Here is a 56989-nt window from a genome sequence, read left to right as displayed (position 1 = left end):
CTGACCACCGTCGGCGGCCGCCTCGTCAGGTGCCTCGGCCACGACGCGGATTCCGTCGCCCTGCTGTTCCCACTCCGAGGCCGCGTAGCCGAAGTGAAACTCGATCCCAAGGTCGTTTGCGCGCTGTTTGACGGGGCGTTTGAGATCGTCGTCGTAGCCCGGCAGGATGCTGTCGAGCATTTCGATGACCGTCACGTCGGTGCCGAGCTTCGCGTAGACGCCGGCGAGCTCCATCCCGATGTAGCCGGCGCCGACGATCACCATCGAGTCCGGTACCGACTCGAGGGCGAGGGCCTGGGTCGAGTCGATCACCGGCTCGTCGTCGTACTCGAAGCCGGGGATCTCGATCGGGCGCGAGCCCGTGGCGACGATGGCGTGTTCGAACTCGAGGGTCTCGGAGCCCTGTCCCTCACCGCTGTGAGAGACCCGGACGGTGTTCTCGTCCGAGAGGGTGGCGGTCCCCTCAAGTAGGTTGACGCCGTTTGCCTTGCAGAGCTTCTCGACGCCGCCGGTAAGCTGATCGACGACGTCATCCTTCCAGCCCATCATGCCGGCGAGGTCGACTGCGGGGTCGGCGTGGATCCCCATCTCCTCGGCGTTGCCCGCCTCGTGGGCGACGTCGGTGGCGGTGATCAGCGCCTTCGAGGGGATGCAGCCGTCGTTCAAACAGGTCCCCCCGTAGGCGTCCTTTTCGACGAGCGTTACGTCCAGATCGAGCTGTCCGGCCCGGATCGCGGCCACGTAGCCCGCGGGGCCCGCGCCGATTACCAGTACGTCCGTTCCGGTGGTGACGTCTCCGACGACCATTACGTGGACCTCTCTCGTGGTAGCGTAGTAAGGTTCATCATTCGAGCAGTAGCAGTTCCGGATTCTCGAGGTACTCCATCAGTTCGTTCGTAAACTGTGCGCCGACGGCGCCGTCGATCAGTCGGTGGTCGAACGACAGCGACAGCGTCATCACCGAGCGCGGTTCGATCGACTCCTCGCCGTTTTCGTCGGTGACGACGCGGGGTTTGCGCTTGATCTCGCCGACGGCGAGGATCCCTGACTCGGGGTAGTTCAGGATCGGCGTCGCGTACTCCCCGCCGATACCGCCGACGTTCGTGATCGTAAACGTCGACCCCCGGAGCTCGCCGGGGCTGATCGAGCGCTCCCGGGCCTTCGTGACGAGTTCGTTCATCTCCGAGGATAGCTGCAGGAGTCCCTTTCGGTCGGCGTCCTCGAGGACGGGGACCATTAGACCGACGTCGGTCGCCGTGGCGATGCCGACGTTGTAGTAGTCCCGATAGACGATCTCCTCGTTGTCCTCGTCGATCACCGCGTTCATTTCGGGGTACTCCTTCAGCGCCGCGGTGACGGCCTTCATGATGAACGGCATGTACGTGAGGCCGATCCCCTGTTCCTCGGCCCGGGGTTTGAGACGTTCTCGAGCCTCGACGAGTTCGGTGACGTCGACCTCGTCGTGGTGAGTGACGTGGGGCGCCGAGTACTTCGACTCGACCATCGCGTCGGCGATCGTCTTCCGGACGCCCTTGAACGGCTCCCGACGTTCGCGTTCGCCCTCGGCGAACTCGGTTCCCTTCGCGCCGACCGGCTCACCCGCAGAAACGGCCTCGGCGTCTGCCTCCTGTGCCCGCTGCTGGGCTTCGGCATACTCCCGGACGGCCTCGGGGGTGACGTACGGTTCGCCGTCGCGTTCCTCGTCGGTCGGAACGGCGTCGATGTCGACACCCTCCTCCTCGGCGAGCTTTCGAGTCGCGGGCGCGGCCAGAGTCCGATCGCGGTCGGCGGACTCGACCTGTGTCGGTGTGGTCGTCTGTGTCGTCTGCGCTCCGGCCGTTTCGGTGTCGGACGCGGCGGTGTCGGCCGTGCCGGAACTCGAGTCCGCCCCCGCGTCGGACGCGGATTCCTCGGGCGTCGTCTCGGTTTCCGCCGACTCCGAGGACGTGTCCGATCCGCCCGCGGCGGCTTCCACGTCGGCTGCGGTGATCCGACCGCCGGGACCGCTGCCCTCGAGCGTCGAGAGGTCGATCCCCTCCTCGCGGGCCAGCCGTCGGACGCGCGGCGGCGCGAAGACCCGGTCCTCGGGCGGTTCGACCTCGCCGGTTTCGGCACCCGTCGCACCGGCGTCGCCGGCGGGTTCGTCGTCCGCGCTCGCCTGGGCCTCCTCGGGCGAGTCGACGCCCGGCGGTTCGCCCGCCCGTTCGTCTTCCGACGCGGTCGGCTCTTCCGTGCTCGGCCCCTCGCTTTCCTCGCCCTCGACGTCGTACGTGACGAACAGATCGCCGACGGGGACCATCTCGCCTTCCTCCCAGTGAAGTTCTCTGACGGTACCGTTGACCGGGGAGGGGACTTCGACGAGCGCCTTGTCGGTCTCGACCTCCGCGACCGGCTGGTCCTCGCTGACAGTGTCACCCTCCGCGACCAGCCAGCTGACCAGTTCGCCCTCGGCGACTCCCTCGCCGACGTCGGGTAGTTTGAACTCGCGTACCATGTTAGAACCCCATTGTGTCTCGAATGCCGTCCTCGATGCGTTCCGGCTCGGGCAGGTAGTAGTCCTCGAGCGCGTACAGTGGGAACGGCGTGTCGAACCCGGTGATACGACTGACGGGTGCCTCCTGGTAGAGCAGGGCTTCCTCCTGGATCGTCGCGGCGATCTCCGCGCCCAGCCCGCCCGTCTTGGGCGCCTCGTGGACGACCGCCGCGCGGCCGGTCTTCTTGAACGACTCGACGATCGTCTCCTCGTCCAGCGGCGACAGCGTCCGCAGGTCGACGACTTCGACGTCGATCTCGCCGGCGAGGTTCTCGGCGGCCTCGAGGGTCGGTCGGCTCATCGCGCCCCACGTGAACACGGAGATATCGGACCCCTCGCGGCGGACGGCTGCCTCGCCGATCGGCACCTCGTAGGATTCGTTCGGAACCTCCTCGCGGAACGCCCGGTAGATGAGTTTCGGCTCGAGGAAGAGCACCGGATCGGGTGAGCGGATCGCACTCGCCAGCAATCCCTTCGTGTCGTAGGGCGTCGAGGGGATGACGACCTTCAGACCGGGCTGGTGGACGAACATCGCCTCCGAGGACTCGGAGTGGTGTTCGGGTGCCCGGATCCCGCCGCCGTAGGGGGCGCGGATGACCATCGGGCAGGTGTACCGCCCGCGGGAGCGCGTCCGCAGGCGCGCGGCGTGAGAGACAATCTGGTCGAACGCCGGGTAGATGAAGCCGAGGAACTGCATCTCGGGGACGGGACGCATCCCGTAGGCGGCCATGCCGACCGCCGTGCCGACGATACCCGACTCCGCAAGCGGCGTGTCGATGACGCGGTTCTCGCCGAACTCGTCGTACAGCCCCTCCGTGGCGCGGAAGACGCCGCCGTTCTTGCCGACGTCCTCGCCCATGACGACGACGTCGTCGTCGCGTTCCATCTCGCTTTGCAACCCGTCGCGTACCGCCTGTACCAGCGTGAGATTTTCCGATTCTGCAGCCATATTAGCCCTCCAGAAGCGCGTCGTCGCCGTGTCGCTCTCGGATCGATTCGAACCACTCGAGCTGTTCCTGTAGTCGCTTTGGCATTCCCTCGTAGACGTGGGCGAAGATCTCCTCGGGGTCAGGCCGTTCGACCGCCTCGGCAGCATCGATCGCCTCGGCGACGTCCTCGGTGACCCGGGACTCGATAGCGTCGACGCGCTCGTCGTCGAGCATGCCGTTGTTCCGCAGGAACGTCTCCATGCGCGGGATGGGATCCTTCTGTTTCCAGCGCTCGACTTCGTCGTCGTCGCGGTAGACCGACGGATCGTCGGCCGTCGTGTGGGCACCGAAGCGGTACTGGACTGCCTCGATGAGCGTCGGTCTGGTCGCGCTACCGGGCGAGTCGTCCTCGACTGCATCCGGGTTCTTCGCCTTCTCGACGGCGTCACGAGTTACCTTGTACACCGCCAGCGGGTCCATCCCGTCGACCTGAACGCCCTCGAAGCCGTAGGCGGTGGCTTTCTGGGCGAGCGTCTCGCTCGCGGTCTGGCGCTCTCGGGGGACGGAGATCGCCCACTGGTTGTTGTTACAGAAGAAGACGTTCGGCGTGTCGAAGACGCCGGCGAAGTTCAGCCCCTCATGGAAGTCACCCTCGCTCGTCGCGCCGTCGCCGAAGTAACAGAGGAACGCCTTCTCCTCGTCCTTGAGCTTCGAGGCCCACGCTGCACCCGTCGCGTGCGGGATCTGGGTTGCGATCGGGACGGCCACGGTGAAGATGTTGGCGTCGTCCGGGATCTGATTGCCCAGTTCGTGGCCCATCCAGTACAGCAGGGTTCGCTTGAGCGACATGCCTCGAACGAGCGCCGAGCCGTGCTCGCGGTAGCTCGGGAACAGCCAGTCCTCGTCGGCCAACGCGTGGGCGCTGCCGATCTGGGAGCCCTCCTGGCCGGACAGGGGTGGATACGTTCCCATCCGACCCTGGCGCTGCAGGCTCACGGCCCGCTCGTCGAAGTGGCGGACGAGGCGCATCTGCTCGTAGATCTGGACGAACTCCTCCTCGGGGAGGTCAGGCACCTCGGCGCCCTCGAGAACGCGTCCGGCGTCGTCGAGCACCTGTACGCGGTCCTGCGGGTCTCGCTGTATCGTACTCACGGGTGTACCCACCTGTGCATACCCTAACGAATTATCGCTCGCGTTAAAGGATTTTCGTAAATAGTTTACTATCGGTGAGATTCTTGCTCGACACGGCGAGAGTGGTCGGGGAAGCCGTCTCGAATCGACCGATCGTCCGTGTCAGGACGCCGAAAGGAGGGGGATGTAGAGTGTATATCGAAAAATAATCCGGATAGTGGACGATCGGTCGGTCTCCGGGGACGAGGACGAGTCGTGAACGAACTACTCGGCAGCCGTCGCCGATCCCGACTCCTCGCGGGCGTCCTGGCGAGCCTGGGCAACGGTCTTCCCCTCGCGGAGGACTGCGTCGACGAACAGCTCGCCGGCCTTGTACGACGAGCGGACCATCGGGCCGCTGGCGCAGTAGAGGAAGTCGAGTTCCTCCTCGGCGACTCGCCGCCAGGTCTCGTACTTGTCGGGGTGGTCGTACCGACGGACCTCGAGATGGTCCCGGGAGGGCCGGAGGTACTGGCCGAGGGTGACGATGTCGACGCCCCGTTCGCGGAGGTCCGCCAGGGTCCGGTACACCTCGTGGTCGTACTCGCCGTGGCCGAGCATGATCGACGTCTTCGTGTAGACGTCGGACTCACGCTCGACCTGCTCGAGCACGCCCAGACTCTGTTCGTACCCCGCTCGACGGTCCCGGACGGGAAACTGGAGTCGCTCGACGGTCTCGACGTTGTGGGCGATGACGTCGGGTTCCGCGTCGATGATCTTCCGGACGAGGTGGTCCTCGCCCTGGAAGTCCGGAATCAGCACCTCGACGAGAATGCCGGGGTGGCGGGCCTTGATCTCGCGGATCGTCTCGGCGAAGTGGCCGGCGCCCTGATCGGGGAGGTCGTCCCGGTCGACGCTCGTGAGCACGACGTAGTCGAGGCCGATCTCGGCGATAGCCTCGGCGACGTTCGCGGGCTCGTCGGGATCGAGCGGCTCCATCCCCCCAGTCTGGACGTCACAGAAGTTGCAGGCTCGAGAGCAGCGATCGCCCATCAGCATGAACGTGGCCGTCCCGCCCGCGCCGTCGCCGGTACCGGCGCCGCCGGACCAGCATTCGCCGAGGTTCGGACAGTTGGCCTCCTCACAGACGGTGTGAAGGTTCCGCTCGCGGAGGCGCTTGCGAATGTCGGTAAACTCCTGACCCGATGGCGGACGCATCTTGAGCCAGTCGGGCTTGCGGACGCTGCTCATACCTCGATCTGGCGGGCCAGCGTGAAAAACGGTTGTGGTCCCCCAACCTTATCTCACATAGTATCCGATAAAAATATTTATCGTGCATGTCGGCATCTATATGATCAGGATGCTCGACCTCGACCGCGAGGAGATTACGACGGGCTCGATACCGCGGGTGCTCGCGGTCCTCGCCGCGCCGTTGCTCGTCCAGAACCTCGTCCAGGTCCTCCAGCAGCTCGTCGACACCCTCTGGCTGGGCCGCCACAGCCTCGAGGCGGTCGCCGCTGTCGGTCTGACGTTTCCGATAATCGGTCTGCTGGCCGCGGTCGCGGTCGGCACCAGCGTCGGCACCCAGGTTCTCGTCTCACAGCGCGTCGGCGCGGACGAACTCGGAAAGGGGCGACGTGCCGCGGTCAACGGAACCGTCGTCGGATTCGTCGCCGGGCTGCTCGTCGGTATCGCAGTTTGGGTCCTCGCAGGATGGATCGTCGGCCTCTTCGGGGCCGGCACGGTCGTCACCCAGTACGCCGCTGCCTACCTCGCGACGTTCGCGTTCGCGATTCCCCTGATGAGCGCAAGCGACACCGTCGAGGCGAGTTTCGTCGGCTGGGGCGACACCCGCGCGGCCCTCTACATCAACGTCGTCGCGGTCGCGACGAACCTCGTCCTCGACCCGTTCCTGATCTTCGGCTGGTGGCTGTTCCCCGAACTCGGCGTTCCGGGCGCCGCGCTGGCGACGGTGATCGGGTACGGCGTCGGCTTCACGTTCGGACTCGGCATGGCGATCCGCGGTCGCGACGGGTTCGCCCTCTCGCGGGCGGACGCCGATCTCACGCTCGAGGACTGTCGTGAGATCGTCGACATCGGGTGGCCGACTGCGGGCCAGTACCTCTCGAGCCAGTCGGCCCGCGTCGGGATGATCTGGCTCGTTGCGATCGTCGGCGGCGCGGCGGGGCTGGCGGCGTACACGATCGGCGCCCGGGTCGCGGCGATCGCGTTCGTTCCCGCGATCGGACTGCAACAGGCCGCACAGAGCATGGTCGGGCAGAACCTCGGCGCCGAACGCCCCGAGCGAGCCCGGCGGACGACGTGGGTCGGAGTCGTCATCGCGAGCGTCGGGCTCACCGCGGTCGGCGCCGCCCAGTGGGCGATCCCGGAGACGCTGTCGATGCTGTTCGTTCCCGACGCGAGCCCGGCGGAGGTCGAACTCGCCGCGGAGTACCTGCGGATCCTGGCGTACGGCTACTGGGCGATCGGCGCCACCTACCTCCTCCAGGCCGGGTTCAACGGCGCCCGGCGGACGCGAACGAGTCTGGTCGCGACGCTGTTTCAGTACTGGATCGTCCGGCTGCCCGTCGCGCTCGCCGGCGCCTACCTGCTCGGGCTGGGCGTCGTCGGCATCTTCTGGGGCGTCACGATCTCGAACATCGTCGCCGCGCTGGGACTTGGCGCGTACTACTGGTACGAGACCGAGACGGGTATGAACGCCCGCGCCGTCGAAACCGCGAGCTCCGAGGCGGCGGACTGAGACGGACTGCTGCTTTAGTGACGTACCTGGGATTCGTCCGTCGTTCGTCGCGTATCCGATCGGACGCCACGACCGAGCGCACCACGGCACGGTTTCGGATCGGGCCGACGAGGCCGCCGCCGGCAGCCGATCGCGAACGCCGTAGTCGCCGATCACCGCCGAACTCGAGAGACGCCGAAGGAAACGCCTTTTGCCCGTCGCTCCCCGTCTCCGTCTGATGGAGGTCGCCGAGGTTCTACCCGAGTTCGCCGACGCCTTCGCCTTCGCGGAGTTCAACCGGATGCAACGCGAGGCCCTGCCCGCGCTGCTCGAGTCCGAGGCAAACGTGGTCGCGAGCGCGCCGACGGCCTCCGGCAAGACCGCGCTCGCCGAACTGGCGATCTGCAAGACGCTGGCCGACGGCGGCACCGCGCTGTTTATCGCGCCGATGCGGGCCCTGACCAACGAGAAGGAAGACGACTGGGATCGCTTCGAGGCCCTCGACTACTCGGTGTACGTCGTCACCGGCGAGCGCGACCTGAACCCGCGGCGCGCGCGCCACGCCGACATCCTCGTGATGACCCCCGAGAAGCTCGACTCGGCGACCCGAAAACACGACTCCCGTCGGTACGACTTCGTCACCGACATCGACGTCTGCGTCATCGACGAGGTCCACCTGCTCGACGCCGACCGCCGAGGGTCGGTACTCGAGGTGACGATCTCCCGCCTACGGCGGCTCTGCGAGCCACGGATCGTCGCCCTCTCGGCGACGATGCCCAACGTCGACGACGTTGCCGCCTGGCTCGACGCGCCCGAGGAGGCGACCTTCGAGTTCGGCGAGGAGTACCGTCCCGTCGAACTCAACGCCGGCGTCAGGACCTACACCCACGGCGACAACGCCTTCGCCGACAAGTACCGCCGGCTCTACCGAGCGCTGGATCTCGCCGAACCCCATCTCCGTGAGGACGGCCAGTCGCTCGTCTTCGTCTCCTCCCGGCAGGACACCGTCCGGGCGGCCGAGAAGGCCAGGGACGAGATCGCCGAACGCGATATTCCGATGGGCGCCCGGGGCGACTACGACTTCCACACCGAGGCCCAGGAGCTCGAGAACGACACCCTGCGTAACTCCGTGCTCGACGGCGTCGCCTTCCACCACGCCGGGCTCTCGAAGAACGACCGCGACCTCGTCGAGGAGTGGTTCAAGGCGGGCCACGTCGAACTGCTGTTCTCGACCTCGACGCTCGCCTGGGGCGTCAACCTCCCCGCCCGTTGTGTCGTGATCAGGGACACGAAGCTCCACGACCCCCTCGAAGGCGAGGTCGACATGAGTCCCCTCGACGTCCTCCAGATGCTCGGGCGGGCCGGCCGGCCCGGCTACGACGACGTCGGCTACGGCTGGGTCGTCTGCGATACGGCGGAGGCCGACAAGTACCGCCGACTGCTCCGGGACGGGAAGGAGATCGAGTCCCGCCTCGCCGAGACCCTCGAGACCCACCTCAACGCCGAGATCGCGATGGGAACGATCACCGACCTCGAGGACGTGATGGACTGGCTCGAGACGACCTTTTACTACGTCCGCGGCCAGTCCAAACCCGAAGAGTACGACTTCCCGAACCTTCGCCAGCGCGTCCGGGACTGCCTCGAGGGGCTCGTCGACCGGGGGTTCGTCGCGATGGGCGAGTCCGGTGACCTCTCGATCGAGGCGACCCCTCGAGGGGTGCTCGCCTCGAAGTACTACCTTCGTCTCGAGACCGCAGCCACCTTCGCGGCGCTCTGCGATCAGGCGAACGAGAGCGACGCCCTCGGACCCGACGACCTGCTCGAGGCCGTCGCGAGCGCCGCGGAGTTCGACTCGGTGTCGGCCCGCCAGGACGAGCGCGACGCGATCAGCGCCGTGCTCGTCGGCCAGGAGACGGGCGACCTCGAGGCGGGCCAGCGGAAGGTGCTCGCAATCTTGCGCGGGGCTGCCAGCGGCTCGGTTCCGCCGGAGCTCAGAAGCGACGCCTGGGTCATCAGGCAGAACGCGACCCGCCTGCTCTCCGCACTGGGCGCCTTCCTCGACCGGCTGGCCGACCCACACGCCGCGAACCTCGCGAGACGAGTCGAGGCTCGAGTCGAAAACGGCGTCGCCGAGGACGCCGTGGGACTCACCGCGATCGACGGCGTCGGCCCCGGACGAGCGAGCAAGCTCTCGAAAGAAGGGTTGTCGACGCCGGGCGACGTCGTCGGTGCCGGGGTCACCGGACTCGTCGAAGCTGGACTTTCGGAGGGCGTCGCCGAAGGCGTCTACGAGGGCGCCCAGTCGCTGCCCGCCGTCGAACTCGAGTGGGGCGCGTTTCCGGAAGCGATCGGAGCCGGGGAGAACGACGTCTGTGAAGTCACCGTCCGAAACGTCGGCGAGCCAGCGCGGGCGGGGATTCGAGTCACGGTAAATGGCGTCGAGATGACTAGTGCGAGCACCTACCTGCGCGATACGGAGACGGTTCCGGTCGGCGTCTTCGGCGCCGACGCCGACACGCTCGAGTTCCGCGTTAGCGTCGCCTTCCCCGAGGAGCCCCTCGTCCCGCTCGAGGAACAGCGAACGGTGGACGTCGTCTGACCGACTACTTCTTGTGCGTGAAGATGACCGCTTGGCCGTCGGCCGAGCCGACACAGAGGTCGAGCTGCTGTGAGAGGTTGAGACTCGTCGGGTTCTCCTTGCAGACGACGAGGTCGTCGAACTGGAGGTCACAGGCCGGACAGGAGACCGCGACCGTGTTCTGGTAGCTCTTGATCGCCTGGTTCTCCTCGCGAAGGGTCAACGATGCAGCGAGTTCGTCGAGGTCGATATCGTCCATACCGCACCTTTCGAGCGAGCACCTATAAAATCAGGCAGGATAATCATCGATCATCCGATTTCTACAAACGCGATCGGCACCCAGCCGGAGGACGGCAGCTACGTCTCCTCGACGAGCTCGAGGACCGCCTCCCGAACCTCGGCCGGCGTGTCAGCGGTCCGATCGGCCGGCGAGTAGTCGATGTCGCCGTGGGCGTCGATCCGGTAGGCGACGACGATCGTGCCCGCGCGGTCGGCCGCCTCGATACCGTTCTCGGAGTCCTCGACGACGACGCACTCGTCGGCGGGGACGCCGACCTCCTCTGCGGCGTACTCGAAGACGTCCGGTTCGGGCTTGCTGTCGCCGTCGATCTCCTCGGCGCTGATCACCTCGTCGAACTCCCCCTCGAGCTCGAAGCGCTCGAGGACCATCCCGATCCAGTCGTGTGGCGAGGAGGAGACGACGGCTGTCGGCACGCCCCGATCGTCGAGTTCGGCGAGCAGGTCGTGGGTCCCCTCGAGTAAGTCGACGCGCTCGGTGTACAGCTCCTCGGCCGCCTCCCTGAACTTCTGGAGGTACTCCTCGCGGGAGATCGAGGTGCCGTACTCCTCCTCGAGGTAGTCGTAGATCTCGGCGTAGTTCATCCCGCTGACCTCGGCGACGTCGACGTCCTCGTCGGGGACGGCCGCGGGGAGGATCTCCTCGCGCTGGAACTCGACCCAGTAGTCCTCGGAGTTGACGAGCACGCCGTCCATATCGAACAGAACTGCACTCATGTACGTCGGGCTACCGGGGACGGACGTATAGCCGTTTGGCCGTCGTACGTGCGCCGCCGGGTGGTTCCGTCGGCAAGTCACTCAGAAGACGAATGCGATATGTACAGCAACCTCTTTTACCGGGGGCATCGGTTGGCGTCGTAGACGCCAACCTCAACCCCCGGCAAAACCCGTTGATGTCGTCAGAACGCAACGCGTTCTGACTGCTAATCAGAACCGTGAAGCGGTTCTGATGATGCCAAAAGGCCGCCGTCGCAGGGTTTCACCCCGCTCCGGCGGTGAACCGCTCGCTTCGCTCGGGATGCTTAGCACTTTCCGCAGTGTTCCATTCGCAATCGCTACGTAACGAGTTGGTTCACTCGGTCGAACCTCGAGACGGGGTGAAAGTCGTCCTCCCAACGACGCCTAGCCGAAGACCTCGCCCCGACGTTCGTGTTCCATCTCCGTCTCGACCGCCTCGGCGACCTCGGCGCCGAACTCGCGCTCGAGCAGCCACAGCGCCAGATCGATCCCGGCCGTGACGCCGCCGGCCGTGAGCACGTCGCCGTCGTCGACGACCCGTTCCTCGACCACGTTCGCGGCCGACTCCTCGAGGTCCGCAAGCGCGTCGTGGTGGGTCGTCGCGGGACGACCCTCGAGTAGCCCCGCCTCGGCGAGGATCATCGCGCCGGTACAGACCGACGCGACCGTCGCACCCCCTGCGAAGCGCTCGTCGACGGCGTCCGGAACCGAACCGTCGTCGACGACGGTTCGCACCCCGCCGTCGTCGCTCGTCCACCCGCCCCCGGGGACGACCAGCAGGTCCGGCTCGCCGAGCGTGCCGTCGGGTTCCACACGAAGCTCGTGGCTCGCCGTGACGAGGTCCGCGTCCTCGAGCGTAACGAGCCGAACCTCGAGGGAGGCGCCGGCCTCGGCACCGTTTGCGAGGACCTCGTAGGGCCCGATGGCGTCAAGTTCGTCGAACCCGTCGAACAGCAGGATCTCCGCGGTAACGTCGACCATGTGCGAGAGGTTCGTGCCGTCGGGGAAACGTATTTCGCCGGCAGCGGTCCGTTACTGCGGCGACGCGATCACCGCGAAACGGGCGCCAGTTCAGGCCTCGGGGTCCGGTCTCGCCCTCGAGCCTGCAGTAGTTACTTCAGTTCTCGACTCGAGGCACAGGGCAGATGCGACGACGGGGGAGACGAGGAGTTCAGTGCGAACCGGACGGACGAACACTCGCCGGATCGAACGGGCGGGAAGCCTGCCGAAGGCGGTGCCGTTCGCGGCGCTGCGGGCGACCGACGAGGGTCCCATCGGGAGATCGATGAACAGGCGCTCCCTTCTGCTGATCGGTCTGTTCGTCCTCGTCGGCAGCTACCTGGTCGCCGGCGGCGTGGTCGATCCGACGACCGAGCCGGGAGAGCCCGAGACGCTCGAGCAGGACCGGCTGATCCAGCCCGACGAGAACGGCAGCCACGTCTGGCCCTACACGAGCCGAGATCGGTCGACCGACGAGCGGACCCTCGCGCTCAACGTGATCGTCCACGGCGACGACGAGCGCGTCCAGCGGGCGCTGGTCGCCCAGGACGAACTCGAGTGGGAGGAGCTCGACCCCGACGAGGAGGACGAAGCCGAGGCCTACGAGGACGAGGAGGACGCGATCCAGTGGGACGACGCCCACGGCTCGACGCGGTACACCTACGTCGACACCGAACCCCACGGTGGGGAGGGTGTCTGGCTCGACGAGAGCTACCAGCTCCACTCGGGGACGTACCTCGGCAGTCGACACCACATCCGGGCGTACACGACCGAATACGACGACTGGACGGCTATCCAGGTCCACCAGGAACACTTCGACTTCTTCCGGCTTCGACACACGGTGACCGACATCCAGCAGTCCCAGAACACGCTCGAGGGGGAGTTCCTCGACGAGCCGTTCGTCGAGGAGGTGCGACGGGAGTACCACGGCACGCACGGCGGGTGGAACGACGGCTGGCTCTCGGTCGTCGAGCTGGCGGCCGTCGGCCCCGTCGTGATCGGGAGCGTGCTCGGCGTCCTCGGGCTGGCCGGCGGCGGGAAGGCTAAAGGAGCCCTGCGGGGTGCCCGCCGGCTGCTCGAGTGGGCGTACCTGAACGTCCGCGGGTTCGTCCTCATCGGGGCGCTGGCGGGACTGGTCGTCGGCGTTCGAAGTGCGGGAATCGCCGTCGAAGCGGCGGTGCCGTGGATCACGCCGCAGGCGTTCGTCGTCGCACTCTACCCGATCCTGGCGGTCGGGTTACCGGTGACGGCGATCGTGCTCACACAGTCGCTCGAGCGGGCGGGCCGGCTGCTGCGGCTACAGCGTGTCGTGAACTGGCTCGGGCGGCCGCTTGCGCCCCAGTCGGCGTTTACGTTTACCGTCGTCGGGCTCGGGCTGGGGTTCCTGCTGGATTTCGCCGCAGTCGGGGTGACGGCGCTGCCGCTCGAGTTGCTGCTCCACCGACTCGGGCTGATCGTCACCCTCGGGCTGCTCGCCGCGGGAACCGCCCGCAACGACACCGAGGGCGTCGTACTCTTCGGCGTCGGCCTGCTGGGCTGGGTGGTCGGGCTCGCGATGCCGCTGCTGGGGTATCTGTAGCGACGGTCCCCGTCGGTTCCGAAACGTCGTACGTTTTTGAGCTGGCTTTCGTCTCCGACCCCATGGAGGACCAACAGCGACGAGTCGCGGCGTTCGTCGACGACCACGACCTCGAGATGCCGCCGGAGTTCAGGCTGCTCGACCTCGTCTCGGAGATCGGCGAACTCGCCAAGGACGCCAACGAGTCGACCGCCTACGGCGCCGAGCCGGACGAGCTCAAGATCAGCTCCGACGAGATCGGCGACGCGCTGTTTGCGCTGCTTGCACTCGCCGACGACCTCGAGATCGACGCCGACGACGCACTCGAGGAAGCCCTCGAGAAGTACGAACGGCGGCTCGAAGAGGACGGATCGGCGGGCTCGGGCAACTGAGAGGGCGAACGATGGCTACGGTTCGGGGTCACCCTCGAGCTCGAGGACGTCGGCAGCCGCCTCGCGAACCGCGTCGAGACGATCCGGTGGAGCGTAGACCCCGAGGCGCCAGATCTCGCGTGCGCAGGCGTCCAGGCCGGCGACCAGCGGTGAGCGGTCGCCGAGACTACGGGGTTCGCCGTCGACGAGCACCCGCGCCCGCGATTCCGGCGAGGAGGGCATCCCGGGGCTGTCGAGGATCACGGCTGACGGGGCGACGTCGGCGACGCTCGCGATCTCGCGCTCGAGTTCTCGGGTACGATCGTACTCGAGGCCGACGAATCGCTCGGGAACGCCCTCGCGTCGAACCCAGGCCGCGCGCTTGTAGAGCCGACGGTTGCGCAGGCGGCTCGCGGCGTCGGCCGTCGGCTCGTGGTCGGCGAGCGCCGCCAGCAGCTCCTCGTCGGTCAGTCGCGCGAAGCGTTCGGGCTCGAGGACGCCGTCAGCGAGAACGCGCTCGCTGGCCCGGTCGAGCATCGCGCCGGCGATCCGGGAGACGTGGTGGCGGTAGACGGTCGCGTTCATCAGTGTCCGGGCGATCAGCGCGCTCTCGGCGCTGGCGACGTTGCCGTCGGCGATCACCAGCTCGCCGTCGACGCGTCGGAACGCCCGGATCAGCCGCGCGTGGTCGATCGTTCCGTAGGGGACGCCCGTGTGGTGGGCGTCGCGAACGAGGTAGTCCATCCGATCGACGTCGAGCGCGCCGGAGACGAGTTCGCCTAGCGGGCCGCGGCCGTCGACGGTCGCCGCGACGGCGTCGGGGTCGATTCCTCGCTCCTCGAGGACCGTTCCGAGTTCGGTCTCGGCGAGCAACCACCCGATCTCGTCGTGGTGGCGCCCGAGGTGGCGCTCGATGGCGGCCTCGGTTTGGTGGCCGAAGGGGCCGTGACCCACGTCGTGGACCAGTGCGGCGGCCCTGAGTCGATCGGCGAGGGCGTCCTCGAGCTCGAGCTGGTCGACGGCCCGCGAGGCGAGGTGGTAGACGCCGAGGCTGTGCTCGAAGCGGGTGTGGTTCGCGGCGGGGTAGACGAGCTGGACGGTGCTCAGCTGCCGGACGTAGCGGAGTCGCTGCATCGGTTCGGTGTCGAGCAGCGCCTCCGCCGTCGGGCGGAGTTCGATGTAGTCGTGGACGCTGTCCTTGATCGTCGTCGTCATGGCCGACACTCGGCGGACCGGGCTCTTAGCCGCGGTGGTCTGGACGTCGGCTGCGAACCGATCCCAGTGTTACTGCGTGGCGACCGGCGCGAGCAGCGCGCGGTCGATCTGCTCGCGGGTCTGCTCGAGCGAGCCGGAGTTGTCGATCGTCACGTGCTCGCACTCGAGGGAGTCGAACGTCTCGCGCAGCTGCAGGTGCTGTTCGAAGTGGGCGTCGCTGACGCAGTCGGTTCGGCTCTCGATGCGCTCCTCGACGACGTCGACGTCGCAGTCGACGTAGACGAACGTGCAATCGGCGCCGACCGCGCCGGCGATCTCGGCGGCTCGATCGCGGTACGGTTTCGACTGGAACGTCGCGTCGAGGACGACGTCGGTCCCGGACTCGAGAGTCGACTGCGCGAGCGAGAGCAACTCGGCGTAGGTCGCGTCGGTTTCGGCCGAGGTGTAGTCGGGATCGGGGAAAAGTCGCTTCCGAACCCGATCGCTTCGGTAGCGCTCGGCCTCGAGCCGGTCGGCCGTGTACGCCGAAGCGACGGATTTGCCCACGCCCGGCAAGCCACAGTAGACGATCAGGGTTGGACGGGCCACGACTGGTGGTCGTCCGTACAGGTATTAAATCCGACCGAAATCCGATCGGGCGGTCGATGATCGCTCGTGAGATTTTATCGGTCTTGTAGCGATAAATATGAAAAGAAACCGCCCATACTGCGAAACTATCATTGACTTTATCCCGATTCACTTACCGTACTATGTATGGTCCGGACACCACGCTGTGGCGATAGCACACGACGAACGTTTCTGGCGACCTCCGGAGGGGTCGGACTGGCGGGGCTGGCTGGTTGTCTCGGGGGGAACGGCGACGACGGCGACGGCGACGCCGTTCGGTTCATTCTGAACCCGGCGGAGGAACAGACCGACATCATCGAGGAGTACACGCCGATGAAGGAGTACCTCGAGGAGGAGACCGGCGCCGAGATCGAACTCATCCGTGCCGGCAGCTACGTCGAGACCCTCGAGGCGCTCGACGCCAACCAAGCGGAGATGGCCGACACGTCGCCGACGGCGGTGCCGGGCGGCGAGGGGTTCGCCGACGTCCTCGGGATGCGGACGGCCTTCGGCGGCCCGCTGTACTTTTCGACGATCATCACCACGCCGGACAGCGACATCGAGAGCGTCGAGGATCTCGAAGGTGAGTCGATCGCCGTTGGCGCGCTGATGTCGTTCAGTGGAACGCTGGCACCGGCGACGATGCTGAGCGACACGGGACTGGATATCGGTGATTTCCCGCAGGGGGATGCGGAGGACCTCGAGATCCAGACCGCGGGCGACCACGACACGGCCCGCGAACAGATGGTCAACGACGATACGGTCGCGGCTGCGGCAACGGGTGCGTTCGCGTCCGCGCCCCAGATACCCCAGGAGCAGTTCGACGAGTACGAGGAGTTCGTCGAGCACTCCGCGGAGTACGACGGCGCCGGGTCGGCACTGGAAGACGACGAGGAGGAACTACAGCTGCTCGACGTCTCGGAGCCGCTGCCTCGAGCGCCGATCATGGCCCGCAGCGAGTGGGACGATCCGGTCCGCGAGGACATCGAAGAGGCGCTGCTTTCGGCCGACGAGGAGGACCTCATCCCCGAGGACGTCGGCGAGGACTACGAACTCTGGTTTACCGGTATCGAGGAAGCCAGCATGGACGACTACGAACCGGTCAACGAGGTCCTCGACGAACTTGGACTCGAATTCGAAGACTTTGAGGAAGAGTAGCGGCCAGACACGATAGGTACCGCACCCAAATTTAATCATGTCCGCTATTCGAGTAGAAAACCTTACAAAACGGTACGGGGAGACGGTCGCTCTCGACGACGTCTCGTTCGAGATCGAAGAGGGGGAGTTCGTCGTCGTCCTCGGCATCTCGGGGTCGGGAAAGTCGACGCTTCTCAGGTGTATCAACGGACTCGCCGCGCCGACCGAAGGCGCAGTGTACGTCCAGGACGAACCGGTCACGTCCCACAGAAACGACGTCTCGATGGTCTTCCAGCAGCACAACGTCATCGAGGGAATGAGCGCGTACTCGAACGCGCTCACCGGCGCGCTGAGCCGGGCCGATTACCTGGAGAGCGTGCTCCGGTTTAACGACCGTGAGGACAAGATCAGAGCGCTCGAGGCGCTCGAGACGGTCGGACTGCTCGACGAGGCCGAGCAGCGAGCCGGTCGCATGAGCGGTGGCCAACAACAGCGGGTCGGCATCGCCAGGGCGCTCGTTCAGGAGTCGGATATCCTGCTCGCCGACGAACCGGTCGCGAGTCTCGATCCCGGCAGCGCACAGACAGTCATGGGGTATCTCCGTACCGCGGCCGAACAGCGCGGCCTGACCGCGATGATCAGCCTCCATCAGGTCAACCTCGCTCGACAGTTCGGACAGCGGTTCATCGGGCTTGCGGACGGAAAGCTGGTCTTCGACGGCTACGGTGACGAACTGACCCTCGACGTGATCGACGAACTGTACGGCGGCATCGACATGGAAGAGTTCCTGTCGACCGGCGACGACAAGCGGGAGGCGACCCAATGAGCACCGACAGCGCCATCGAGCAACGGTTAGAGGAGATCCGGCTCACCCGCCGAGTCCGGTGGATCATGTACGGACTCCTCTCAGTGCTGTTCGTCGCCGCACTGTACGGCTCGATACGGCTGATGGACTTCTCCTTTGGCTACCTCTACCAGCAGTGGCCGTACTTCACCGACCAGATCGTCAACTACGTCCCGGACCTCGAGTTCCTCATCGAGGAGAACCTGCCGCTCGAGGCTGGAATCACGCTCGCGATGGGGTTCGTCGGAACCGTCTTTGGAATCCCCTTCGCGCTCGCACTGGGCGTCCTGGGAAGTGGCCGGGTGACTCCCTTCCCGTTTAACTTCATCTTCCGGTCGATCATGGCCGTCTCCCGCGCGATCCCCGCGCTGGTGTGGTTCTTCATCTTCATCCCGCTTAGCGGACTCGGGGCGATCACCTCGACGATCGCGATCTTCGTCAGCACGATCGGCAATCTCGGCCGTCTCTTTACCGACGAACTCGAGGAGATCAAGGAGGGACCGATCGAGGCGATGGAGACGACCGGCGCCTCGAAGTCCCAGACGGTTAGCTTCGGCATGCTGAGCCAGGTCAAGACCTCCTTCATCGCCTGGACGCTGTACATCTTCGAGGTGAACGTCCGCCAGGCCGTCACGCTCGGACTGCTCGGCGGCGGCGGTATCGGCGTCGTCATCGAGGTCCAGCAGGGGATGCGCGCCTACGACAACATGATGGCCGGAATCCTGGTCGTCTTCGTGCTGATCGTCGCCGTCGAGATGGTCAGTCAACGCATTCGATCCTACCTCCGCGACGACGAGGAGGCCGACGGGCTGATCGCGCTCATCGTCGGCTTCCCACAGCGGATGGCCGAATCGGCCGTCAAGTAACCCGTCGGCTCCGCCTTTCGCCTCGCTCGATCCGTTTTCGGCTCACTCGAGATTTAGTTCACGTGCCCGCTCGAGGAACAGTGTTTTCGGTTCGGTATCGGGATCGATATCCGCGGGAGCGACCTCGAGCTGGGGTTTCTCTCGGCGTTCGCTCGGAAAGTGAACCGCGAGCTCGTACCGCCCGATCGCGCCGTCTACGACGTCGACCAGCCGTTCGTCCTCGGCCGTCAACTCGAGTCCCACCGCGTCCCGGACGGCCGTCTGGAGCCGACGCTCGGCGGCCGTGTACCCCGGAAGGCTCCGCTTGACCGGGGCGGGGACGTCCGAGAGGTAGGCCTCGCTGGCGTCGTGGAGCAGTCCCCATCGCTGCGCCGCCTGACCCCCGTCCCGGGCCTCGACCTCGCGGCTGACGTGAACCGAGTGGCGAGCGACGCTGTAGAAGCACTTGGCCTGTCCCGCGAACCGACTGAGGTTCGACAGCGCATGGGCGACATCGGCCAGCTCGATCCGCTCGGGTTCGGGAGCCAGCGGCGTGATCGTTCCACCCGTTCGGGTGTCGATCGATGCGTGTCCGCCGTTGGCTTTTGCGAGAAGGTCCTGCAGCTCTCCGGCAACCGACTCCGCTCGCCGTCGGAGTTCGTCGTCCGGTTCCTCGGCTGCCCGCAGCGCCCGTGCCAGGGCCGCGACGTCGTCCTCGAGCCGGGATGGATTCACCGATCCGGCGAATCCCTCGTTCGAATCCGCCATACCGTCGTGGATTCGCGGGCTGGGAAAAAGCGTAACGTTGTGCCCGAGAACCCGACTCTCGCCCTCGAATTTAAGTACCGAAGCGCGGCCAACGACCTCATGATCGACGACTCCATCCGCGTGCTCGCGGGCGACTGCACCGTCATCGCGGAGGACGCCGACCGAGCGGAGTACCGCGGTCGAGTAACGACGATCGTCAAGCCCGACAACACCGTGCTCGTCCACGATATCGACGGCTACCAGCCCGTCGCCTGGCTCACCCGGGCCGATAGCGTCTCGAGCGACCGGGCGGGCGACTTTACGCTCGTCGCGAAGAAGGACACCCAGACGCTGCGGATCGCCGCCCACGAACAGGAGGGGTTCGCCCACTACCCGGCCTCGGCCGCGGGAACGCCCGTCGGAACCTGTCCGAACTGTGATGGGGCTCTCGTTCGCTCCTCGGGAGTTCACTGCGTCGACTGCGGCGACCGCTACGGGATACCCTCGGACGCGACGATCCGCGAGGAGCGCTGTGACTGTGGCCTCCCACGAATGCGTGTCGAGCGCGGGCTCGCGTTCGACGTCTGTCTCGACCGAGGCTGTGAGTCGCTGGACGAGGCCGTCCGCGAGGCGTTCGACCGCGAGTGGGACTGCCCGGAGCCGAACTGCGACGGCGATCTTCGGATCCTCCGGCGGGGCGGACTGATCGCCGGCTGCGAGCACTACCCCGACTGCGACACCGGATTCGCGGTGCCCGCCGGCGTCGTCGACGGCGACTGCGGCTGTGGACTGCCGACGTTCGAGACCGGAACCGGCGCGCGCTGTCTCGACGCGACCTGCGGCCGGGTCGGCGAGTACCGGGTCGAGGCCGGCGTCGACGACTGAACTGGCCGGAGCCGGCTCCGACAGGATCCACAGCCACTTAGTGATCCCCGGCAAAGAGCCGGGTATGTCACTCGAGGGGCGGTTCGAGGACGGCGTCGTCCGCGTCGGCGGCGACGCCCGCCAGCGCTATCACGACTCGCGGGGCTACGGCTACCCGCTCGAGGGCAACGAGATCGCCCTCGCGCCGGTCGAGGCGGCCCACCTGCTCTACCGGGGCGACCTCGCGGCCGTTGTCGACGGCGACGAGCGACTCGACTTCCGGTCGCTGCTGGCCCGCGAACCCGGTCCCGACTTCGGTGTCCGCTTCCTGGTCTACGCCGACCTCCGCGAGCGGGGGTTTTACCTCTCGCCCGCAGCGGAGCCGTGGGTCGAGGACCCCCCGGAGACGGAGTTCGCCGTCTTCCCCCGAGGAAAGGGACCCGGGGACGGCGAGATCGCCTACGCCCTGCGGGTGCTGGGTGAGCGAACCGACGTCGCTGGCCGAGACCTCGAGGCGGGCGTCCTCGCGGTCGTCGACGAGGAAAGCGAGATCACGTACTTCGAGGTGAACCGCCGGGATCCTGCGGGCTCCTCGGCGTCCGGACTCCCCGAGAGCTGTGAGGCGGACCTGCTCGCCGACCGCGTGGTCGTCTGGGAACCACCCCTCGAGCTGTACGAGGAGACGTTCTACGGCCAGCCTCTCGAGGGCCGGGAGTACGACGAGCCGACGCTGCAGTGTTCGCTGCTCGAGGCGACCTACCTCGCCGAGGGGGGCGCACTCGACCTCGAGCCCGCGACCGTCCGGGAACGGGGCCGCGAGGTCGAAGGCGAGCGGTTCGACCGCCGGCTGCGGGTCTACGCCGAGCTACGCGAGCGCGGGCTCGTGCCGAAGACGGGCTACAAGTTCGGCGCGGACTTCCGGACCTACGCCGACGTCGATTCGGTCGACGATCTCGGTCACTCCGAGCTGCTGGTGCGGGTCCACCCCGACGACCACGTCTTCGAGCCCCGCGACATCGCCCTCGACGTCCGGCTGGCCCACGGGGTCCGTAAGACGATGGTGTTCGCCCTGGTTGGCGATGACGGGATCGAGTGGTGGTCGCTCGAGCGGCTGACGCCCTGAGGAATCCCACGACCGTTGTCTACAGGCGAGACGTTAGCGTGTTGAGTACCACGAAATGGCGGTTCCAGCGATGTATCCAACCGTTCCGACGACGATCGCAAGCGGGAGACCGAACCCGACGCCGCTCTCGATCCCGCCGACCAGTTCGTCGTACGCCGAGGTATACCCGTAGTCCAACAGCCGAGGGTACGTGTACCGAGAGCCCGTTGCCCAGTTCCCGGTGAGATAGCCCACCAGCGGTGGAAAGACGTACCACCAGAGGGCGAAAAGCCACAGCGCACCGATCGTCGGAACGAGACCCGCCCGCACCGCTCCTGCGGTGACAGCGATCCCGAACGTGACTACGAGCCAGCCGAGAGAAAGGTTGATATCTACTACGTCGAGGACGAACCCGACGGAGAAGAGCAACGAGAGGACACCTACTGCTAACAGGAGGAGTCCGCCGTTCCGTCCTGCCCCGACGACGTGTGGACGGAAGCGATCCCGATAGCTCATCGTAACTTGAACTGTCGTTGTCACTAATGGTCCTTTTGGCGGAAGCAATGGTCATCGTGCGCTCCTCACGACCGGCGGATCGGTGCGGGTTTAGCTCCGAGCTACCGGCGTTTGGCTTCCGGAACCGCAATTCCCTCGTGCTCGAGCAGGCACCGTTTCAGCTCCAGGCCGCCGCCGTACCCGCCGGGCGAGTCGTGACCCACGACGCGGTGACAGGGGACGACGACGGGGATCGGGTTCCGACCGCAGGCCTGCCCGACGGCGATCGGTGCCGTCTCGAGCTCCGTCGCGAGGTCGCCGTAGGTGCGGGTCTCGCCGAACGGAATCGCCGCGATCGATCGCATAACGGCTCCCGTGAAGTCCTCTGGGTACTCGATCTCGAGGGCGAACGTCTTGCGGGCGCCGTCCTCGTACTCGCGCAGCTGCTCGCGGATCGTCTCCGAGGACGCGTCGATTCTCGAGTCGTCGATTTCGATCCCGTGGTCGAACACGTGACTCCGCATTCGGTCCCGGTTGGGTTCGCTGACGCTTCACGCTACCGATCGCTGTGGCTCGAGTCAGTCGGGTTGTCCGTCTCGAGACAGTCGAACGTCGTCGAGAGCTCGACTCCCCGGTCGTAGTCTTCTACAGCCGTCGCGTCCAGGTAGTCGGTAGCGTCGAGCCGGTGACTCGCGAGGAAACACAGCGCTTCGTCAAGCGAGTACTCGAGATCCTGCATCTCCGCCGACGGCTCGAAATCGATCGCCGTCGTCTCCAAATCGTCGGCGGCGATATCGTCCAGTAGCTCGTCAGCGACCGCAGGGATCGGCTGATGGAACGAATACTCGTCCCCGAAATAGAAGCAGTACATCTCGTCGACGCCGTTGAGATCGTGACGGGCCACCCGCGTTCGCTCCGGATCCATCTTGACGAGCCGGTGAACCGCGACCGTCTTCGTTCTGTACAGGGCCTTCTTCTTGAGCGAGTAGACACGAGCCCGGGCACCGTCGCCGATCCGGTACGCTCGATCGGCTTCGGTGTCGAACCGTTTTGCGTGGCGATTAATCGCGTGAACCACCGCGAGGACGTCGTCGGTCTGTGGCAGCGGGTCGAGCGCGTCGTAGTCGACGCGCGGGTGTCGAGGCGACGGGTCGATATCCACCGTCTCGACTTCGGGCTCGGTCGGCCACACTTCCAGCTCATCGAGGATTTCGATACCGTCGATTCGGCCGACCTCGAGCCGGTCGAAGCCGCTGGTTCGCGACGCTGCGTCCTCGGCGTGCAGAACGGAGAGAACGAGCTCCGGGGTCGATAATGGAACCGGCGGCCGATCGGGTCCGTCATTAGCGAGAGGTTCCCACTCCCGGACCAGCGGTGACGTCTCCGGAACCGGCTCGAGGTGATCGAACGACCAATCGTCGCGTTCGCTTTCGTAGAGTGCATCCTCCCGACTGGCCCACACCTCGAGCCGTCGGGCGGTGTTCGAAAACGGTTCGCCAACCGCGGCGCCGTCCGCGTTCCAGTGCCGTCCGAGTCCGGTTCGCTCCCACTCCGAAGCCGGTATGTGGAGGCCGCCGAACCCTGCGACGTTGTGTCCACCATCGACTACGTCAGCACGCTCGATCACGGCATCGAGGTGCGAAACGGACAGTTCGATGGTCGGCGGCGTTCCGCTTCGATACGGTTTCGTGGGAACCGTGAGCGTCTCGCCCGCCAGGTAGATTCTGGCGGGAGAGCCGGTGTTCGTGACTAGTTTGTGAGCGATGTGGTCCGGAGAGTGTTCGATAGTCGGCATCAGTTCAGTACGCGTCTATTCCCACAATCCGACAAAAATTTGCGCTGACGGCGGTCGACCGCGGTCGATAGTACGGCTCAGGGAGGTGACGACAACCGTTTCACGAAACGACCCTCGACGGATCGACCTCGAGTCGCGAAGCCGAAGCCTTTTGCGCGCTGGCGCGCCAAAACGCAGCTAATGACCGGAGACGAGCCAGTCGAGGAGTCCGAGTCAGGGGAACCGATCGCGGACGGCGGGGCAGCCGGAGCTGACGACGTCGCGCTGGACCCGTGGGGTTCCTCGGCCGTCTCCGACTACCGAAAGCTGTTCGAGGAGTTCGGCATCGAGGAGTTCGACGAGGTCCTCGAGGAGGTACCGAACCCACACTACCTGATGCGTCGCGGGGTCATCTTCGGCCACCGGGACTACCGACCGGTCGCCGAGGCGCTGCGCGAGGGCGAGGACGCCGCGGTCCTCTCGGGCTTCATGCCCACCGGCGACCCCCATATCGGCCACAAGCTCGTTTTCGACGAGATCATCTGGCACCAGCAGCAGGGCGCCGACGCCTACGGGCTGATCGCCGACCTCGAGGCGAACTCGGCCCGCGGGATGAGCTGGGACGAGATCGACGAGCACGCCCGAGACTACCTGCTCTCGCTGCTCGCGCTCGGGTTCGACCCAGATGAGGGGACGCTGTACCGCCAGTCGACGAACCGGGAGGTCCAGGACCTGGCCTTCGATATCGGCGCCGACGCCAACTTCTCGGAGTTCCAGGCGATCTACGGCTTCGACGGCGAGACCGACGTCTCGCACATGCAGTCGGTCGTTACCCAGATGGCCGACATCCTCTACCCCCAGCTCGAGGGGCCCAAACCGACCGTTATCCCGGTCGGGCCCGATCAGGATCCCCACGTTCGCCTGGCCCGCGACCTGGCCGAGCGGACCCGGTTCTTCAAAGTCTCGAAGGCGTACGCAAGTTTCGAACTGGAGGACGCGGAGCGCGACCTCGTCGCCGACTTCCACGAGAAACTCGACCCGGCCGAGTTCGACGACGACCAGCTCCGGTGTGTCCACGTTGCGGAGGCGATCGAAGGGACCCCCCTCGAGGAGCTCTCCGTCCCCGCCGACACCCTGAGTTCGGTCCTGACGAAACTCGAGGAAGCCGGCATGGAACCCGTCCGTCCGCGGACCCGCTTCTTCGACCGCCGGGCGACCGACGAGGCGTTCGACGCCCTCATCGACGCGATCGACGGCGAGAAGCGCGTCTACGAGAACCACGTCGACGCCTTCGAAATCGACCGCGCGGAGGCCGAAGAGCTGGCCCGTGAGGTCGAGGTCGACAACGGCGGCTACGGTTTCCGTCCGCCGTCGTCGATCTACCACCGCTTTATGACCGGGCTGACGGGCGGCAAGATGTCCTCGTCAGTTCCCGCCTCGCACATCTCGCTGCTCGACGACCCTGAGACGGGGTACGACAAAGTCAAATCCGCGACGACCGGGGGCCGCGAAACGGCCGAAGAGCAACGCGAGAAGGGGGGAAAGGCCGACGAGTGCCCGGTCTACGAGCTGTACGCCTACCTGCTGGCCGGCGACGACGACGAGTTCGCAAAGCGGGTGTACGACGAGTGTGTCGGCGGCGAACGGCTCTGTGGCGACTGCAAGGAGCAGGCCGCCCAGCTCATGCGGGAGTTCCTCGAGGAACACCAGGAGAAACGCGCAGAGGTCGAGGAGTTGCTCGAGGCAGCTGACATCGAGCTCGAGTCGCCGCGGAAGGCCTGATCGAGTCCACAGGCTCCGTCTTTTGGACCGTAACGGCCACCCCTACCGGGCCACCGTCGGGTGGGACTGAAAGGGGCGAACCCGTTCGAGTCGGGAGGCTCCGTGCGGTCCTCGCCTGCGGCTGCGGTCCTACGGTCGCCTGTCTTCCTCGAACGGGTTCGGGGTTTTCGGAGTATCGCCGACGAACGCGTTGTGTGGATCGATTCTACGAACCCCGACTAGCGAGCGTCACGTAACGTTTTTGCACCACCGTCGCAATCGTTCGCACATGGCATCCGAACCCCGCGATCGGCGCGTCGTCCGCCAGTCAGCTACGGCTCAGGGGTTCGGCTTCTTTCTCGCCCGGTAACCGGACCGGTGGACTCGAGGGCGACCACACCGATCACCCTCGGCGAAACCGTCCGCGTCCCGTCACGCCCTCGAGCGACGCTGGAGGTGCCGAACTCGAGTCGAGGACGCGTCGAACGGAGTCGGAACCGCTAACTGACCGACCGACAGCCATTCAGACAAGCGAATGCAACTACCAGAATCACAGGTCGCGGTCCTCGAGGCCGCGAACGCCGACGAGGCGACGCCCGTCGACGCCCTCGCCGCGGCGACCGACCTGCCGCCCGAAACCGTTACCGGGGCGGCCTTCGAGCTCGAGGAGCAGGGACTGGTCGCCGTCACGGAGCGCGTCGATGAAACGATCTCGCTCACCGACGAGGGACGGACGTACGTCGGGGACGGCCTGCCCGAGGTTCGGCTCTACGAGGCCGCCCTCGAGGCCGGCGCCGACGCTGATCCCGCCCCGATGGGGCAGGTCATCGGGAGTTCGGGACTCGAGGGCGCGGCGGTCGACATCGCGCTCTCGAACTACGCCCGGAAGGGGTACGGCTCGATCGACAGCGGCGAGATCACGGCCGACCCCGACGCCGATCCCGCCGCGGATCCGGAGGCCAACGCCCTCGAGTCACTCGCGGGCGAGGGAACGCTCGATGAGAGTAACGTTTTAGACCAGCTCGAGCGCCGCGGGCTCGCCGAGGTCGCCGAGTCGACGGTCCGCGAGGTGGAACTCACCGAGCAGGGCGTGACGGAGCTGATGGCCGGCGTCGAAACTGCCGAGACCGTCGGCCAGGTGACCCCCGAACTGCTCACCAGCGGCGAGTGGGAGGACGTCAAGTTCGCCGAGTACAACGTCGAGGCCGACGCCGAGACCGTCGAGGGCGGGTGCGTCCACGTCCTCCGGGAGATGTCCGAGCGGGTCAAGGACGTCCTCGTCGGGATGGGGTTCGAGGAGATGGACGGCCCCCACGCCGACGCGGACTTCTGGATCAACGACTGCCTGTTCATGCCCCAGGACCACCCAGCGCGAACGCACTGGGATCGCTTCGCCCTCGAGCAGCCGACTCACATCGACGATCTCCCGGAGGGGCTGGTCGAACGCGTCGAGCGCGCCCACCGCGAGGGCGTCGGCGAGGACGGCGAGGGCTATCACTCGCCCTGGGACGAGGACTTCGCGCGGGCGCTCGCCCTGCGGGGGCACACGACCTCGCTCTCTACACGGTATCTTTCCGGTACCGAGATCGGCGAGATCGAACCGCCCGCGCGGTTCTTCAGCGTCGAGAAGGCCTACCGCAACGACACCCTGGACGCGACCCACCTGCTCGAGTTCTACCAGATCGAGGGCTGGGTGATGGCCGAGGACCTCTCCGTGCGCGATCTGATGGGCACCTTCGAGGAGTTCTACGCCCAGTTCGGTATCGAGGATATTCAGTTCAAACCGCACTACAACCCCTACACCGAACCGAGCTTCGAGCTCTTTGGGACACACCCCACGACGGGCGAACTGATCGAGATCGGTAACTCGGGGATCTTCCGCGAGGAAATGCTCGAGCCGCTGGGCGTCGACTGCGACGTCATGGCCTGGGGGCTGGCGCTCGAGCGGCTCGCGATGCTCGCCACGGGCGCGGAGGATATCCGTGACCTCCACGGGACGCTTGCCGACCTCGAGTTCCTGCGGAACGCGGAGGTGACCTACTAATGCCAACCGTCGACATCGATCCCGACGAACTGCGCGAACTGACCGGCCGCGAGGAGAAGAGCGACGAGGAACTGCAGGCGGACCTGTTCGCCCTCGGCCTCGAGTTCGAGGGCTGGACCGAGGACGACGAGTTCGAACTCGAGTTCGCGCCCGACCGCCTCGATCGGCTCTCGGTCGAGGGCGTCGCGCGCTCGATGCGCTACCAGTACGGCGACGCCCGCGGCGTGCACGTCCCCTCGACGAACGCCGCCGACTGGACGATCGAGGTCGAGGGGTCGGTCCCCGACGAGCGACCCTACGTCACGGGCGCGGTGATCCGCGACGTCGATCTGGACGAGGACGGCCTCGACTCGCTCATCCAGCTTCAGGAGAAGCTTCACGCGACGATGGGTCGCAAACGTGCGAAGGGCGCGATCGGGATTCACGATCTGACGATGCTCAAGGGAAGTCCGGCTACCGAGGGCAACCCGACCATCCAGTACGTCGGCGTTGAACCCGACGAGGACCGCTTTGTCCCCCTCGATTCGGACGCCGAGCTGACGCCCGCGGAGGTGCTCGAGGAACACCAGACGGGCCGAGAGTACGCCGACCTCGTCAGCGAGTACGAGCGCTACCCAGCGATCTACGACGACATCGGTCTGTTCTCGTTCCCGCCAGTCATCAACGGTCGGCGGACGGAGGTCTCGACCGACTCCCGGGATCTGTTCGTCGAGATGACCGGCACCGATCAGTGGACGATCGACAAGATGCTCAACATCGTCTGCTACGCGCTCGCAGCGCGGGGTGCGACGCTCGAGGACGTCCGGGTCGAGTACCCCGACAGCGAGTTGGTGCGCCCCGACCTCTCGACGAAGACGAAGCGGGTCGCCCACGACCGTATCGAGACCCTCCTCGGAATCGATCTCGATCCCGACGAGGTGATCGATCTGGCCGAGCGCTCGGGGCTCGACGCCACGAGAAGCGAGGACGAAGCGACGGGCGACGACGAGAGTTCCATCACACCCCTGGAGGACCGAGACGGACTCGAGGAACGGGACGGCCCGGTAGGTTCGGACGAGTCGAAAGCCGAGGACGTGTCGACGGGCGATCTCGTCTACGAGGTGACGATCCCACCCTACCGCGTCGACGTGCTTCACCCGCTCGACGTGATCGATGACCTCGGACGGGCCTACGGGTTCAACGACCTCGAGCCCCGCTACCCCGAGGTCGGCACCGTCGGCGGCCGTCACGAGCGCTCGCGGCTCGAGCGCGCGGCTCGAACGCAGCTCGTCGGCCTCGGCTTCGAGGACATGCTCAACTTCCACATGATCGACGAGGGACAGAACTACGAACGGCTCGACGTGGAACCGGGGACTGACGCCTACGGTGCGGGCGAGCCCGCGACGATCAAGGAGCCCTACAGTGAGGACTACACGATGCTCCGAACCTGGTGTCTGCCCTCGCTGCTGCAGGTCCTCGAGAACAACACCCACCGCGCGTACCCACAACACCTCTCGGAGGTCGGCTTCGCCGCTGAACTCGACGAAACCGAGAACACGGGCGTCGGCGAGGGACGCCACATTGGGGCCGTCCTCGCGAGCCACGATTCGGGCTACGAGGACGCCAAGGCGCGGCTTCAGGCGCTCGCCCGCGATTTCAACGTCGAACTCGAGACGCCCGCCACGGAGCATCCGACCTTCATCCCGGGTCGAGCGGCCAACGTCGTCATCGACGGCGAGGTCGTCGGTGTCGTCGGCGAGATCCACCCGAAAGTGCTCGTCGAGCACGACCTCGAGGTGCCCGTCGCGGCCTTCGAGTTCGACCTCGAGGCGCTGCGGTAGCTCTCCGCGAGCGAAACGAACGACTTTCTGGTACCGTGTTTGTGCGAGCGGTGGCCCGCGTGCCGATTCACTCGAGCGAATAAAAGTGCGCGTGCGGGTTTGGATCTCGAGGGGGTCTGATACCCTCGTCGTTTCGTGCTATCTGATCTCGCCGTACGTCCTCACGAGCTCTCCCTCGGCGTATCGGCACTGCTCGAAGCCGAGTGCATTACACAGCAGCGTGTGACCCATGAAGGAGACGGCGTAATCTGCCATCCCGAACGGGTGAAGTTCCGTCTGCTGGGCCGGCGGGAGGACCGATCCGACGACGGCGATTTCGGCTCCGTCTGCCGAAAGGATTCCCGCACCGACACCGGTCCCGGTGGGCTCCTCGCTTCCGTCTTCGTACTCCGCGAACGTCCCGGCAATCGAACCGCCGGCGGCGGCGAACGCGTCCGGATCGACGGTCGTCGCGGGCTGGTCGACGTCGGTCGTGTACCCCAGCTGGGATCCCTTCCAGATCTCCTGCTGGCGCGGCCGAATCCCGGCGAGTAGCGGGTGGTCGAACGCTCGGTCCTCGAGGTTCGCAAACTGCATCTCGACGTTGCGGACGTCGTCGGTCGTGATCGACGCGGCGTCGCCGACCTCGAGTGCTCCGAGGAGGTTCACACCCGCGTCCGTGAGCACGAGGTCGCCGCCGGCCTCGACGAACGCCTCGATCGCCTCGAGGTACTGTTGATCGTCAATCCCGTCGTCGTGCGAGACGACGAGCTTGTCGTAGTGGCGCTGGCCGGACTCGCCCCGGAGCAGGCGTCCGATACGAACGTCGTGAACGCGCAGGCCGTCCATGTCGCCGTCCTCGAGATACGGCTCGAGATCGGCGAAGAACTGCATTGGATTGACGAGGTACTCTCGCTGTTCGTACCCCAGTACTTCCTCGGGATCGGGGATCCCGTTCTCGGCGTCGACGGTCGTCAGGCTGGCACTGATCTTGGCGTCGCTTTCGATCTCGACGTCCCACTGACCCGTCTCGGGATGACGGATACAGATGTCCTCGTAGTCGTGCTTTCGGACCGTCGAGTCGTTCGGATCCGCCTTCGCCTCGAGGTCGATCTCGCGGACGACCTTCCCTGCAGGGTTGAGCAGACGGATAACGCCCTGAGTCGCGTTTCCGACGCCCTCGAGGTGGATGAAGATCGACTGCGAGGCGTCGGTGGCTTCGGCCGTGATTCGCGTACTTCCGCCGGAACCGGGCTGGACGACGTCGTGGCTCCGGCGGGCCCCGGAGCCGTGGCCGTCGCCGGACGGATCCTCGCCCGGACCGGTATCGGTGTGTGGCAAATCGGCCGAGGACCGCGTTAGCGCGTCCGTCGTAACGTACGCCGTATCCTGATCTGCCGTGGCGACGGTCGCAGTCGTCGTCTGGGCCGCTATCTCGGCGTACTCGCGCATCGAGATGCGGTAGGCCTCCTCGTAGTGGCGGGACCAGTACGGCTTCCACTCCTTCTGTGCGTCCTCGGAGTGGTTCGAGAGAATAACCTCCGGAGCGACCGTGATCGCGCCGAGGCCACCGAACGCCTCGGGTTGGCCGGCCCAGCAGAGGAAACCGCCGGTGATCTGGTAGGACAACGAGTCGTAGATCGTCCCCCAGTCGAACAGCCCCTCGTAGCTGTCCCCGTCCGGGACGAACGATTCGTCGTACATCGCCTGGCTGGCGGCCTCGATGTCGTCGGCGATGGCACCGATATCGCCCCAGAATTCGTGCATTCCCTCACCGATTCGGATGTTGACCTCGTCCAGATCGTGGGTGCCGTCGTGGTCGAACGGGGCGTTCGTCTCGAGGTTGAACACCATGTGATCGGCGGTGTACATCCCGTGGTAGTCACAAAGGAACTCCACGTTGTCGTACCCACGGAAGTGGTCGACGATCGCCAGCGAGTCGGGAACGAGGTCGTGGAACTCCTCGGGTGCACCGTCGGGCTCGGCCGGCCGGAAGTTGGGATCGGTCCACCCGATCGTCGGGTACTGGCGATTCGTGTCGACCGGCTGCTCATTGAACTGGCTCGCGTTCCCGCGCTGGAAGTTGGTGTCGTGTTCTTCGACCCACGGAATGTGGGTCTGTGGCTTGCGCGAGACCCAGCCATCGGGGTTCGTAAACAGGAACAACAGAACGACGTCGTCCAGCAGCGGTTCGAACGCCTCGGCCTCGCCGAACGCGATCTCCTCGAGTAGCCGACAACCGGCCTCAGTTCCCGCACGCTCGTCGCCGTGGATGTTCAACGAGTAGACGACCTTCTCCTTGCTCGCGAACGACGACTCGTCGTGAACGTCGTTCGTCACTTCGGCGACGTAGATGTCGCGAGGGTCGGACTCCTCGTCGGTCAATCGATTCTCCCACCCCGGCGATTGGCCGATCGTTTCGACAGAGATCCGGTCCGGGGCGGTCGTTTCGAGGTACTCGAGCGCCTGAGCCGTCTCCTCGTAACCGAGGTAGTTTCGGGCCTCTTCGACGGGCGGGAAGACCCCCTGCTCGTAGGGGGCCTCGAGCTTCCACCAGGGGTTTGCGCCCGGAGAGAACGCCATGCGCTCGATTCCGTCGAATTCGAGAACGTCTTCGACTTCATCGGCCGTGAGGTGTGCGTGGGCGGCAGGTGAAGGCGAGTCCCGCGTGACCGCTTTGGGTGCGCGCTCGAGGCCCTCGTCCTCGTACGCGTCCGCGAAAGCTGCGAGATCGTCCCGATCGGCGAACTCGATGAGGGTCGCGGCCTCGTACGCTTCGGGCGTGTGGTTGACCACGAAGGCGTACTCGTCGGTCATCGGTTCCCCGGTTACGTCGGCCGCCGCAGTCCCGGGTACTGCGAGCGCCGCACCCGTCGCCGCGGAGAGCGAGAGGAACGTTCGGCGGTCGATATCCGCTCCGTCGAAGCGGGCAGTCGAGAGACGATCGTCAGTTTCGTTCGAGTCAGCAGCACTTAGATTCCAAGTCATTTGAGTTCTATGAGGGCCGATCCTCCAGAACATCAACAATGATGTTGGATATATGAACTCAGGAAAGAGAGAGTCTCTCTGCTACACGTATCTTTAGGTAGCCAACGGTCCTGAACTAAGGGTTTGTCAGTTTCGTCAAACTAGGCCTCAAAAAGATCGTTCTATGGCCGGGCCGGGGCCTCACAGCCGTTGGCCGGCTGCCGTCGTTGATCTCCCTGGTAGAGAGGCTAACGAGGGTGTTCTCGAAGCGAAACGGCAGTATAGCAGGAACGGAGCGAAGGAGTGGTTGGTTAGAACTCGTGTTCTACCTCTTCTTCGTTAGCTTTCTGGATGATGATCTTCCCGTCCCGGACGCGAACGAAAACTTCGTCGCCGATATCCATACCCGCGACTGCGAGTTCGTCCTCGTGGAGGTTCAGATGGACGTTGTGGTAGTTGCCGTCTTCGTCTTTCGCACCGCTTGGACTCAACTTCTTTTTCCGGACCATCGCGGGATTCTAGGTCGCATTTCGCCGTAGGATATACTTAAGTGTTTTCTACGACACAGCGAATGATCTCGTTTCGGGCCCGAATCACACTGTACGATCGTGCTGTGACGCCGCTTCGGACGAAACCACTGACCGAAGCGATCCGACGGGATCATTTAAACATAGTAGCGCAGTCCGTCGATTTTGGGGGATATCTTTATGTCTGATCGTGTGCAGAACTGACATGGAGGCTAAAACTATGGTACGTGAGGACGGAAAGCGAAACTTCGCACTGCGAGAATCGGGCGGCGACGAGACGAGCGTCTTCTCGGGAAACACGCCGCGACAGGCCGCACTCAAGGCAGCTCGCCGACTCGAGCCGGGCTCGAGCGAGGACGCGGCGGATCGAATCGAGCTCCGGCTCCGGGAGAAAGGTACCGACAAGGTCCACATCTACGACGGCTGGGCCTGGGAGGAGACCGCCCCCGACGACAAGCCCGACTGGATGCCCAGCGAGATTACGGAAGCGAACGTCGCCAAGAAGGGAATCGACCACCTCGAGGAATAGCCGTCCGAGAACCGATTGTTTTGCGGAGGACGCCGTTCCGAACCGCGAGTCAAACGCTCGATCGCAACTCGGGTCCGGGTCCGTCCTCGAGGCGAGTCGAGCGATCGGCCGAGCCGAACGCGTCCGCTCCGACGCGCTTTTGACGCGGTCCGGCAAAGACTGAGCCAATGCGTACAGTCACGCTCGGTCCCGAAGGGACCTACTCGCACCGGGCAGCGAGCGCGATCGACGACGACGACGAGATCGGGTTCCGACAATCGGTGACCTCGATCGTCGAGGCCGTCGCGACCGACGAGTACGACCGCGGGATCGTTCCTATCGAGAACAGCATCGAAGGCAGCGTCACCGAGAGCCTGGATGCCGTCGCCGAGTACGACGTCGCGATCGTCCGCGAGATCGTCACCCCGATCCGCCACGCGCTGCTCGCCCAGGGACCGGAGTTCGACACGATCGCCAGCCACTCCCAGGCGCTCGCGCAGTGTCGTTCCTACCTCGAGCGCGAGTACCCCGACGCCACCCTCGAGGCCGTCGCCAGCACCGCCCAGGGCGTCGAGTTCGCCCGCGACGACGCCTCGATCGCGGGGATCGGCCACCCCGCGAACGCCGACATCGAGAACGGGCTCGAGGTGCTCGCCGAGGACATCCAGGACCAGGACTCGAACGCGACGCGGTTTTTCGCGCTCGCGTCCGCCGACGAGCGCTCGACGGGCGGCGGGAAGTCGACGTTCGTCGTCTATCCGAACGCGAACTACCCCGGGCTGTTGCTCGAGTTGCTCGAACCCTTCGCCGAGCGGGACATCAATCTCTCGCGGGTCGAGTCCCGACCCAGCGGCCAGCGACTCGGCGACTACGTCTTCCACATCGACGTCGAGGCGGGGCTGTACGAGTCCCGGACGATCGAGGCGCTCGAGGACATCGAGGAGCTAGCCGAGAAGGGCTGGGTGCGACGGCTCGGGTCGTACGATACCGAACACGTCGTCGAGTGAGTGAGGGATGCTCGGTCGCGGATCGACGGTGTCTTCGCCCCCTCGAGGCGGTCAGCAGCGATCAGTAGTGTCCCATGACCCCGGCTGCTCGAGCGCGGTCGGTACAGTACCGGAAAAGCGCGTAGCCGAGAACGAAGTACGCGATTCCCACGAACGCGAGCACCGAGAGTTCTGCAGGCTCGAGTTCCCAGAGGCGGACGCCCTCGTTCATTACCCGCTGCAACAAGTAACTCCCCTGCGTAAGCGGGAGCAGCTTCAACACGACGAACTCGGTTGAGGCGGGCCCGAGAGCGATACAGGCGACGAGCGCGAACTTGACGAGGCCGAAGACCGCGCTGACGTTCTTGTAACGGACCGTCGCGCCGCCGAACAGCAGCCCGAGTCCGATCGTCGACAGGAGCGTGAGGACGACGATCGGAACGATACTGAGGAGGTCGAGCGAGATCGATTCCCCCGTCGTCAGGAGCATCAGCGCGAGCATCGCGAACCCGATCGAGAACGTCACCAGCAGGGAACTGAGCGACAGCAACACCGCGATGGGTCCGAAGCCGATCGGCGAGAGGTACAGCTGCTCGAGGGTCCCCCACTTCGCCTCGGTCGCGAACAGCCCCGCGAGCGACTGGTAGGACGCGTTTGCCATGACGAACAGGAAGAAGCCGACGATCAGTGCACCGAGCGTCTCGCCGAAACTTGGACCGACGAACGAGCGCCCGCCGACGTAAACGAGAAGGAACAGCGCGTACAGACCCAGTACCGCGCCAGCGGTGTTTAGCGGATACCGTCGCATGATGAGCAGATCCCGCCGTACCAGCGCCGATACTGCCGAGACGAGGGCGGTCGGCGACCTCGAGCAGTACCCGTTCATGGCGCGCCCCGTAGCGGACGGCGTTCGAGCGGTTCCGATCGCTCGAACGAAAGCGAGTCGAGGACGGCCTCGAGGCTTCCCTCGAGAGTCCGAACCGACTCGATCTGCGAGCCGTGTGCGACCATCGCACCGGTCAGGTCGTGAATACGGTTACCGTCCGGAACGGCGACCTCCAGGGCCGTTCGGTCTCGAAGCTCGGTACAGGAGACGATCTCGTACGCTCGTTCGATCTCGCCTCGTGCGGAGGGCGAGAGCGCCCCTTCGATGACCAGCTCGTACACCTCGGTTCGGAAAACGTCGACCAGGTTTTCGACGGTGTCGTCCGCGACGACGTGACCATCGTCAAGGACGATACCCCGATCGCAGATCGATTCGATCGCGTGCAGATCGTGACTCGAGAGCACGATCGTCGTTCCGTGCTGCTCCGCGAGGTCGACGAGCGACGACTGGAGCTCGAGCGATCCCTCGGTGTCGAGCCCGAGCGTCGGCTCGTCCAGGAACAGTATCTCGGGGTCCTGTACGAGCGCCGCCGCCAGTGACACTCGCTGTTTCTGTCCTCGAGAGAGGTCGTTGACGACTTCATCCGAGAGATCGGTGAGATTAAATCGGTCGATAGCCGCGCGGATGCGCTCGCGCTCGTCACCGCGCCCCGCGGCGTTCATCCGGCTGAAGAACTCGAGGTTCTCCCGGACCGTCAGCCGCCAGTACGTGCTTCGGGCGCCCTCGAGTACCGCGGCCATCGTTGCGTGAGCGCGGTGGGGATGCTCCGCGACGTCGGTTCCATCGACTCGAACACGTCCTCCCGTCGGAGAGACCAGCCCGAGCAACGTTTTGAGCAGCGTCGTCTTTCCAGCCCCGTTCGGTCCGATCAGTCCGACGATCGTTCCCGGATCGATCTGTAGATCGATACCGTCGACTGCACGAACCGTCTCTTCGCTTCGTTCGTACGCCACGACCAGCTTCTCGACAGAAATGATTGGGTCTGTGGTTGGATCATCGTTCTCAGTCATACAGCGAATCGGGGCCTCGTGATCGTACAAATAATCTTGCAGCGATCCGCGGCGAGCGAGGTGCTTCCGGCACCACGTCTTCTTTCAGGTTTATAACCGAAAGCGAAACCATTCAGACTCGGGTGACATACCCATGCTCCAATACATTGAAGCGGGATACGATGGCGATACGCTGAGCGGTAGTCTCAGCGTCGAGATCGGATCCTTCTAGACGCGACGCTCGAAGAACAGCCCTATCACCAACCGTTTTGGCCGTATCGAGATGGTGCCGAATCGAGTCGAAAGGGCGGTTGATCCTAGAAACCGACCGCGAGAATACCGAACCTATGAGCCCGGATCGTAACAGTCCTGTCGAAGCCGTCGAGGAGTGGAGAGTCGCGACACTGTCATTGATTCTGCTCGCAGTCATGTTCACAGTATTGATTGGCTCCCACATCGTCGCAAACAGCCTCCTTTCGGTTCCCTGGCTCCTCCCGGAAGCGGAGGGGGCACTGATCGGCATCCCGGTCGCACTGGCCGTCTACCTTTTCGTCCCGAGGCTCGTCGGAATTCCACGCAAGTCGGTGTTTATTACGGTACCCAGTCGGTCGATCCTTCGGTGGGCGGGGGTTGCAGTCGTCCTCGTTGGAGTCGTCACCGTCGGTAGCGTCGCGGGTCTGTCGGGGACGCTCGAGATACACGCCAGCGACGGACGGTTTCTCTCGAGGGTGTTACTCAGTGCAGTGTTGTTAGGACTGCTCGCCGCAATAACGGAGGAGCTCGTATTTCGCGGATATCTGCTCTCGTTTGTCGGCCACAACTGGGGATGGCCAGCGGCCATCGTGTTAACATCGATACTGTTTGGATTGCTGCACAATAGCAAGGTCGCGGGCACCGGCGCGTCGGAGCTCTACGTGCTGGTCGCAACCTCAGCGGGGCTGCTGTACGCGCTCGTCACCTACTACACGGAAAGTGTCTGGAACGCAATCGTGCTTCACGCCGTCTGGAACACCGTGTTTCACACTCAGGTGATCTCGATCGAGCCCGCTGAAACGCAATCGGAACGAGCGATAGTTAGTTACGAGTACGCCGAGGCCAGTTTCCTATTCGGCGGAAATTGGGCGGCCGCTACCGTGTCTCCGTTCGTGTTACTCGCACTAGTAGCTGCATCGGCCGCCGTACTACTCGCCTACCGATCAAATTCCACCAAGAAATAATCCGATAGTAATAACTTCCACAAATAAGTACTATGGGGCAACCAGTGAGAAGCCGATGAGCGCAATACGGACGAACGACCTGACAAAGCAGTATGGATCGCAGACCGTCGTCTCGAGGATCGATCTCGAGGTAGAGGCCGGCGAAGTGTACGGATTCCTCGGCCCGAACGGCGCCGGGAAGTCGACGACGATCGCGATGTTGCTATCGTACGTACATCCGACCGACGGGACCGCTCGAGTCCTCGGCAGAGACGTCTGCGAGGGATCCGCCGAAATCAAACACCGAATCGGCGTGTTACCGGAGCAATATCAGCTGTACGATCGGCTCTCGGGACGGAAGCATCTCCAGTTCGCTATCGACTCGATGGGAGCGGACGGCGATCCGGACGCATTGGCCGATCGCGTCGGACTCGAGGCGACCGCAGTACGGCGCTCGGTAGGCGAGTACTCGACGGGGATGAAACAGCGACTGCGAATAGCGTTGGCACTGATTGGCGAGCCCGATCTGCTCGTGCTCGACGAACCCTCGAGCGGACTCGATCCGGCCGGGATTCGACTTCTCAGGGAGATCGTACTCGAGGAACGGGACCGTGGTGCGGCCGTCTTCTTCTCGAGTCACGTTCTCGAGCAGGTCGAGGAAGTCAGCGATCGAATCGGGATCCTCGTTGACGGTGAACTCCGAATGAGCGGGGATCTCGAGGGACTCAAATCCGGAACCGGCGCTGCGGTCGAACTCGAGGTCGAGACCGACGCCGTTTCTCGAGAGCTTCTGACCGCCGTCGAATCGATCGACTCGGTTACGGAGTGTGCGGTTACCGATAGCGGTCCCGAAGCACCGTTTCTCACTGTGTCACTCTCGAATAGCGCCGCGAAAGCCGACGTCTTCCGAGCGATCGAGGCATACGCGACGATCGAGGATTTCACCGCCGAAGAGCGGTCGCTCGAGTCGGTGTTCGAGGAGGGCGTCACGGAGGCGAGCCGATGACGGTCGTCGATATCGCACGCAAGGACGTCGCCGACGCAATTCGCTCGAGAGCGCTGTGGGTCGCCACCGCGATCTTTCTCGGATTTATCGTCCTCACGCAGGGAATCGTTCTAGCGGTCGTCGAGGATCCGGATCCGGAGCTCGCAACACGGTTTCTCGAGGGGCCGGCGACGGAGATCGTGCTGCCGATACTCGGCCTCCTCGTCGGGTATCAGGCGATTGTCGGCGAGCGCGAAACTGGTAACATAAAATTCCTGCTCGGGCTTCCCCACTCCCGGCTGGACGTGTTGATTGGCAAGTTCGTCGGCCGGACGGCCGTTCTCGCAGTCGCCGTCCTGGGCGGATTTCTGGCGGCGATCGGAATGATCGCGGCGACGGTCGGACTCCCGCCGCTCGTCCCGATCGCGGCGTACGTGCTGTTCGTTCTCCTTTCGACGGCAGCGATCGTCTCGATCGCGGTCGGGATTTCAGCCGTCGCCGAGACCAGAACCAGAGCGATCAGCGTCGCCATCGGGGGGTACCTGCTCGCAACCGTTCTCTGGTCGTACGTCGTCGACGGGCTCTACTACGCGGTCACTCGGAGCCTTCCGGGCGCCGATCCGCCGACGTGGATCGCCGTCGTCGACCACCTCAATCCCCTTACCGCGATGAGTACGAGTGCGGACGTACTCCTTCCCGAGGCGAACCAGATCGCCATCACCGCGACGGAGGAGGGAGTCAGTGCAACCCAGACTGACCAGACTCCAGCGGGGACGACCGAGACGCTCGTCCACGAACCGCTGTTCCTGACCGCCGTACTGCTGCTCTGGGTCGCACTCCCGCTCGCGGTCGGTTACCTCCGCTTTCGCGACGCCGATCTCTCGTAGCCGGGCCGCTGTCCAAATCGTTTTTCACCCTCCCACCGTACTGCGGGTATGGCACTCACCGCAGGCAACGACGCACCGACCGTCACCGCGCGCAACCAGGACGGCGAGGAGGTCGTCCTCGAGTTCGAACACCCCACGGTGCTGTACTTCTACCCGCGGGACGAGACCCCGGGCTGTACGACCGAGGCGACCCAGTTCCAGCACGAACTCGAGACCTACCACGAGGCGGGCGTCGACGTCTACGGCGTCTCGACGGACGACGTCGACTCCCACCAGTCGTTTTGCGAGTCTGAGGGGCTCGAGTTCGACCTGCTGGCAGATCCCGACGCCGAGCTCGCCGAGGCGTTCGACGTCGAGGTTCGAAACGGCGCGACCGCGCGGACGACGTTCTTTATCGGCGACGGCGAGGTCAAGGCCGCCTACGAGGACGTCGATCCGGACGGACACGCACGGCAGGTGCTGCTTGATGCGCTCGAGGACGGACGCGTGACGCTCCCCGAGTAGTCGTTTCTCCCGTCCCGTTTCGCCGTGGCCTCGAGAGCGGCCACTGTGGTTGTCTCGAGAGGAGACGACGATTTTGGCGAACCGACACACCGAATGCGTGAGTATACCAAGCATAGTGCTTATGTACTCGGACGTAGAACGTGCTGACGTCGCGGGACGATAGCAAGTCCGGTGATCAGCGAGACGGCGTATCGCGTGTCGAGAGCCGAGCACGACGATACGGACCACGCCTCCTCGAGATCAGGGAAACCAGAGGAGCCGAGCCACCTGTTTGCGTGGTCCTTTTCGAACCCTGTTCCGAGCAGAATTTATCCCCTTCGAGTACCTACGCCAAACTATGCGACGAAACCCGTTCGATGAGATCGAGGAGATGCTCGACCGTGTCAGCAAGCAGGTCGAAGGCGGGATGGGCAGCGGCGGGCTTCAGGTGCCGGGTTCGGTACCGGTCGACGTCGCCGACAGGGCCGAGGAGTACGTCGTCACGGCCGATCTTCCCGGCTACGACACCGACGACATCGAGCTCACCCTCGCCGAGGGGACCCTGCGCCTCGAGGCCGAGCGGGCCGACAAACTCGAGCACGCCTCCGAGCGGTACATCCGGCGCGAGCGGACTCGGACGTCGGTCAACCGTCGGATTCGGCTTCCGGACCCCGTCGAGGAGGAGTCGGTGTCGGCGAGCTTCGAGAACGGCGTCCTGACGGTCCACCTGCCGAAGGTCGAGGGCGGCGACGACTCGAGAGCGATCGACATCGAGTAGTCGTCCTCGAGATCGAAACGCCCGTTCTCGACGGCTCGAGCAATCGAGCCGAACCAAACGTGGACGCCGTTCTTTTCGACCCACCAGTCCGGTTGAGGGTCCGCCCACTGTATAGAAAGGTATACGACGGCGACGCTACCACACGTATATAAACAGATGAGCGACGCGGGATACGACCACGCGGCGGTCGAACGACGCTGGCAGGAGGCGTGGGACGAGGCGGACGTCTACCGGACGCCCGACGACGTCGAGGATCCGACGTACGTCCTCGGGATGTATCCGTACCCGTCGGGCAAACTCCACATGGGCCACGTCCGAAACTACACGATCACGGACGCCTACGCCCGGTTCCGACGGCTGCAGGGCGACGACGTGCTCCACCCGATGGGGTGGGACGCGTTCGGCCTCCCCGCCGAGAACGCGGCCAAGGAGCGCGACACCAACCCGCGAGACTGGACGTTCGACTGCATCGAGACGATGCGCGGCCAGATGGAGTCGATGGGCTTTGGCTACGACTGGGATCGCGAGATCGCCACCTGCACGCCCGACTACTACCGGTGGAACCAGTGGCTCTTCGCCCGGTTCCACGAGGAGGGGCTGGTCGATCGACGGGATGCCGAGGTCAACTGGTGTCCCGAGTGTGAGACCGTCCTCGCCGACGAGCAGGTCGAGGGCGAGGCAGAACTCTGCTGGCGCTGCGATACGCCGGTCGAGGAGCGCGAACTCGAGCAGTGGTTCCTGAAGATCACCGAGTACGCGGACGAGCTGCTTGAGGACATCGACGACCTCGAGGGGTGGCCCAACTCGGTGCGCCAGATGCAGCGCAACTGGATCGGTCGCCAGGAGGGGACCGAACTCGAGTTCTCCATAGACGGGCACGGCAGCGTCGAGGCCTTCACGACCCGCGTCGACACCATCCACGGCGCGACGTTTTTTGCGCTCGCGCCGGACCACCCGATCAGCGAGCAGGTGGCTGAGGAAGACGACGACGTACGGCGTTTCATCGACGAGGAGGCCGACCCCGAGGGCGACGAGCCCAACGGCGTCGAAACCGACCTGACCGCGACGAACCCCGTCACGGGCGAGGAGATTCCCGTCTACGTCGCCGACTTCGTTCTCTCGGACGTCGGAACGGGCGCGCTGATGGCCGTTCCGGGCCACGACGAGCGCGACCACGCCTTCGCGACGAAGATGGGCGAGGAGATCGTTCCCGTGATCGCCCCCGAACTCGACGACTGGGATGGCGAGACCGTCCCCGAGGCGCCCGACGTCAGCGAGGAAGCCTACACCGAAGACGGCGTGTTGGTCAACTCCGGCGAGTACTCCGGCCTCGAGAGCGACACCGCCCGCGAACGGCTGACCGAGGAGGTCGACGCCGCCGAGTGGACCACCCAGTACCAGCTCCGGGACTGGGGGATCTCCCGGCAGCGCTACTGGGGGACGCCGATCCCGGTCGTGCACTGCCACGACGGCTGCGGGTCGGTCGTCCTCCCCGAGGAGGAGCTGCCCGTCGAGCTGCCGGAGTTTATTAACACGACCGGCAACCCCCTGGACGAGGCCGAGGAGTGGAAGGAGACGACCTGTCCGGAGTGTGGCGGATCCGCCACCCGTGAGACGGACACGATGGACACGTTCGTCGACTCCTCGTGGTACTTCCTGCGGTACGTCTCGCCCGACCTCGAGGAAGCCCCCTTCGACCTCGAGCAGGCCAACGACTGGATGCCCGTCGACCAGTACGTCGGCGGGATCGAACACGCCGTGATGCACCTGCTCTATTCGAGATTCTTCACGAAGGTGCTGGCCGACCACGAGGGCTTAGAGCACCGCGAGCCCTTCACGAACCTGCTCGCACAGGGGATGGTCCAACTCGAGGGCGAGAAGATGTCGAAATCGAAGGGCAACGTCGTCTCACCCCAGCGGATCGTCGAGGAGTACGGCGCCGACACCGCCCGCCTGTTCATGATGCAGGCCGCCCAGCCGGAGCGTGACTTCGACTGGAGCGAGGAGGGCGTCCGCTCGACGTACGCCTTCCTGACGCGCCTGCAGGAGATGGTCGAGGAGTACGACGATCCCGACGGCGACGACGACGCCGTCGCGAGCTACGTCGACGGCGAAATCGACGCGACGGTCGCCATCGCAACCGAGAAGTACGACGAGCTGACGTTCAACCGGGCGCTGCGGGAGGTCCAGGACCTGGTGCGGACGCTCAGACAGTATTCGGAGTACGCCGAGCCCCACGCCGACACCTACGAGCGAGGACTGTCGGCAGTCGTCCGGCTGCTGGCGCCCGTCGCACCCCACATCGCCGAGGAGCTGTACGACGAGCTCGGCTACGACGGGTTCGCCGCCGAGGCCGAGTGGCCGAGCGCCGAGATCGACCGCGACCACGTCCGAAAGCGCCGTCAACTGGTCGAGAATACCCGCGAGGACGTCCGCGACATCGTCGACGTCGCCGGCATCGAAGACCCGCAGGCGATCGACGTCGTCGTCGCGCCCGACTGGAAGTACGACGCCCTCGAGATCGCCGTCGAGAGCGACGCGCCGAACCTGATCGGGGAGCTCATGCAGGAGTCCCACATCCGCGAGCAGGGTGACGCCGCGGCCGACTACGGCCAGGACCTGCAGGCCGAGCGCGAGGCGCTGTCGACGACCCTCGGGCCCGACGCGGAACGGGAGGCCCTCGAGTCGGCGGCGTGGCTGCTCGAGCGCGAGTTCGAGGCCTCGGTCAGCGTTCGCCGCGCCGAAGCGGTCGACGAGAGCGTGCTGAAAAACGCCGAGCCCGGGCGGCCGGCGATCGAAATTGAGGACGGCGCCGAGAACTGACGCCGACCCCCGACGGCGAGCGTGGAACGGGCAGGCTGTTCTTTTATTTCCGCGTCCGTGTGTAGTACGGCTCGAATGACGAACGACGGACGAGAGCGAGCGGATCCCGCCCGATGGCCGGTCGACGGCCTCTCGAGTCCGAGGGCGCCGTACGTCGCCGCGATGACCTGGCGAACGGGGCTGTTCGTCCACTGGCCGATCGATCCCGAGGCGCTTCGGCCCCACGTTCCCGATCAGCTCGAACTCGAGACTCGAGACGGGCAGGCCTGGCTGAGCGTATTGCCGTTCGTCCTCGCCGACGCCGGACTGCGGGGAACCCCCTCCGTCGCGAGGGTCGACATCACCGAGCTCAACGTCCGAACGTACATCGAACACCGCGGCGACCCTGCACTCTACTTCTTCAGCGTCGACGTCGACAATCCGGCGGTCGGCGAACCGATCGGTCGGGCGACCCGGCTTCCGGTCTACACCGCCCGTATGTCCCTCGAGGATCGCGGCGACCGAATCGAGTTCTCGAGCGAGCGACGCTGGTCGAAGACGGGTGATCCGGCCCGGTTCGTGGCGTCGTACCGTCCTACTGGTGATGTCTCCGTTCCCGAACCCGATTCGCTCGCATACTGGCTCACCGAACGACGACGGTTCTACGCCCCGTCGGGCGAGGGCGTGATGGGGGGTGAGATCGCTCACGATCCGTGGCCGCTCCAGCCGGCCGAGGCCACGATCCACGAGAACACGATGTTCGCGGCTAACGGACTTCCGTCGCCGACCGGCGATCCGGTCGTTCACTACTGCGACCGGCTTCCGATTCGAGGGTCGATCCCGCGTCGGCTTCCGGATCAGGAGTAGAAGACGGGTTTCAGACGGAGCGGATCCAGTGTCGACGGACGTTCGTTATATTCTCCTATTATCCATGTATATTATATGAAAGCGACAGATTAGTTTACTCGGGTTAGAAAGAACGCTCGAGTTCTAACCGCATGGCAACGAAAGACGCGACCCCAGAGGAGACCGGACGAAACTCCTTCGTCTACGTCGTCGCCGCGCTGGCGGCGCTCAACGGACTGTTGTTCGGCTTCGACACCGGCGTCATCGCCGGCGCGATGCTGTACATCCAGAACAGCTTCGATCTGACCGCGCTGTTTGGCTACCCCATGAGCGCCTCGTTCGTCGAGGGGCTCATCGTCAGCGGTGCGATGGGCGGTGCGATCGTCGGCGCCGCGTTCGGTGGCCGACTCGCCGACCGACTCGGACGGCGTCGACTCATCCTCGTCGGTGCCGTGATCTTCTTCGTCGGCTCGCTCGTCATGGCGATCGCCCCGAACGTCGAAGTGTTGATCTTCGGCCGGTTGATCAACGGCGTCGGGATCGGCTTCGCCTCCGTGGTCGGCCCCCTCTACATCTCCGAGCTTGCGCCGCCGAAGATCCGCGGCTCGCTGGTCTCGCTCAACCAGCTGACGATTACGAGCGGTATCCTCATCGCCTACCTCGTGAACTACGCCTTTTCGGGTGGCGGCGACTGGCGCTGGATGCTCGGTCTCGGGATGATTCCCGCCGTCGTCCTGTTCGTCGGGATGCTCTTTATGCCCGAAAGTCCCCGCTGGCTGTACGAACAGGGACGGGTCGACGACGCTCGTGACGTGCTCTCTCGTACCCGGACCGAGAGCCGGGTCGCCGCGGAGCTCCGCGAGATCAAGGAAACGGTCAAAACGGAGTCCGGCACCGTCGGCGACCTGTTCAAGCCGTGGGTTCGGCCGATGCTCGTCGTCGGGGTCGGACTGGCCGCGTTCCAGCAGGTGACCGGGATCAACGTCGTCATGTATTACGCGCCGGTGATCCTCGAGTCCACTGGCTTCCAGGACACCGCCTCGATCCTGGCGACGGTCGGGATCGGCGTCGTCAACGTCGTGATGACGATCGTCGCCGTGCTCCTGATCGATCGCACCGGTCGGCGGCCGCTGTTGCTCACTGGCCTCGTCGGGATGACCGTCATGCTCGGCCTGCTCGGGCTCGCCTTCTTCCTGCCCGGGCTCTCGGGCTGTCTCTTATACACATCTCTGAGCGGGCTGGNCGCCATCAGAGATGTGTATAAGAGACAGGTCGTCAACTGGGCGGCGAACCTGCTGGTCTCGCTTACCTTCCTCGGGCTGGTCGACGCCGTCGGCCAAGCTAGCACGTTCTGGCTGTTCGGCGCCTGCTGTCTGGCCGCGCTGATCTTCTGCTACAAGCTCGTCCCCGAGACGAAGGGACGGTCGCTCGAGGAGATCGAGGCCGATCTACGCGAAAACACCCTCGTCGGACCGGACGACCACCCCGATGCGGTCGGCAGCGACGACTGAGCGCGGTTTTATTTTTCGGAAAGAACAGGAGTTCGGTCGCTGACCGCGACGGCTATCGATCGGTGTGGATCAGTCCGAAGTCGAAGCCGGCCCCGTGCTCCCGTGCGTCCTCGTAGACGACGCGGGCCGCCGCGACGTCCTGGATCGCGAGCCCGGTCGAGTCGAAGACGGTGACGCCGGTGTCGTCCTCGCGAGCCGGCTTCTTGCCGGCAACGAGTTCGCCGATCTCGCCGTAGATATCGTCGTCCGTAAGCGTCCCCTCGTTGTACGGGACGTTGACCTCGCCGGAGTGGGTACACTGCTTGTGATCGTCGATGACGACCGTCGACTCGAGCAGCAGTTCGTCGCTCAGCTCGTGTTTCCCCTCGGCGTCGGCGCCGATCGCATTGATGTGGGTGTGATCGCCGACGTCCTCGAGGCCGACGACGGGATCTCGGATCGGCGTCACCGTCGAGAGGACGTCACAGTGGCCCGCCTCGGAGATCGAGCCCGCACGGACGTCGAACTCGTCGCCGTAGGCGTCGATGAACCGCTGGACGCGCTCGTCGTCGAGGTCGCTGACGACGACCTCCTCGATCGGGCGGATCTCGCTGATCGCCTCGAGCTGGGTGTACGACTGGACGCCCGCGCCGACGACCCCCATCGACGTGGCGTCGGGAACGGCGAGGTAGTCGGTCGCGACGGCCGCCGCCGCACCCGTCCGTTTCATCGTCAGCGCGGTTCCGTCCATGATCGCCAGCGGGGAGGCGGTCTCGGGATCGGAGTAGATCATCGTCCCCAGTACGGTCGGCAGGTCGTGGTCGGTGGGATTGTCGGGGTGGACGTTGACCCACTTGACGCCCGCGGCGTCCCACTCGCCGGCATCGAGGTAGGCGGGCATCGATCGGAAGTCGCCGTTGTACTGGGGCAGGTCGATGTAGGATTTGGCCGGCATCTGGGCGTCGCCGCGCTCGTAGGCGCCGAAGGCGTCCTCGACCGCACCGATGACGTCCGCCATCCGCGCGTGCTCGTCGACGTCGTCGCTGTCCAGGAGAAGCGTCTGCATATCGGCGAATATTGCGGGCTGGTACTTAAGTGGTGCTAACTGGCGGACGGCGTCCTCCTCGAGCGAACTGGCGAAAGAAATCGAACGAGGGCCGACAAATCGATCGAGCGATGCGTTGCTGCAGCCGAACGGGAGAGTGGCTATCCCGGGCTGATCTTACATCATGCCTCCCATGCCGCCACCCATACCGCCCATGCCGCCCATGCCACCGCCGCCCGGTGGCATCTCCTCGTCATCGTCGTCGTCGGCGACGGCGAGGTCGCCGGCGGCGATGACGTCGTCGATTCGCAGCAGCATGACGGCAGCCTCGGTGGCCGACTCGATCGCCTGGGTCTTCACGCGAAGCGGCTCGTAGACGCCTTCCTCGCCCATGTCGATCGTGTCGCCCGTGAAGGCGTCCAGTCCGGCGGCCTCGTTGCCGCCGTCGTGGGCCGCACGAAGCTCGACCAGCGAGTCGATGGGGTCGAGTCCGGCGTTCTCGGCGAGGGTGCGCGGGATGACCTCGAGCGCGTCCGCGAACGCCTCGACGGCCAGCTGCTCGCGGCCGCCGACGGAGTCGGCGTGGTCCCGCAGGGCGAGCGAGAGCTCGATCTCGGGCGCACCGCCGCCGGCCACGACCTTGCCGTCCTCGAGGGTCGTGCGCACGACGCCCAGCGAGTCCTCGATGGCGCGGTCGACCTCGTCGATGACGTGTTCGGTGCCACCGCGGAGGATCAGGGTGACGGCCTTGGCGTCGTCGACGTCCTCGACGAAGATACGCTGGTCGCCCGCGATCTCCTTCTGGGCGACGCTGCCGGCGAAGCCGAGGTCGTCCTCGGTCAGGTCGTCGACGCTGGTGACGGGCGTCGCGCCGGTCGCGCGGGCCAGCTGGCTCTGGTCGCTGGACTTGACGCGACGGACGGCGATGATGCCCTCCTGGGCCAGGTAGTGCTGGGCCATGTCGTCGATGCCGCCGTCGACGAAGACGACGTCGGCGCCGGCGTCGGCGACCTTCTGGGCCATCTCCTGGAGCTGGGCCTCCTCTTGCTCGAGGAACTGCTCGAGCTGGTCGGGGTCGGTGACGTTGACCTCGGCGTCGATCTCGGTCTCCTTGATCTCGAGGTCGCCGTCGACGATCGCGACGTTGGCGTCCTCGGCGAAGTACGGCATGTTCTCGGAGACGCGCTCCTTGTCGACGATGACGCCCTCGACGAGCTCGGAGTTCTCGATCGAGCCGCCGACGACCTTCTCGACTTTGATGTTGTCCGTGTCGACCTCGTCGTCGTCCGCGACGGACTGGACGGCGCTGACGACGAGCTCGGCGAGCAGGTCGCGGGCGCTCTCGGCGCCCTTACCGGTCATCGCCGTCGCGGCGATCTGGTGGAGAATCTCCTCGTCGTCCTCGTCGACGTCGATGGCGATCTCCTCGAGGGCCTCGGTGACCTCCTCGGCGGCCTGGCGGTACCCCTGGGCGAGGGTGGTTGCGTGGATATCCTGGTCGAGGAGGTCCTCGGCCTGGGTGAGGAGTTCGCCGGCGACGACGACGGCGCTCGTCGTTCCGTCACCGACCTCGTCCTCCTGGGTCTCGGCGACTTCGACAATCATGTCGGCCGCCGGGTGGTCGATCTCCATCTCCGAGAGCAGCGTCACGCCGTCGTTCGTGACGATGACGTTACCCGAGGAGTCGACGAGCATCTTGTCCATCCCTTTCGGACCGAGTGTGGTCCGTACCGACTCGGCGACGGCCTTGCCGGCCTGGACGTTCATCGACTGGGCGTCCTTGCCGGACGTTCGCTGGCTGTCCTCCGAGAGTACGATAAGGGGCTGGTTGCCCATCTGCTGTTGTGCCATAGTCACCTGATGGATTGATTGCTATTCTATATAAAAGCTTCGCTATAGAATGACACAACCCCTCACACAACGGTTCAGTACGGGGATTCGGTACTACCGCTCGTTCCACTATTTATATGCAGCGAGCGCAACGAAAACGCGTTTCGGCCGAAACGCGAGCGATCAGGATTCGCTACCGGGGTAGCGGTGGTACTGCATCCCCTGGTGTTTCATCTCGTTGTGGCGCTCCTCGAGGAACGAGTACACCGTTCCGTGGGGAGCGCCGTCGAGTAGCATCTCGGCGGCGGTGCGGACGGCGTCGACCTCCGGCGGAGTGCCGATCGCGCCGAGCGTCGAGCCGTAGATGACGACGTCGGCCCCCGAGAGCTCCTCCATGAGCTCGCGAGTGCGACCGTCCTCGCCGATGAGCCGGCCCTTCTTTCGCTTCATGTCGTTTTTGTTGCGTGCGGCGGCATCGATGTCGACGATGTCGAGTTGCATCATGTCGTCCTCGAGCAGCTGGAGCGCCTCCTCGGGCGGGAAGCCACGACCGATCGCGCGAACGATTTCGGGTCCCTTGAGGCCGCGAACGGGGTCGCCGACGGTCTCGACGGCGACGGAGCCGTTCTCCGAGTCGATGTCCAGACGGACCTCCGCCGCCGCCTCGATCTCGCGCATCGTCTCGCCGCCCTCGCCGATGAGGACACCGATGCGGTCCTGCGGAATCTTCACGTGTTTCATGCCCTCCAATATTCGCTCAGCGAGTTTAAGGCCTTGGTCCGCTGTCGATAGTGCAACGGTTATACTCCGTTTTGACCTCTCCCTCGACATGGCGAACGAACCGCGGTACGAAGTGTCGGTATCGGACGATCGCGCGCTCGAGGGAACGCTCCTCGTCGGTCTCTCGAACTTCGGGCTCGCGGGACTCACCGCGACGGATCACCTGCTCACGCAACTCGAGTTCGAGCAGGTCGGCCACGTCCGCTCTCGAAACCTGCCGACGGTCACTCCCTTCGAGGACGGGACGCCCAGACGGCCGATGCGTCTCTACGCGGCGGCCGATCACGACATCTGCGTGCTCGTCAGCGAGGTCGTCGTCCCGGTGTGGGCCGCCGCCGCGTTCGCGGACACCGTGGAGAACCTCGTCGCCTCGAGCGGGCTCGAGGAGATCGCCCTCTTTCATGGGGTTCCGTTCCCCCACGGCCCCGACGAGCACGCGGTCTTCTTCGTCGCGGCGCCCGAGTACCGGGAGCACCGGCTCGAGGAGTCCGAGTTCGAACCGCTTCGCGGCGGCGTCCTCGACGGCGTTCCCGGCGAGTTCACGAATCGGAGCCTGGACGGCGGGCTACCACCCCTCGGGACGATCGTCACGCCGATCCACCCGCCGGGTCCGGACTTCGAGGCCGCCGTTCGGTTCCTGGACTTTCTCCGCGAAGGGTACGGGCTCGAGGTCGACGATCGACAGCTCCGGGAGCGCTCGGAGTCGATGAGTCGCTACTACGGGGAGCTCGCGGATCGCATCGAGACACTCGAGTCGGAGGGAGGGAGCTCGGAGGAACGCCAGTTGCCGATGGACCGAATGTTCATGTAACGGCTCTCGAGCCGACGACGCGCTACGGGCGTCGGGAACGAGCGATCGACTCCCCGATCGCCGGAAGCGCGAGCATCGACCCCACCCCGACGACGATCGCCGCGAAGATCGACAGCGGCGGGACGCCGACGACGACCGCGACCGCGACGCCGCCGTAGGACGCGACGGCGAGAGCGGTATTGTAGTGGACGAACCGGAGGGCAATCAGCGCCGGCGAAAACGTGAGCCAGCCGAGCGTCTCCGTTCCAAGCGGCCGAACCCATCCGCCACGAACGAGGGTGCCGACCAACACCATTGTCAGCCAGGCGACGATCGCGGCTGCCGTTACCCCGTAGCTCGCCGTCGAACTGGTCATCCCGACGAGCAGCAGTACCGGAAGCCCGAGGATCGACACCTCGCCGAAGATCGACGTCAGGTCGTGGAGGAAGCAGCCGAACCGGCTCTTCTCCATGGTGGCTATCGTGCCGTACCCGTACCACGACTGACGCTTTCGCGTGTGGGCAGGACGGGTCCGCCGGCCGGGTGTCCGATCGCGCCGGTCTCTGCTCATACCGGTGACAACGGCCACCACCGATAAATAGCCGATGACTCCCGCAGGTTACCGGCTCTCGGCCGATCCGGTGACGGAACGGAATCGAACCGACGACGAGTCCGTATCGACGACGGCGACCGTTCGGTGTTCGTCGGGAACCGTCGGGAACTGCGCGCCGGGATTGAGCAGCGTCGTGTCGCCCACTTCGGTGTGGTCGCGTTGGTGGTGGTGGCCGTAGCAGACGACGTCGTACGTCTCGGCCGCGGCGAGCGCTTCGACCTCCACCTTCGACTCCCCGTGAAGGGCCGCAAAGGAGAGTCCGTCGAACTCGAGGTCGGCGAACCGGCCGTGGAGTTCACTTCCCTCGCCGAGGGCGTCGAACGTCGCCTCGAGGCCGGAGATTTCGCCGTCGTTGTTCCCGAGCACCCCATGGAGTTCGACCCCCTCGAACGCCGAGAGCAGGGGCGGCGCGACGAAGTCGCCGCAGTGGATGACGACCTCGACGTCCTCCGCCTCGAAAACGTCGGCTGCGCGCTCGGCCGCGGCAACGTTGTCGTGAGTGTCGGAGACGATCCCGATGTTCATACGTGGGGGCCGTCGGCCAGTAACTAAGGCGTTCTGGGACCGGTAACGGGGTCGACGTGAGCGGTCAGTCTCGAGACGGATCCGGCTCCGGGTTCGTGACGAACTCGAGCAGCTCGTCGGGGTCGGTCTCGACACCCTGCCGGGAGAAGAAGTTCGCGACGTTCTCGCAGTCGCGCTCGAGGAAGTCTCGACTGTTGGGATGGTGGACGGTGACGGCCTGCCCGAGGTCGATGACGACGAGCTGGCCCTCGTGGAAGACGACGTTGTACTCGCTCAGATCGCCGTGGACGATTCCGGCGGAGTAGAGCCGGCGCATGTACTCACGCATAACGCCGTAAGCCGTTTCGGGGTTCTCGATGTGGACCTCGCCGAGGCGTTTCGCGCGGCCGTCATCGTTGCCGATGTACTCCATCACGAGGACGTTGCGTTCGGTCGCGAGCGGCTCCGGAACCCTGACGCCGGCCTTTTTCGCCCGCCGGAGGTTCGCCAGCTCCTTTTTCGTCCAGGCGAGCACGACGTCTTTCTTCTTGCCGCCCAGTCCCTCGAAGCGCGGGTCGCCCTCGAGGTAGTCCCGCATCTGGCGGAAGTTCGAGGCGTTGATGCGGTAGACCTTGACGGCGACCTCGCGGTCGTCGCCCAGCGCGTGGTAGACGTTCGCTTCTTTGCCCGTCGATAGCGGTCCCCCGAACGCTTCGACGTAGCCGTCCTGGACCAGCTTGTACAGCGCCGCCAGCGTCGCGTCGTCGAACACCGACTGCTCGACCTTGAATTGGTCGGCGTCCTTGATCCGCTCCTCGAACTGCTCGAACTCCCGATCTCGCTTGCGGGCGATCCGATCGGCCTCGGTGTCCGAGACGTCGATCTCCTCCCACTCGTCCCCTGGCGTGTCGACCTCCTCGAGGTCGACCAGCCCGTACTCCGATCCCTGTTCCATCTGTCGGCGTCTACGGAGTCGGTGCGGGTAAAGACTGGGTATCGGCGGACCGTCGGCAAAACTCGATCCCTTCCTCGGGCCGACTGCGACGAACGCCCGATCGGGACGGCTCTACGCTTTTCCGCTCGCGAGGCGTACCGCTCTCCATGAACCGACCAGTCGAACGTCGGCGAGCGAGGGGCAAGCGATGAGCGGACACGACGTCACGCTCGAGTGGCCCGACGGCCGGAGCGAAACGGTGGAAGTCGGCCCACAGGAGACCGTGCTTGAGGCGGCCCTACGCGAGAGGATCCGGCTTCCCTACGACTGCCGGAAGGGGACCTGTACGGCCTGCGTGGGGCGGGTACGCTCCGTCGGGGAAGATCATGACGGGAGCGACGAGTCGCCCGATGCCGCGAATGCCGTCGACTACCGCCGACCGCCACGGGCGCTCGAGGAGTCCGATCGGGCCGACGGCTACGCGCTGCTGTGTATCGCTCACCCTCGAGCCGACTGTCGCATCGAGGTCGGTCCGATGGTTCGCAGTCAGCTTGGCGACAGCCCCTGGGGGTAGTTCCCCGGTCGCGGGCAGCTTTATCCCCGCGTTCGTGGTACGTCCAGTCATGAGTGATGCTGACACTCCAACTGACGCCGAGCCGAGCCACGACCACGAGCATCACGGCCACGAGGGGCCAGGCTATGCGACCCCGCAGGCCGCCCTCGAGGAGGGCGAGCGCGAGGAGCTCGCCTACGTGATGAGCCTCTACACCGGAACCGACATCGACGAACCCGACTTTATCGCCGTCGTCGACCTGGATCCAGACTCCGAAACCTACTGCGAGATCGTCGACCGCCTCGAGATGCCCGAAAAGGGCGACGAGCTCCACCACTTCGGGTGGAACGCCTGCTCGTCGTCGTGTCACGTCGAGGGACTCGAGCGCCGACACCTGATCGTCCCCGGCCAGCGCTCCTCGCGGATCCACGTCGTCGACACGAAGGACCGCCGGAATCCGGAACTCGTCGAGGTGATCGAGCCCGAGGAGGTCTTCGAATACGACCTCTCGGCGCCCCATACAGTCCACTGCGTGCCCGAGGGCAAGATCATCATCAGCATGCTCGGTGACGCCGACGGCGAGCTCCCGGGCGGCTTCCTCGAGCTCAACCACGACTTCGAGATCGAGGGCCGCTGGGAGCCGCCGGGCGAGATCGAGATGAACTACGACTACTGGTACCAGCCCCGGCAGAACGTGATGGTCTCGACGGAGTGGGCCGCGCCGAAGACCTACTACCCGGGGTTCGACCTCGAGGACGTCGAGGACGGCAAGTACGGCCGACGGATCCACTTCTGGGACTGGGAGAACGGGACCGTCGAGCAGACGATCGATCTCGGCGAGGAGGGCCAGATTCCGCTCGAGGTTCGGTTCCTCCACACGCCCGAATCGACCCACGGGTTCGTCGGCACCGCGCTGTCGTCGAACATCTTCCACTTCTGGTACGATGCGGACGCGGGCGAGTACCGCGCCGAGAAGGCGATCGACTTCGAGGCCCGCGAGCACGAGGACTGGGACATGCCCGTGCCGGGGCTGACGACCGACATCCTGATCTCGATGGACGACCGCTACCTGTTCGGCTCGAACTGGCTCCACGGCGAGCTGTGGATGTACGACATCTCGGATCCATCGAACCCGCGGCGGGCCGACTCGCTCTCCGTTGGCGGGACCTTCGGCGAGGTTCAGGAGGTCCAGGGTCGCGAGCTGTCGGCCGGCCCGCAGATGGTCCAGCTCAGCCTCGACGGCGAGCGCCTGTACTGGACGACCTCGCTGTTCTCGACGTGGGACGACCAGTTCTACCCCGAGGAAGCCGAGAAGGGGTCGGTGATGCTGAAGGCTGACGTCGATCCGCGGAACGGTACCCTCGAGCTGGACGAGGACTTTCTGGTCGACTGGGGCGAGTGTCCGAATGGGCCGGCCCGCGCCCACGAGATCCGCTGGCCCGACGGCGACTGCACCAGCGACGTCTGGCAGTGACCGAGACGTACGCCGTCACCCTCGAGCGGGCCGACGGCTCCGACAGGACGATCGAGGTCGGGAGCGGCGAGACGGTCCTCGAGGCGAGCGAACGGACCGACCGGGCGGTTCCGTTCGGCTGTCGAACCGGAGCCTGCGGAACCTGTGCCGGACGCCTGCTCGAAGTCGACGGCACGCGAGACGGCGAGGGTGGCGACGACGGGCAGACGAGCGACGGGACTGAGGGATCGGCGACGGTCGCCGACGCCTTCGCCTACCGCCGCGAACCGCGAGCGCTGAAGCCGCGCCACCGCGAATCGGGGTACGTACTGCTCTGTATCGCGACCCCGCGAGCGGACTGTCGGGTCGCCGTCGGCTCGCGAGCTCGGTCCGGGCTGGTCGACAACCCCTGGAAGTAGCACGGTTCGCCCGCTCGAGCGCCTCGGCGACGGCGGTCAGTAACGTTAACGGAGCCGCGACGCAACCCTCGAGCAACGAATGTCCCTCGCCGACGAGAACGCCGACGAATCGAACCCGTATCTGCGGGATCCGCCGACCGAGTTCGAGGCGCTCGAGGAACTCTCGGAAGCAGAGGCTAAGCGACAGGTCGAACTGCTCCGCGAGGCCGTTCGCGAGCACGATCGACGGTACTACGTCGAGAACGATCCGCTGGTCGCGGATCGAGCCTACGACGCGCTGTTCGCCCGGCTGCGGGAGCTCGAGGACGCGTTCGGCCTCGAAACCCCTGACAGCCCCACCAGAAGCGTCGGCGGCGAGCCGATCGAGGCGTTTGAGACCGTCGAACACGTCACGCCGATGCTCTCGATCGACCAGAGCGGAGAGGAAGAAGACGTCCGGGAGTTCGACGACCGGGTGAAGCGCGAGGTTGGCACAGTCGAGTACGTCTGCGAGCCCAAGTTCGACGGCGTCTCGATGGAGTTCGTCTACGAGGACGGCCGCCTCGAGCGGGCGGTCACCCGCGGCGACGGCCGCGAGGGCGACGACGTGACCAAAAACGCCCGCACGATCGGCTCGGTTCCCCAGAAGCTGCACGGCGATTATCCCGACTTTCTGGCCGTACGGGGCGAGGTCTACATGCCGAAAGACGCCTTCCAGGCGCACAACCGCGAGCGAATCGAGCGCGGGGAGGAACCGTTCGCCAACCCCCGGAACGCGACCGCGGGGACGATCCGCCAGCTCGATCCGTCGGTGGTCGCCGATCGCCCCCTCGAGGTCTTCTACTTCGACGTGCTCGAGGCTAGCGATCTCGCAGAGAGCCATCGAGAGGAGCTCGAGCGCTTCCCCGAGTGGGGGTTACGAGTGACGGAGCACATCGAAATCGTTGACGACATCGAAGACGCGATCGACTACCGCGACCGCATGCTCGAGGCCCGCGACGACCTCGCGTACGAGATCGACGGCACCGTCATCAAGGTCGACGACCGCGAGGCTCGCGAGGAGCTGGGTCGAACGGCGCGCCACGACCGGTACGCCTTCGCCTACAAGTTCCCTGCCCGTGCAGAGGTGACCCCGATCGCCGACGTCGCGGTCCAGATCGGTCGCACCGGTCGCGTGACGCCCGTCGCGCTGCTCGAGCCGGTCGACGTCGGCGGCGTCACCGTCTCGCGGGCGAGCCTCCACAACCCCGAGGAGATCGCCGAAAAGAACGTCAACGTCGGCGACACCGTCCGCGTGCAGCGGGCGGGCGACGTGATCCCCTACGTCAAGGAGGTCGTCGAGAAGGGAAGCGAGGGCCACTACGAGCTGCCCGACCACTGTCCCGTCTGTGACAGCGCCATCGAGCGCGACGGCCCGATGGCCTTCTGTACGGGCGGGCTGGCGTGTGACGCCCAGCTTCGCCGATCGATCGAGTACTACGCGAGCGACGACGGCCTCGACCTCGAGGGCCTGGGCGAAAAGAGCGTCCGCCAGCTCGTCGACGCGGGTCTGCTCGAGTCGGTCGCCGACCTCTACGAGCTCGATCACGAGGATCTGACCGCCCTTGAGGGGTGGGGCGAGAGAAGCGCCGAGAACCTGCTCGCGGAGATCGATTCCGGTCGAGAGCCCCCGCTCGCCGACTTCCTGTCGGCGCTGGGCATCCCCCACGTCGGGCCGACGACCGCCCGCGAGCTGGCCCGCGAGTTCGGCACCTTCGATGCTGTCCGCGAGGCCGCCGAGGACGACCCCGAGTCGCTCGAGGGCGTCGACGACGTCGGCGGGACAGTCGCCGAACAGATCCATGACTTCTTCGCCAGCGAGGCCAACGCCAGTGCGGTCGACGCGATCCTCGAGCACGTCTTCCCCCAGGAGTCGGCACTCGAGGCCGGCGGCGACGAGCTCGAGGGGCTGACGTTCGTCTTCACGGGCTCGCTCGAGGGCAGTACGCGAGACGAGGCCCAGGAAACCGTCGAGGCCCACGGAGCGAACGCGACGGGCAGTGTCTCAGGGAACACGGATTATCTCGTCACCGGCGACAGCCCGGGCCAGACGAAACTCGACGACGCCGAGGACGAGGACGTGGCGGTGCTCGAGGAAGGGGAGTTCCGGGAACTGCTCGCGGAGAAGGGGATCGAGCTCGAGTGATCGAAACTGGAGGACACACCGGCGGTGGCGCGTGCCGTCTCGTAATGAACGAATGAACGGCAGTGAGTCGCGGGACGAAGCCGCGCGAGGTCTTCGCGAGTAATACGAGCGAACGGCTTGGCAGAGCACGTTCTGCTACAGTAACAACTGAAGCTGTTTGCACACCGTTCGCATAGCCGTCGTGCGATCGGGTGGACACTGACTTTCAGTGGCTACTGTAGTGGACGAGCGAGGAGCGTCGCGACCGAAGCGAATCGGTTGGGGAGGACGTGCAATCCCGCGTGTTCGTGCGGGCGCGACGCTGCGATTATCGATCACGGTTCGGGCGCACACGTCCACCTCGAGTTTAGACGCCGAAGACGACGGTAGCGACGTTCCCAACTACTTCGCTGGAAGGCGTTTGGCGATCGACCGGACCGCCTCGAGACCCTGCACTTCACCCTCCCGCTCCGGCAGCTGTCTCTTATACACATCTCTGAGCGGGCTGG

51 protein-coding genes (1 of these 51 cut by a window edge) are annotated in these 56989 nt (G+C 65.5%); 27 read left to right on the top strand and 24 right to left on the bottom strand.

Annotated elements, in window-relative coordinates; translation table 11 throughout:
• The 5 genes from lpdA to lipA form a co-directional block, all read right to left on the bottom strand.
• Window positions 1–807: the 5' portion of a dihydrolipoyl dehydrogenase gene (lpdA, locus tag C491_RS08335; protein ID WP_005555196.1), read on the bottom strand. 657 nt of this gene lie to the left of the window's left edge; 807 of the gene's 1464 nt are visible here — the first part of the coding sequence; the start codon lies at window positions 805–807; its stop codon lies beyond the left edge, outside the window.
• Window positions 808–844: 37 nt separating this feature from the next.
• Window positions 845–2494: a dihydrolipoamide acetyltransferase family protein gene (locus C491_RS08330; protein WP_005555193.1), complete on the bottom strand. Its 1650-nt coding sequence runs from the start codon at window positions 2492–2494 to the stop codon at window positions 845–847.
• A 1-nt stretch (window position 2495) separates the two neighbouring features.
• Window positions 2496–3482: an alpha-ketoacid dehydrogenase subunit beta gene (locus C491_RS08325; RefSeq protein WP_049891622.1), complete on the bottom strand. Its 987-nt coding sequence runs from the start codon at window positions 3480–3482 to the stop codon at window positions 2496–2498.
• A 1-nt stretch (window position 3483) separates the two neighbouring features.
• The gene (gene pdhA, locus C491_RS08320) at window positions 3484–4614 is read right to left on the bottom strand and encodes a pyruvate dehydrogenase (acetyl-transferring) E1 component subunit alpha (protein WP_005555191.1); all 1131 of its coding nucleotides are present in this window, start codon (window positions 4612–4614) and stop codon (window positions 3484–3486) included.
• A gap of 243 nt (window positions 4615–4857) precedes the next feature.
• A complete protein-coding gene (gene lipA / locus C491_RS08315) occupies window positions 4858–5823 on the bottom strand; it encodes a lipoyl synthase (protein WP_005555190.1) in 966 nt (321 codons plus the stop codon).
• Window positions 5824–5932: 109 nt separating this feature from the next.
• Here lipA and C491_RS08310 point away from each other — a divergent pair, with 109 nt between their 5' ends.
• Both C491_RS08310 and C491_RS08305 read left to right on the top strand, forming a co-directional pair.
• A complete protein-coding gene (locus C491_RS08310) occupies window positions 5933–7333 on the top strand; it encodes an MATE family efflux transporter (protein ID WP_049891631.1) in 1401 nt (466 codons plus the stop codon).
• 217 nt (window positions 7334–7550) lie between these two features.
• Complete coding sequence (locus tag C491_RS08305; protein ID WP_005555186.1) at window positions 7551–9911, top strand: DEAD/DEAH box helicase; 2361 nt, start codon at window positions 7551–7553, stop codon at window positions 9909–9911.
• A 4-nt stretch (window positions 9912–9915) separates the two neighbouring features.
• Here C491_RS08305 and C491_RS08300 read toward each other — a convergent pair whose 3' ends face one another.
• The 3 genes from C491_RS08300 to C491_RS08290 all read right to left on the bottom strand — a co-directional run bounded on the left by C491_RS08300 (window position 9916) and on the right by C491_RS08290 (window position 11906).
• A complete protein-coding gene (locus C491_RS08300) occupies window positions 9916–10149 on the bottom strand; it encodes a DUF7385 family protein (RefSeq protein WP_005555184.1) in 234 nt (77 codons plus the stop codon).
• Between the two features lie 98 nt (window positions 10150–10247).
• Complete coding sequence (locus tag C491_RS08295; RefSeq protein ID WP_049891621.1) at window positions 10248–10904, bottom strand: HAD family hydrolase; 657 nt, start codon at window positions 10902–10904, stop codon at window positions 10248–10250.
• A gap of 405 nt (window positions 10905–11309) precedes the next feature.
• Entirely contained in the window at window positions 11310–11906 is a 597-nt protein-coding gene (locus C491_RS08290; RefSeq protein WP_005555182.1) for a DJ-1/PfpI family protein, read from the bottom strand.
• Between the two features lie 304 nt (window positions 11907–12210).
• Here C491_RS08290 and C491_RS08285 point away from each other — a divergent pair, with 304 nt between their 5' ends.
• Together C491_RS08285 and C491_RS08280 are read left to right on the top strand one after the other, a co-directional pair.
• Window positions 12211–13503 carry a hypothetical protein gene (locus tag C491_RS08285; protein ID WP_049891630.1) on the top strand — a complete coding sequence of 431 codons (1293 nt, stop codon included), beginning with the start codon at window positions 12211–12213 and terminating at the stop codon, window positions 13501–13503.
• A gap of 62 nt (window positions 13504–13565) precedes the next feature.
• Window positions 13566–13874 (top strand): MazG nucleotide pyrophosphohydrolase domain-containing protein, encoded by a 309-nt coding sequence (locus tag C491_RS08280; protein WP_005555180.1) that lies wholly within the window; start codon window positions 13566–13568, stop codon window positions 13872–13874.
• A gap of 15 nt (window positions 13875–13889) precedes the next feature.
• Here the strand turns inward: C491_RS08280 and C491_RS08275 are convergent, their stop codons facing one another.
• Complete coding sequence (locus C491_RS08275) at window positions 13890–15068, bottom strand: HD domain-containing protein (RefSeq protein WP_005555179.1); 1179 nt, start codon at window positions 15066–15068, stop codon at window positions 13890–13892.
• A 69-nt stretch (window positions 15069–15137) separates the two neighbouring features.
• Window positions 15138–15656 carry an AAA family ATPase gene (locus tag C491_RS08270; RefSeq protein ID WP_005555178.1) on the bottom strand — a complete coding sequence of 173 codons (519 nt, stop codon included), beginning with the start codon at window positions 15654–15656 and terminating at the stop codon, window positions 15138–15140.
• Window positions 15657–15821: 165 nt separating this feature from the next.
• Between C491_RS08270 and C491_RS08265 the strand changes: the two genes are divergently transcribed.
• From C491_RS08265 to phnE, 3 genes are read left to right on the top strand one after another with little or no spacing between them, the layout of a single operon-like run.
• Complete coding sequence (locus C491_RS08265; protein WP_005555176.1) at window positions 15822–16832, top strand: PhnD/SsuA/transferrin family substrate-binding protein; 1011 nt, start codon at window positions 15822–15824, stop codon at window positions 16830–16832.
• 37 nt (window positions 16833–16869) lie between these two features.
• Window positions 16870–17637 (top strand): phosphonate ABC transporter ATP-binding protein, encoded by a 768-nt coding sequence (gene phnC / locus C491_RS08260; protein WP_005555175.1) that lies wholly within the window; start codon window positions 16870–16872, stop codon window positions 17635–17637.
• On the top strand, window positions 17634–18521 hold the full coding sequence (gene phnE, locus C491_RS08255) for a phosphonate ABC transporter, permease protein PhnE (RefSeq protein WP_005555173.1): 888 nt from the start codon (window positions 17634–17636) through the stop codon (window positions 18519–18521). Before phnC ends, phnE begins: the two co-directional genes overlap by 4 nt.
• Window positions 18522–18563: 42 nt before the next feature.
• Here phnE and C491_RS08250 read toward each other — a convergent pair whose 3' ends face one another.
• Window positions 18564–19268 (bottom strand): hypothetical protein, encoded by a 705-nt coding sequence (locus C491_RS08250; protein WP_005555171.1) that lies wholly within the window; start codon window positions 19266–19268, stop codon window positions 18564–18566.
• A 99-nt stretch (window positions 19269–19367) separates the two neighbouring features.
• Here C491_RS08250 and C491_RS08245 point away from each other — a divergent pair, with 99 nt between their 5' ends.
• Window positions 19368–20132, top strand: a complete 765-nt coding sequence (locus C491_RS08245) for a DNA topoisomerase I (RefSeq protein ID WP_049891626.1) — start codon at window positions 19368–19370, stop codon at window positions 20130–20132.
• A gap of 64 nt (window positions 20133–20196) precedes the next feature.
• The gene (gene endA / locus C491_RS08240) at window positions 20197–21234 is read left to right on the top strand and encodes a tRNA-intron lyase (protein WP_005555169.1); all 1038 of its coding nucleotides are present in this window, start codon (window positions 20197–20199) and stop codon (window positions 21232–21234) included.
• Window positions 21235–21267: 33 nt separating this feature from the next.
• Here endA and C491_RS08235 read toward each other — a convergent pair whose 3' ends face one another.
• From C491_RS08235 to C491_RS08225, 3 genes are all read right to left on the bottom strand, one after another.
• Window positions 21268–21729, bottom strand: a complete 462-nt coding sequence (locus C491_RS08235) for a hypothetical protein (protein WP_005555168.1) — start codon at window positions 21727–21729, stop codon at window positions 21268–21270.
• Window positions 21730–21830: 101 nt separating this feature from the next.
• Complete coding sequence (locus C491_RS08230) at window positions 21831–22232, bottom strand: methylated-DNA--[protein]-cysteine S-methyltransferase (RefSeq protein WP_005555167.1); 402 nt, start codon at window positions 22230–22232, stop codon at window positions 21831–21833.
• A gap of 32 nt (window positions 22233–22264) precedes the next feature.
• On the bottom strand, window positions 22265–23503 hold the full coding sequence (locus C491_RS08225; protein ID WP_005555166.1) for a hypothetical protein: 1239 nt from the start codon (window positions 23501–23503) through the stop codon (window positions 22265–22267).
• Between the two features lie 180 nt (window positions 23504–23683).
• Between C491_RS08225 and C491_RS08220 the strand changes: the two genes are divergently transcribed.
• The 3 genes from C491_RS08220 to C491_RS08210 all read left to right on the top strand — a co-directional run bounded on the left by C491_RS08220 (window position 23684) and on the right by C491_RS08210 (window position 29107).
• Complete coding sequence (locus C491_RS08220) at window positions 23684–25264, top strand: tryptophan--tRNA ligase (protein ID WP_005555165.1); 1581 nt, start codon at window positions 23684–23686, stop codon at window positions 25262–25264.
• 514 nt (window positions 25265–25778) lie between these two features.
• On the top strand, window positions 25779–27287 hold the full coding sequence (gene pheS, locus C491_RS08215; protein WP_005555164.1) for a phenylalanine--tRNA ligase subunit alpha: 1509 nt from the start codon (window positions 25779–25781) through the stop codon (window positions 27285–27287).
• Window positions 27287–29107, top strand: a complete 1821-nt coding sequence (locus tag C491_RS08210; protein ID WP_005555162.1) for a phenylalanine--tRNA ligase beta subunit-related protein — start codon at window positions 27287–27289, stop codon at window positions 29105–29107. The genes pheS and C491_RS08210 overlap by 1 nt, the downstream gene beginning before the upstream one ends.
• Before the next feature lie 138 nt (window positions 29108–29245).
• On the opposite strand, the gene C491_RS08205 is transcribed toward C491_RS08210, so the two are convergent.
• The gene (locus tag C491_RS08205; RefSeq protein ID WP_005555161.1) at window positions 29246–32074 is read right to left on the bottom strand and encodes a M14 family metallopeptidase; all 2829 of its coding nucleotides are present in this window, start codon (window positions 32072–32074) and stop codon (window positions 29246–29248) included.
• Between the two features lie 290 nt (window positions 32075–32364).
• Window positions 32365–32562, bottom strand: a complete 198-nt coding sequence (locus C491_RS08200; protein WP_005555160.1) for a hypothetical protein — start codon at window positions 32560–32562, stop codon at window positions 32365–32367.
• Window positions 32563–32800: 238 nt separating this feature from the next.
• Here C491_RS08200 and C491_RS08195 point away from each other — a divergent pair, with 238 nt between their 5' ends.
• Window positions 32801–33109, top strand: a complete 309-nt coding sequence (locus C491_RS08195) for a non-histone chromosomal MC1 family protein (RefSeq protein WP_005555158.1) — start codon at window positions 32801–32803, stop codon at window positions 33107–33109.
• Window positions 33110–33276: 167 nt separating this feature from the next.
• Window positions 33277–34095: a prephenate dehydratase gene (gene pheA / locus C491_RS08190; RefSeq protein ID WP_005555156.1), complete on the top strand. Its 819-nt coding sequence runs from the start codon at window positions 33277–33279 to the stop codon at window positions 34093–34095.
• Between the two features lie 61 nt (window positions 34096–34156).
• On the opposite strand, the gene C491_RS08185 is transcribed toward pheA, so the two are convergent.
• Window positions 34157–34960 (bottom strand): ABC transporter permease, encoded by an 804-nt coding sequence (locus tag C491_RS08185; protein ID WP_005555154.1) that lies wholly within the window; start codon window positions 34958–34960, stop codon window positions 34157–34159.
• Window positions 34957–35970, bottom strand: coding sequence for an ABC transporter ATP-binding protein (locus C491_RS08180; RefSeq protein ID WP_005555152.1), 1014 nt, complete (start codon window positions 35968–35970; stop codon window positions 34957–34959). Before C491_RS08180 ends, C491_RS08185 begins: the two co-directional genes overlap by 4 nt.
• 326 nt (window positions 35971–36296) lie before the next feature.
• Between C491_RS08180 and C491_RS08175 the strand changes: the two genes are divergently transcribed.
• The 8 genes from C491_RS08175 (at window position 36297) to C491_RS08140 (ending at window position 45437) form a co-directional block, all read left to right on the top strand.
• Window positions 36297–37166, top strand: coding sequence for a CPBP family intramembrane glutamic endopeptidase (locus tag C491_RS08175; protein ID WP_005555151.1), 870 nt, complete (start codon window positions 36297–36299; stop codon window positions 37164–37166).
• Window positions 37167–37221: 55 nt separating this feature from the next.
• Entirely contained in the window at window positions 37222–38151 is a 930-nt protein-coding gene (locus C491_RS08170) for an ABC transporter ATP-binding protein (protein ID WP_005555149.1), read from the top strand.
• On the top strand, window positions 38148–39017 hold the full coding sequence (locus tag C491_RS08165) for an ABC transporter permease (protein ID WP_005555148.1): 870 nt from the start codon (window positions 38148–38150) through the stop codon (window positions 39015–39017). The genes C491_RS08170 and C491_RS08165 overlap by 4 nt, the downstream gene beginning before the upstream one ends.
• A 48-nt stretch (window positions 39018–39065) precedes the next feature.
• Window positions 39066–39521 carry a peroxiredoxin gene (locus C491_RS08160; protein WP_005555147.1) on the top strand — a complete coding sequence of 152 codons (456 nt, stop codon included), beginning with the start codon at window positions 39066–39068 and terminating at the stop codon, window positions 39519–39521.
• 337 nt (window positions 39522–39858) lie between these two features.
• Window positions 39859–40278: an Hsp20/alpha crystallin family protein gene (locus C491_RS08155; RefSeq protein WP_005555146.1), complete on the top strand. Its 420-nt coding sequence runs from the start codon at window positions 39859–39861 to the stop codon at window positions 40276–40278.
• A gap of 156 nt (window positions 40279–40434) precedes the next feature.
• Window positions 40435–43101, top strand: coding sequence for a leucine--tRNA ligase (gene leuS / locus C491_RS08150; protein ID WP_005555145.1), 2667 nt, complete (start codon window positions 40435–40437; stop codon window positions 43099–43101).
• A gap of 75 nt (window positions 43102–43176) precedes the next feature.
• Window positions 43177–43947 (top strand): YqjF family protein, encoded by a 771-nt coding sequence (locus tag C491_RS08145; protein WP_005555143.1) that lies wholly within the window; start codon window positions 43177–43179, stop codon window positions 43945–43947.
• A gap of 131 nt (window positions 43948–44078) precedes the next feature.
• The gene (locus C491_RS08140) at window positions 44079–45437 is read left to right on the top strand and encodes a sugar porter family MFS transporter (protein WP_005555141.1); all 1359 of its coding nucleotides are present in this window, start codon (window positions 44079–44081) and stop codon (window positions 45435–45437) included.
• Between the two features lie 52 nt (window positions 45438–45489).
• On the opposite strand, the gene C491_RS08135 is transcribed toward C491_RS08140, so the two are convergent.
• The 3 genes from C491_RS08135 to C491_RS08125 form a co-directional block, all read right to left on the bottom strand.
• On the bottom strand, window positions 45490–46482 hold the full coding sequence (locus C491_RS08135; protein ID WP_005555140.1) for an alanine dehydrogenase: 993 nt from the start codon (window positions 46480–46482) through the stop codon (window positions 45490–45492).
• Between the two features lie 156 nt (window positions 46483–46638).
• The gene (gene thsA / locus C491_RS08130) at window positions 46639–48297 is read right to left on the bottom strand and encodes a thermosome subunit alpha (RefSeq protein WP_005555139.1); all 1659 of its coding nucleotides are present in this window, start codon (window positions 48295–48297) and stop codon (window positions 46639–46641) included.
• A 177-nt stretch (window positions 48298–48474) separates the two neighbouring features.
• Window positions 48475–49032, bottom strand: a complete 558-nt coding sequence (locus C491_RS08125; protein ID WP_005555138.1) for a KH domain-containing protein — start codon at window positions 49030–49032, stop codon at window positions 48475–48477.
• Window positions 49033–49120: 88 nt separating this feature from the next.
• Between C491_RS08125 and C491_RS08120 the strand changes: the two genes are divergently transcribed.
• On the top strand, window positions 49121–49882 hold the full coding sequence (locus C491_RS08120) for a proteasome assembly chaperone family protein (RefSeq protein WP_005555137.1): 762 nt from the start codon (window positions 49121–49123) through the stop codon (window positions 49880–49882).
• A gap of 22 nt (window positions 49883–49904) precedes the next feature.
• Here C491_RS08120 and C491_RS08115 read toward each other — a convergent pair whose 3' ends face one another.
• The 3 genes from C491_RS08115 to rio1 form a co-directional block, all read right to left on the bottom strand.
• Window positions 49905–50432 carry a hypothetical protein gene (locus C491_RS08115; protein ID WP_049891617.1) on the bottom strand — a complete coding sequence of 176 codons (528 nt, stop codon included), beginning with the start codon at window positions 50430–50432 and terminating at the stop codon, window positions 49905–49907.
• A 48-nt stretch (window positions 50433–50480) separates the two neighbouring features.
• Complete coding sequence (locus C491_RS08110; RefSeq protein ID WP_005555135.1) at window positions 50481–50999, bottom strand: metallophosphoesterase; 519 nt, start codon at window positions 50997–50999, stop codon at window positions 50481–50483.
• Between the two features lie 64 nt (window positions 51000–51063).
• A complete protein-coding gene (gene rio1 / locus C491_RS08105) occupies window positions 51064–51933 on the bottom strand; it encodes a serine/threonine-protein kinase Rio1 (RefSeq protein ID WP_005555134.1) in 870 nt (289 codons plus the stop codon).
• Window positions 51934–52120: 187 nt separating this feature from the next.
• On the opposite strand from rio1, the gene C491_RS08100 reads away from it, so the two are divergent.
• The 4 genes from C491_RS08100 to ligA all read left to right on the top strand — a co-directional run bounded on the left by C491_RS08100 (window position 52121) and on the right by ligA (window position 56501).
• A complete protein-coding gene (locus C491_RS08100) occupies window positions 52121–52486 on the top strand; it encodes a 2Fe-2S iron-sulfur cluster-binding protein (protein WP_005555132.1) in 366 nt (121 codons plus the stop codon).
• Window positions 52487–52535: 49 nt separating this feature from the next.
• Window positions 52536–53939, top strand: coding sequence for a selenium-binding family protein (locus C491_RS08095; protein WP_005555130.1), 1404 nt, complete (start codon window positions 52536–52538; stop codon window positions 53937–53939).
• On the top strand, window positions 53936–54337 hold the full coding sequence (locus C491_RS08090; protein WP_005555128.1) for a 2Fe-2S iron-sulfur cluster-binding protein: 402 nt from the start codon (window positions 53936–53938) through the stop codon (window positions 54335–54337). Before C491_RS08095 ends, C491_RS08090 begins: the two co-directional genes overlap by 4 nt.
• A gap of 79 nt (window positions 54338–54416) precedes the next feature.
• Window positions 54417–56501 carry an NAD-dependent DNA ligase LigA gene (gene ligA / locus C491_RS08085; protein WP_005555127.1) on the top strand — a complete coding sequence of 695 codons (2085 nt, stop codon included), beginning with the start codon at window positions 54417–54419 and terminating at the stop codon, window positions 56499–56501.
• Window positions 56502–56989: the final 488 nt, after the last annotated feature.

The sequence above is a fragment of the Natronococcus amylolyticus DSM 10524 genome, from assembly GCF_000337675.1.
GTDB lineage: Archaea > Halobacteriota > Halobacteria > Halobacteriales > Natrialbaceae > Natronococcus > Natronococcus amylolyticus.
The sequence above is the reverse complement of the archived record's forward strand: the minus strand, read 5'-3'. Positions and strand labels throughout refer to the sequence as shown.

What these genes read in the sequence shown, in the direction of transcription:
- C491_RS08330 (WP_005555193.1), bottom strand. Translation starts at nt 2,494, where the DNA reads ATGGTACGCGAGTTCAAACTACCCGACGTCGGCGAGGGAGTCGCCGAG.
- C491_RS08325 (WP_049891622.1), bottom strand. Translation starts at nt 3,482, where the DNA reads ATGGCTGCAGAATCGGAAAATCTCACGCTGGTACAGGCGGTACGCGAC.
- lipA (WP_005555190.1), bottom strand. Translation starts at nt 5,823, where the DNA reads ATGAGCAGCGTCCGCAAGCCCGACTGGCTCAAGATGCGTCCGCCATCG.
- C491_RS08310 (WP_049891631.1), top strand. Translation starts at nt 5,933, where the DNA reads ATGCTCGACCTCGACCGCGAGGAGATTACGACGGGCTCGATACCGCGG.
- C491_RS08305 (WP_005555186.1), top strand. Translation starts at nt 7,551, where the DNA reads ATGGAGGTCGCCGAGGTTCTACCCGAGTTCGCCGACGCCTTCGCCTTC.
- C491_RS08300 (WP_005555184.1), bottom strand. Translation starts at nt 10,149, where the DNA reads ATGGACGATATCGACCTCGACGAACTCGCTGCATCGTTGACCCTTCGC.
- C491_RS08295 (WP_049891621.1), bottom strand. Translation starts at nt 10,904, where the DNA reads ATGAGTGCAGTTCTGTTCGATATGGACGGCGTGCTCGTCAACTCCGAG.
- C491_RS08290 (WP_005555182.1), bottom strand. Translation starts at nt 11,906, where the DNA reads ATGGTCGACGTTACCGCGGAGATCCTGCTGTTCGACGGGTTCGACGAA.
- C491_RS08285 (WP_049891630.1), top strand. Translation starts at nt 12,211, where the DNA reads ATGAACAGGCGCTCCCTTCTGCTGATCGGTCTGTTCGTCCTCGTCGGC.
- C491_RS08280 (WP_005555180.1), top strand. Translation starts at nt 13,566, where the DNA reads ATGGAGGACCAACAGCGACGAGTCGCGGCGTTCGTCGACGACCACGAC.
- C491_RS08275 (WP_005555179.1), bottom strand. Translation starts at nt 15,068, where the DNA reads ATGACGACGACGATCAAGGACAGCGTCCACGACTACATCGAACTCCGC.
- C491_RS08265 (WP_005555176.1), top strand. Translation starts at nt 15,822, where the DNA reads ATGGTCCGGACACCACGCTGTGGCGATAGCACACGACGAACGTTTCTG.
- phnC (WP_005555175.1), top strand. Translation starts at nt 16,870, where the DNA reads ATGTCCGCTATTCGAGTAGAAAACCTTACAAAACGGTACGGGGAGACG.
- phnE (WP_005555173.1), top strand. Translation starts at nt 17,634, where the DNA reads ATGAGCACCGACAGCGCCATCGAGCAACGGTTAGAGGAGATCCGGCTC.
- C491_RS08250 (WP_005555171.1), bottom strand. Translation starts at nt 19,268, where the DNA reads ATGGCGGATTCGAACGAGGGATTCGCCGGATCGGTGAATCCATCCCGG.
- C491_RS08245 (WP_049891626.1), top strand. Translation starts at nt 19,368, where the DNA reads ATGATCGACGACTCCATCCGCGTGCTCGCGGGCGACTGCACCGTCATC.
- endA (WP_005555169.1), top strand. Translation starts at nt 20,197, where the DNA reads ATGTCACTCGAGGGGCGGTTCGAGGACGGCGTCGTCCGCGTCGGCGGC.
- C491_RS08235 (WP_005555168.1), bottom strand. Translation starts at nt 21,729, where the DNA reads ATGAGCTATCGGGATCGCTTCCGTCCACACGTCGTCGGGGCAGGACGG.
- C491_RS08230 (WP_005555167.1), bottom strand. Translation starts at nt 22,232, where the DNA reads ATGCGGAGTCACGTGTTCGACCACGGGATCGAAATCGACGACTCGAGA.
- C491_RS08225 (WP_005555166.1), bottom strand. Translation starts at nt 23,503, where the DNA reads ATGCCGACTATCGAACACTCTCCGGACCACATCGCTCACAAACTAGTC.
- C491_RS08220 (WP_005555165.1), top strand. Translation starts at nt 23,684, where the DNA reads ATGACCGGAGACGAGCCAGTCGAGGAGTCCGAGTCAGGGGAACCGATC.
- pheS (WP_005555164.1), top strand. Translation starts at nt 25,779, where the DNA reads ATGCAACTACCAGAATCACAGGTCGCGGTCCTCGAGGCCGCGAACGCC.
- C491_RS08210 (WP_005555162.1), top strand. Translation starts at nt 27,287, where the DNA reads ATGCCAACCGTCGACATCGATCCCGACGAACTGCGCGAACTGACCGGC.
- C491_RS08205 (WP_005555161.1), bottom strand. Translation starts at nt 32,074, where the DNA reads ATGACTTGGAATCTAAGTGCTGCTGACTCGAACGAAACTGACGATCGT.
- C491_RS08200 (WP_005555160.1), bottom strand. Translation starts at nt 32,562, where the DNA reads ATGGTCCGGAAAAAGAAGTTGAGTCCAAGCGGTGCGAAAGACGAAGAC.
- C491_RS08195 (WP_005555158.1), top strand. Translation starts at nt 32,801, where the DNA reads ATGGTACGTGAGGACGGAAAGCGAAACTTCGCACTGCGAGAATCGGGC.
- pheA (WP_005555156.1), top strand. Translation starts at nt 33,277, where the DNA reads ATGCGTACAGTCACGCTCGGTCCCGAAGGGACCTACTCGCACCGGGCA.
- C491_RS08185 (WP_005555154.1), bottom strand. Translation starts at nt 34,960, where the DNA reads ATGAACGGGTACTGCTCGAGGTCGCCGACCGCCCTCGTCTCGGCAGTA.
- C491_RS08180 (WP_005555152.1), bottom strand. Translation starts at nt 35,970, where the DNA reads ATGACTGAGAACGATGATCCAACCACAGACCCAATCATTTCTGTCGAG.
- C491_RS08175 (WP_005555151.1), top strand. Translation starts at nt 36,297, where the DNA reads ATGAGCCCGGATCGTAACAGTCCTGTCGAAGCCGTCGAGGAGTGGAGA.
- C491_RS08170 (WP_005555149.1), top strand. Translation starts at nt 37,222, where the DNA reads ATGAGCGCAATACGGACGAACGACCTGACAAAGCAGTATGGATCGCAG.
- C491_RS08165 (WP_005555148.1), top strand. Translation starts at nt 38,148, where the DNA reads ATGACGGTCGTCGATATCGCACGCAAGGACGTCGCCGACGCAATTCGC.
- C491_RS08160 (WP_005555147.1), top strand. Translation starts at nt 39,066, where the DNA reads ATGGCACTCACCGCAGGCAACGACGCACCGACCGTCACCGCGCGCAAC.
- C491_RS08155 (WP_005555146.1), top strand. Translation starts at nt 39,859, where the DNA reads ATGCGACGAAACCCGTTCGATGAGATCGAGGAGATGCTCGACCGTGTC.
- leuS (WP_005555145.1), top strand. Translation starts at nt 40,435, where the DNA reads ATGAGCGACGCGGGATACGACCACGCGGCGGTCGAACGACGCTGGCAG.
- C491_RS08145 (WP_005555143.1), top strand. Translation starts at nt 43,177, where the DNA reads ATGACGAACGACGGACGAGAGCGAGCGGATCCCGCCCGATGGCCGGTC.
- C491_RS08135 (WP_005555140.1), bottom strand. Translation starts at nt 46,482, where the DNA reads ATGCAGACGCTTCTCCTGGACAGCGACGACGTCGACGAGCACGCGCGG.
- thsA (WP_005555139.1), bottom strand. Translation starts at nt 48,297, where the DNA reads ATGGGCAACCAGCCCCTTATCGTACTCTCGGAGGACAGCCAGCGAACG.
- C491_RS08125 (WP_005555138.1), bottom strand. Translation starts at nt 49,032, where the DNA reads ATGAAACACGTGAAGATTCCGCAGGACCGCATCGGTGTCCTCATCGGC.
- C491_RS08120 (WP_005555137.1), top strand. Translation starts at nt 49,121, where the DNA reads ATGGCGAACGAACCGCGGTACGAAGTGTCGGTATCGGACGATCGCGCG.
- C491_RS08115 (WP_049891617.1), bottom strand. Translation starts at nt 50,432, where the DNA reads ATGAGCAGAGACCGGCGCGATCGGACACCCGGCCGGCGGACCCGTCCT.
- C491_RS08110 (WP_005555135.1), bottom strand. Translation starts at nt 50,999, where the DNA reads ATGAACATCGGGATCGTCTCCGACACTCACGACAACGTTGCCGCGGCC.
- rio1 (WP_005555134.1), bottom strand. Translation starts at nt 51,933, where the DNA reads ATGGAACAGGGATCGGAGTACGGGCTGGTCGACCTCGAGGAGGTCGAC.
- C491_RS08100 (WP_005555132.1), top strand. Translation starts at nt 52,121, where the DNA reads ATGAGCGGACACGACGTCACGCTCGAGTGGCCCGACGGCCGGAGCGAA.
- C491_RS08095 (WP_005555130.1), top strand. Translation starts at nt 52,536, where the DNA reads ATGAGTGATGCTGACACTCCAACTGACGCCGAGCCGAGCCACGACCAC.
- ligA (WP_005555127.1), top strand. Translation starts at nt 54,417, where the DNA reads ATGTCCCTCGCCGACGAGAACGCCGACGAATCGAACCCGTATCTGCGG.